General features: G+C 72.0%; 46 protein-coding genes and 1 riboswitch (1 of these 47 running past the window's edge). Of the genes, 36 read left to right on the top strand and 10 right to left on the bottom strand.

Features of this window, described 5'->3' with window-relative positions:
- A protein-coding gene (gcvT, locus tag ACZ7H1_RS02670; RefSeq protein WP_470783067.1) for a glycine cleavage system aminomethyltransferase GcvT crosses the window boundary here: on the bottom strand, positions 1-213 show its 5' portion. It extends 903 nt beyond the left edge of the window; the window shows 213 of its 1,116 coding nt (coding positions 1-213); it begins with the start codon at positions 211-213; the stop codon falls past the left edge of the window.
- 167 nt (positions 214-380) lie between these two features.
- Positions 381-490: riboswitch (glycine riboswitch) on the bottom strand.
- A gap of 149 nt (positions 491-639) precedes the next feature.
- Here gcvT and ACZ7H1_RS02665 point away from each other — a divergent pair.
- From ACZ7H1_RS02665 to ACZ7H1_RS02655, 3 genes are all read left to right on the top strand, one after another.
- On the top strand, positions 640-1,362 hold the full coding sequence (locus ACZ7H1_RS02665; RefSeq protein WP_470783065.1) for an AAA family ATPase: 723 nt from the start codon (positions 640-642) through the stop codon (positions 1,360-1,362).
- Positions 1,363-1,401: 39 nt separating this feature from the next.
- Positions 1,402-2,172, top strand: a complete 771-nt coding sequence (locus ACZ7H1_RS02660) for an enhanced serine sensitivity protein SseB (RefSeq protein ID WP_470783178.1) — start codon at positions 1,402-1,404, stop codon at positions 2,170-2,172.
- A gap of 108 nt (positions 2,173-2,280) precedes the next feature.
- Complete coding sequence (locus ACZ7H1_RS02655; RefSeq protein WP_470783063.1) at positions 2,281-3,021, top strand: enhanced serine sensitivity protein SseB C-terminal domain-containing protein; 741 nt, start codon at positions 2,281-2,283, stop codon at positions 3,019-3,021.
- Positions 3,022-3,059: 38 nt separating this feature from the next.
- On the opposite strand, the gene ACZ7H1_RS02650 is transcribed toward ACZ7H1_RS02655, so the two are convergent.
- Positions 3,060-4,040 (bottom strand): ArsR/SmtB family transcription factor, encoded by a 981-nt coding sequence (locus tag ACZ7H1_RS02650; protein ID WP_470783061.1) that lies wholly within the window; start codon positions 4,038-4,040, stop codon positions 3,060-3,062.
- 733 nt (positions 4,041-4,773) lie between these two features.
- On the opposite strand from ACZ7H1_RS02650, the gene ACZ7H1_RS02645 reads away from it, so the two are divergent.
- From ACZ7H1_RS02645 to ACZ7H1_RS02610, 8 genes are all read left to right on the top strand, one after another.
- Positions 4,774-5,769, top strand: a complete 996-nt coding sequence (locus ACZ7H1_RS02645) for an ABC transporter permease (RefSeq protein ID WP_470783059.1) — start codon at positions 4,774-4,776, stop codon at positions 5,767-5,769.
- 67 nt (positions 5,770-5,836) lie between these two features.
- Positions 5,837-7,615, top strand: coding sequence for an ABC transporter substrate-binding protein (locus tag ACZ7H1_RS02640; RefSeq protein WP_470783058.1), 1,779 nt, complete (start codon positions 5,837-5,839; stop codon positions 7,613-7,615).
- A 125-nt stretch (positions 7,616-7,740) separates the two neighbouring features.
- A complete protein-coding gene (locus ACZ7H1_RS02635; protein ID WP_470783056.1) occupies positions 7,741-8,739 on the top strand; it encodes an ABC transporter permease in 999 nt (332 codons plus the stop codon).
- Entirely contained in the window at positions 8,736-9,845 is a 1,110-nt protein-coding gene (locus tag ACZ7H1_RS02630) for an ABC transporter ATP-binding protein (RefSeq protein ID WP_470783054.1), read from the top strand. Before ACZ7H1_RS02635 ends, ACZ7H1_RS02630 begins: the two co-directional genes overlap by 4 nt.
- The gene (locus tag ACZ7H1_RS02625) at positions 9,842-10,930 is read left to right on the top strand and encodes an ABC transporter ATP-binding protein (protein ID WP_470783053.1); all 1,089 of its coding nucleotides are present in this window, start codon (positions 9,842-9,844) and stop codon (positions 10,928-10,930) included. Before ACZ7H1_RS02630 ends, ACZ7H1_RS02625 begins: the two co-directional genes overlap by 4 nt.
- A 67-nt stretch (positions 10,931-10,997) precedes the next feature.
- Positions 10,998-11,654, top strand: a complete 657-nt coding sequence (locus ACZ7H1_RS02620; RefSeq protein ID WP_470783051.1) for a trimeric intracellular cation channel family protein — start codon at positions 10,998-11,000, stop codon at positions 11,652-11,654.
- A 46-nt stretch (positions 11,655-11,700) separates the two neighbouring features.
- The gene (locus ACZ7H1_RS02615) at positions 11,701-12,567 is read left to right on the top strand and encodes a thioesterase family protein (RefSeq protein ID WP_470783049.1); all 867 of its coding nucleotides are present in this window, start codon (positions 11,701-11,703) and stop codon (positions 12,565-12,567) included.
- Positions 12,568-12,694: 127 nt separating this feature from the next.
- The gene (locus ACZ7H1_RS02610; RefSeq protein WP_470783047.1) at positions 12,695-13,858 is read left to right on the top strand and encodes a cysteine desulfurase family protein; all 1,164 of its coding nucleotides are present in this window, start codon (positions 12,695-12,697) and stop codon (positions 13,856-13,858) included.
- 18 nt (positions 13,859-13,876) lie between these two features.
- Here ACZ7H1_RS02610 and ACZ7H1_RS02605 read toward each other — a convergent pair whose 3' ends face one another.
- Positions 13,877-14,518, bottom strand: coding sequence for an N-acetylmuramoyl-L-alanine amidase (locus tag ACZ7H1_RS02605; protein ID WP_470783045.1), 642 nt, complete (start codon positions 14,516-14,518; stop codon positions 13,877-13,879).
- A gap of 73 nt (positions 14,519-14,591) precedes the next feature.
- On the opposite strand from ACZ7H1_RS02605, the gene mnmA reads away from it, so the two are divergent.
- The gene (mnmA, locus tag ACZ7H1_RS02600; RefSeq protein ID WP_470783043.1) at positions 14,592-15,719 is read left to right on the top strand and encodes a tRNA 2-thiouridine(34) synthase MnmA; all 1,128 of its coding nucleotides are present in this window, start codon (positions 14,592-14,594) and stop codon (positions 15,717-15,719) included.
- 37 nt (positions 15,720-15,756) lie between these two features.
- Here the strand turns inward: mnmA and ACZ7H1_RS02595 are convergent, their stop codons facing one another.
- The gene (locus ACZ7H1_RS02595) at positions 15,757-16,680 is read right to left on the bottom strand and encodes an NADP-dependent oxidoreductase (protein WP_470783042.1); all 924 of its coding nucleotides are present in this window, start codon (positions 16,678-16,680) and stop codon (positions 15,757-15,759) included.
- Positions 16,681-16,784: 104 nt separating this feature from the next.
- On the opposite strand from ACZ7H1_RS02595, the gene ACZ7H1_RS02590 reads away from it, so the two are divergent.
- The 12 genes from ACZ7H1_RS02590 (at position 16,785) to ACZ7H1_RS02535 (ending at position 34,050) form a co-directional block, all read left to right on the top strand.
- Complete coding sequence (locus tag ACZ7H1_RS02590) at positions 16,785-17,753, top strand: GlxA family transcriptional regulator (RefSeq protein WP_470783040.1); 969 nt, start codon at positions 16,785-16,787, stop codon at positions 17,751-17,753.
- 168 nt (positions 17,754-17,921) lie between these two features.
- Positions 17,922-21,290 (top strand): S8 family peptidase, encoded by a 3,369-nt coding sequence (locus ACZ7H1_RS02585; protein ID WP_470783039.1) that lies wholly within the window; start codon positions 17,922-17,924, stop codon positions 21,288-21,290.
- A 94-nt stretch (positions 21,291-21,384) separates the two neighbouring features.
- Positions 21,385-22,074 (top strand): SDR family oxidoreductase, encoded by a 690-nt coding sequence (locus ACZ7H1_RS02580; protein WP_470783037.1) that lies wholly within the window; start codon positions 21,385-21,387, stop codon positions 22,072-22,074.
- 4 nt (positions 22,075-22,078) lie between these two features.
- Positions 22,079-23,056 (top strand): methionine synthase, encoded by a 978-nt coding sequence (locus ACZ7H1_RS02575; protein WP_470783036.1) that lies wholly within the window; start codon positions 22,079-22,081, stop codon positions 23,054-23,056.
- Positions 23,057-23,077: 21 nt separating this feature from the next.
- Positions 23,078-25,270, top strand: coding sequence for an NAD-dependent DNA ligase LigA (gene ligA / locus ACZ7H1_RS02570; protein WP_470783035.1), 2,193 nt, complete (start codon positions 23,078-23,080; stop codon positions 25,268-25,270).
- 365 nt (positions 25,271-25,635) lie between these two features.
- Positions 25,636-27,753: a putative bifunctional diguanylate cyclase/phosphodiesterase gene (locus ACZ7H1_RS02565; RefSeq protein WP_470783177.1), complete on the top strand. Its 2,118-nt coding sequence runs from the start codon at positions 25,636-25,638 to the stop codon at positions 27,751-27,753.
- 128 nt (positions 27,754-27,881) lie between these two features.
- Complete coding sequence (locus ACZ7H1_RS02560) at positions 27,882-28,601, top strand: CAP domain-containing protein (RefSeq protein WP_470783034.1); 720 nt, start codon at positions 27,882-27,884, stop codon at positions 28,599-28,601.
- Positions 28,602-28,748: 147 nt separating this feature from the next.
- On the top strand, positions 28,749-29,045 hold the full coding sequence (gatC, locus tag ACZ7H1_RS02555) for an Asp-tRNA(Asn)/Glu-tRNA(Gln) amidotransferase subunit GatC (RefSeq protein ID WP_010984178.1): 297 nt from the start codon (positions 28,749-28,751) through the stop codon (positions 29,043-29,045).
- A 5-nt stretch (positions 29,046-29,050) separates the two neighbouring features.
- On the top strand, positions 29,051-30,550 hold the full coding sequence (gene gatA / locus ACZ7H1_RS02550) for an Asp-tRNA(Asn)/Glu-tRNA(Gln) amidotransferase subunit GatA (protein WP_470783032.1): 1,500 nt from the start codon (positions 29,051-29,053) through the stop codon (positions 30,548-30,550).
- The gene (locus ACZ7H1_RS02545) at positions 30,547-30,786 is read left to right on the top strand and encodes a hypothetical protein (RefSeq protein ID WP_470783031.1); all 240 of its coding nucleotides are present in this window, start codon (positions 30,547-30,549) and stop codon (positions 30,784-30,786) included. Before gatA ends, ACZ7H1_RS02545 begins: the two co-directional genes overlap by 4 nt.
- 16 nt (positions 30,787-30,802) lie before the next feature.
- Positions 30,803-32,314 carry an Asp-tRNA(Asn)/Glu-tRNA(Gln) amidotransferase subunit GatB gene (gatB, locus tag ACZ7H1_RS02540; protein ID WP_470783030.1) on the top strand — a complete coding sequence of 504 codons (1,512 nt, stop codon included), beginning with the start codon at positions 30,803-30,805 and terminating at the stop codon, positions 32,312-32,314.
- A 971-nt stretch (positions 32,315-33,285) separates the two neighbouring features.
- Positions 33,286-34,050: an alpha/beta fold hydrolase gene (locus ACZ7H1_RS02535; protein WP_470783028.1), complete on the top strand. Its 765-nt coding sequence runs from the start codon at positions 33,286-33,288 to the stop codon at positions 34,048-34,050.
- On the opposite strand, the gene ACZ7H1_RS02530 is transcribed toward ACZ7H1_RS02535, so the two are convergent.
- Positions 34,013-34,618 carry a GNAT family N-acetyltransferase gene (locus tag ACZ7H1_RS02530; protein WP_470783026.1) on the bottom strand — a complete coding sequence of 202 codons (606 nt, stop codon included), beginning with the start codon at positions 34,616-34,618 and terminating at the stop codon, positions 34,013-34,015. The two genes, ACZ7H1_RS02535 and ACZ7H1_RS02530, sit on opposite strands and share 38 nt — an antisense overlap.
- Positions 34,615-36,672 carry a penicillin acylase family protein gene (locus ACZ7H1_RS02525; RefSeq protein WP_470783025.1) on the bottom strand — a complete coding sequence of 686 codons (2,058 nt, stop codon included), beginning with the start codon at positions 36,670-36,672 and terminating at the stop codon, positions 34,615-34,617. Before ACZ7H1_RS02525 ends, ACZ7H1_RS02530 begins: the two co-directional genes overlap by 4 nt.
- Positions 36,673-36,736: 64 nt before the next feature.
- On the opposite strand from ACZ7H1_RS02525, the gene ACZ7H1_RS02520 reads away from it, so the two are divergent.
- Positions 36,737-37,459, top strand: a complete 723-nt coding sequence (locus tag ACZ7H1_RS02520; RefSeq protein ID WP_470783023.1) for a siderophore-interacting protein — start codon at positions 36,737-36,739, stop codon at positions 37,457-37,459.
- A gap of 722 nt (positions 37,460-38,181) precedes the next feature.
- On the opposite strand, the gene ACZ7H1_RS02515 is transcribed toward ACZ7H1_RS02520, so the two are convergent.
- Both ACZ7H1_RS02515 and ACZ7H1_RS02510 read right to left on the bottom strand, forming a co-directional pair.
- Complete coding sequence (locus tag ACZ7H1_RS02515; protein ID WP_470783175.1) at positions 38,182-38,703, bottom strand: DinB family protein; 522 nt, start codon at positions 38,701-38,703, stop codon at positions 38,182-38,184.
- A gap of 47 nt (positions 38,704-38,750) precedes the next feature.
- Positions 38,751-39,560 carry a GNAT family N-acetyltransferase gene (locus ACZ7H1_RS02510; protein ID WP_470783021.1) on the bottom strand — a complete coding sequence of 270 codons (810 nt, stop codon included), beginning with the start codon at positions 39,558-39,560 and terminating at the stop codon, positions 38,751-38,753.
- A gap of 79 nt (positions 39,561-39,639) precedes the next feature.
- Here ACZ7H1_RS02510 and ACZ7H1_RS02505 point away from each other — a divergent pair, with 79 nt between their 5' ends.
- The 6 genes from ACZ7H1_RS02505 to ACZ7H1_RS02480 all read left to right on the top strand — a co-directional run bounded on the left by ACZ7H1_RS02505 (position 39,640) and on the right by ACZ7H1_RS02480 (position 47,273).
- On the top strand, positions 39,640-40,056 hold the full coding sequence (locus ACZ7H1_RS02505; protein ID WP_470783020.1) for a cupin domain-containing protein: 417 nt from the start codon (positions 39,640-39,642) through the stop codon (positions 40,054-40,056).
- Between the two features lie 251 nt (positions 40,057-40,307).
- Positions 40,308-42,527: an MMPL family transporter gene (locus tag ACZ7H1_RS02500; protein WP_470783018.1), complete on the top strand. Its 2,220-nt coding sequence runs from the start codon at positions 40,308-40,310 to the stop codon at positions 42,525-42,527.
- Between the two features lie 32 nt (positions 42,528-42,559).
- Entirely contained in the window at positions 42,560-43,108 is a 549-nt protein-coding gene (locus ACZ7H1_RS02495) for a GNAT family N-acetyltransferase (protein WP_470783016.1), read from the top strand.
- 138 nt (positions 43,109-43,246) lie between these two features.
- On the top strand, positions 43,247-43,780 hold the full coding sequence (locus ACZ7H1_RS02490) for a hypothetical protein (protein WP_470783014.1): 534 nt from the start codon (positions 43,247-43,249) through the stop codon (positions 43,778-43,780).
- A 212-nt stretch (positions 43,781-43,992) separates the two neighbouring features.
- A complete protein-coding gene (locus ACZ7H1_RS02485; protein ID WP_470783013.1) occupies positions 43,993-44,154 on the top strand; it encodes a hypothetical protein in 162 nt (53 codons plus the stop codon).
- A gap of 80 nt (positions 44,155-44,234) precedes the next feature.
- Complete coding sequence (locus ACZ7H1_RS02480) at positions 44,235-47,273, top strand: helix-turn-helix transcriptional regulator (RefSeq protein WP_470783173.1); 3,039 nt, start codon at positions 44,235-44,237, stop codon at positions 47,271-47,273.
- 57 nt (positions 47,274-47,330) lie between these two features.
- Here ACZ7H1_RS02480 and ACZ7H1_RS02475 read toward each other — a convergent pair whose 3' ends face one another.
- Positions 47,331-48,515 carry a PQQ-dependent sugar dehydrogenase gene (locus ACZ7H1_RS02475; protein WP_470783011.1) on the bottom strand — a complete coding sequence of 395 codons (1,185 nt, stop codon included), beginning with the start codon at positions 48,513-48,515 and terminating at the stop codon, positions 47,331-47,333.
- Positions 48,516-48,660: 145 nt separating this feature from the next.
- On the bottom strand, positions 48,661-49,677 hold the full coding sequence (locus tag ACZ7H1_RS02470; protein ID WP_470783009.1) for an aldo/keto reductase: 1,017 nt from the start codon (positions 49,675-49,677) through the stop codon (positions 48,661-48,663).
- A gap of 75 nt (positions 49,678-49,752) precedes the next feature.
- On the opposite strand from ACZ7H1_RS02470, the gene ACZ7H1_RS02465 reads away from it, so the two are divergent.
- The 5 genes from ACZ7H1_RS02465 to ilvC all read left to right on the top strand — a co-directional run bounded on the left by ACZ7H1_RS02465 (position 49,753) and on the right by ilvC (position 57,609).
- On the top strand, positions 49,753-50,703 hold the full coding sequence (locus ACZ7H1_RS02465) for a 2-hydroxyacid dehydrogenase (RefSeq protein WP_470783008.1): 951 nt from the start codon (positions 49,753-49,755) through the stop codon (positions 50,701-50,703).
- Positions 50,704-50,973: 270 nt separating this feature from the next.
- Positions 50,974-53,835 carry a putative bifunctional diguanylate cyclase/phosphodiesterase gene (locus tag ACZ7H1_RS02460; protein ID WP_470783006.1) on the top strand — a complete coding sequence of 954 codons (2,862 nt, stop codon included), beginning with the start codon at positions 50,974-50,976 and terminating at the stop codon, positions 53,833-53,835.
- Positions 53,836-54,039: 204 nt separating this feature from the next.
- Positions 54,040-55,926: an acetolactate synthase large subunit gene (locus ACZ7H1_RS02455; protein WP_470783004.1), complete on the top strand. Its 1,887-nt coding sequence runs from the start codon at positions 54,040-54,042 to the stop codon at positions 55,924-55,926.
- 29 nt (positions 55,927-55,955) lie between these two features.
- The gene (gene ilvN, locus ACZ7H1_RS02450; RefSeq protein ID WP_470783003.1) at positions 55,956-56,480 is read left to right on the top strand and encodes an acetolactate synthase small subunit; all 525 of its coding nucleotides are present in this window, start codon (positions 55,956-55,958) and stop codon (positions 56,478-56,480) included.
- Positions 56,481-56,607: 127 nt separating this feature from the next.
- Positions 56,608-57,609, top strand: coding sequence for a ketol-acid reductoisomerase (gene ilvC, locus ACZ7H1_RS02445; protein WP_470783001.1), 1,002 nt, complete (start codon positions 56,608-56,610; stop codon positions 57,607-57,609).
- Positions 57,610-57,671 lie beyond the last annotated feature (62 nt).

Raw genomic sequence — 57,671 nt, 5'->3', positions numbered from 1 at the left:
GTAGTCCAGGGCCTTGACGGCCTCCGGGCCGGTCAGGGTGATCTCGCCCATGTGCGAGAGGTCGAACAGGCCGGCCTTGGTGCGGACGGCGTTGTGCTCGTCGCGCTCGCTGGCGTAGCGGAGCGGCATGTCCCAGCCGGCGAAGTCGGTCATGGTCGCACCGAGCGCACGGTGCACGGCGTCAAGGGCGGTCAGACGGGGGCTGTTCGTCATAAGGCTGGCTCTCCAAGGCGGGTCCGCGACGGGCTGAGGACTTTCCTCCCCATCTGTCATCGGAACCTGAGAGGTTCATCACGACCGTACGTGCATACGGAAGTGACTTGCACCTTGGGTGGAGCCGGCGGCTCGTGACAACCGCACGCCTCGCTTTTCAGATGTGCCTCGCCCGCGCGGTACGGGGCCTGAGAGATTCAAGGGAGGGACTTGCTCCTTCGGCGTCCGGCAGGCGTCCGTCATACGGACGGCTGCGGAACTCTCCCGCGCAGATTCAAGCGGCCTTTATGCAGTTGGTCGTGCAGCATGGCGCGCACATCATTGCACGGGCCGAACCCGGCCGGAACCGTGGGCGGCGCATTACCGTCTCTTTACACTCAGTGGGCATGGTGGGTCCTGGTGGCCCGACAAGGGGAGGCGATCACTGTGCGGAGATTCGGAGCCCTGGCAGGGACCGGTGCGGCCGGTACGGCCGCGGGCGTACCGGTCCAGCCCGGTGCACGCGACCGGGGGCCCTTCGGCACGGCCCGCCCCGCCGGGGCGGGGCACGTCCGTGACCTGCGCGGACGCGCGGGCCGCGGCCCCGCGCGGCTGGAGTTCGCCGACGGGGACGTCGTGGTGGTCTCCGGGCTGCCCGGCAGCGGCAAGAGCACCCTCATGAAGCGGGCCGTGCGCAGCGGCGGCATCGACTCCCAGGACGCCCGCGAGCGCTGGGAGGCCCGGACCCCGGCCGCGCTGCCGTACGCCGTCTACCGCCCCCTGGTGCGGATCGCGCACTACGCCGGGCTGTGGCGCTCCCTGCGGGCGGGCCAGAGCGTGGTCGTCCACGACTGCGGCACCCAGGCCTGGGTCCGCGCCCTGCTGGCCCGCGCGGCCCGCGCCCGCGGCCGCGACCTGCACCTGCTGCTGCTCGACGCGACCCCCGCGGAAGCCCTGTCCGGCCAGGCGGCGCGCGGCCGCGGGGTCTCCGCGTACGCCTTCGGACGCCACCGGGCCACGGTGGCGCGGCTCCTCGGCGCCGCGGAGCAGGGCCGGCTGCCGGCCGGCTGCGCCTCGGTGGTCCTCCTGGACCGCGCGGCGGCCGCCGGCCTCACGTCGATCGGCTTCGCCCCCGAAACCCGCCCCGGACGCCCGCACGGCACCCTCTAGGGTCTACACGTCGGCAGTGGGGAAAGGGCGCGGGTGAACATGCAGGACGGGACGAACGCGAGCACGTACGGGGGCGGCGCGGGCGACGGCTGGCCCGCGAACGAACTGGAGGAGACCCTCGCGGCCTCCCTCGGCAGTCCGGCCGCGGGCGGCCGGATCCTCGAAGTGCTCGGCCGCAGCCAGATCTGGGTGCCGCTGCCCGCCGGCGGCGGACCCGACAGCCCGAGCCTGTCCCTGCCCACCATGGACATCGGCGGCGCCGCCTACGTGCCCGTGTACAGCTCCCAGCAGCAGTTCACGCAGTGCGCGGGGGCCCACATGCCCTTCGCGGTGGCCCCGGCCGTGGAGTTCGCCCGGGGCCTGCCCCCGCAGCTCGGCATCGCCGTCAACCCCGAAGGCGCGGTCGGCGTACCGCTTCCCCCCGACGCCGTGGCGCAGCTGTGCCGCACCGGGCGCACCTCGCTCGACGGCCCCGCCACCGGCGGCCGGGTCCGGCTCTACGAACCCGACTGGCAGGACGACCCGGTCGACTTCCTCTCCGCCGCGGCCGAGGAGTTCCGCGCCACCGGCGTGGTCGCCTCGGCGCGCCGCTGCCTCGCGAGCATCGAGGGCGGCGATCCGGTGCTGTTCGTCGGCGTGCAGTTCACGGGCTGGGAGGCGGCCGACCGCAACGCCCCGATGGACGCCCTGTCCCGTGCGCTGGGCAGGTTCCAGCCGCGCTGGCCGGTGACCCTGCTGCTGCTCGACGCGGCCCAGGATCCGGTGGCCGACTGGATGGCGCAACACGTCCGCCCCTTCTACCTGCCGTAGCCGCCTTTAAGCTGGTTACATTTCCTGGCCGCACCCGTGCCGACACCCTTGTCGGCGGACGGCCGGAATGCGTCACGACGGGCGGACGAGGACGAAGAGGGGTACCGGGTGAGTGCGTCAGGCACGGCCGCGGCCGGGCAGCTCGAGCAGATGCTGCGCCAGGTGACGCCCGGGCGCTACGAGAGTTACGAGGCGCTCCTGCACGCCCTCGCCGAGGGGCAGCTGTGGATGCTGCTCTGGCAGGGGCAGTCCGGCGCGCCGGACGCGCAGTACGGCGGCATGGAGGTCGACGGGCTGGGCTACGCGCCCTGCGTGACCTCCCCGCAGGAGCTCGCGGCGAGCGGCTGGGGCCGCGCGTACGAGGTGGTCTCCGGCCGGGGCGTCGCCCGGGCGCTCTACCCGGACCGGTGGGGCATCTGGCTCAACCCGCACGCCCAGGGCGGCGGCGTCGGCATCCCGTGGGCCGACCTGCGGCGGATCGCCACCGGCCTGGACCGGATGCCGGCCGGGCCGCTGCGCCTGTCGGAGCCCGCGATCGAGCTGCCGCAGTTCTACGCCCTGCTCACCCAGCACGCCCACCGCACCCCGGCGGTGCGCTCGCTGCGCCGCGTCTGGGTGCAGCCCGCGCTGGGCACGGCGTACCTCGCCATCGGGCTCGACCTCTACGACGGCTCCGCGGCGGCCGTGGAATCGGCGCGGGCGATGATGCGGCAGGCGATCGGCGCGGTGCCCGACGGGCTGCCGGTCTCGACGGTCGCCCTGGCCGACGAGCACGACCCCGTCGCGATGTGGCTGCGCGCCCAGACCCGCCCGTTCTACGACCGCGAGGCCCAGGGCACGTCCTTCTAGGCCCGGACGGAAGCCGGCGGCCGGGACCGCCTGCCGGGCTACTCCTCGCCGGCGGCGAGCAGCGAGCTCGCCAGCGGGGTGCGCCGGTGGAGCATCCAGCGGCCCGAGCGCTGCGAGGTGACCAGCCGGGAGCGCCGGAGCACGCCCAGGTGCTGGCTGACGGCCGCGGCGCTCATGTTCAGGTAGGCCGCGAGCTGGGTGGTGGACACCGGCAGGTCCAGATGGGCCAGCAGCGCGGCGCGGCTGCGGCCGAGCAGGTCGCCGAGGGGCTCCGCGGCCGCCTGCGAGGTGCCCTCCCACAGGGTCCCGATCCCGCGCGGGGCGTAGGCCAGCGTCGGCTGGTACGGCTCGTTGTGCAGCACGAACAGATTCGGCCAGGCGAAGACGCAGGGCACGAGCACCAGTCCGGTGCCGCAGGCGTCGCGGAAGGCCGAGTGCTGCGGCTTGTCGATGCGCAGCCGGTCGCCGGCGAACTCCGCCTGCGGGTGCAGGTCCGCGAACACCCTGGCCAGGCCGCCGGTGGTCAACTGGTGCGACCGGTGGGCGAGATCGGCGTCGTGCAGGGCCCGCACCCGCGGCCACACGGGTTCGATCGCGGCCTTCCAGTACGCGGAGAGGGTGCCGGCCAGCCGGACCAGCTCGCGGTCGGGGTCCTCGTACAGCGGGCGCAGCAGCGGCGGGACCAGCCCCTCGGCGTCGCGCAGTTCGTCCAGCGAGGAGCGCACCTCGTCCGCCGGGGTGGCGGTCACCGCGGCCAGCTCGTCGGCGAAGGAGCCGGTCAGGCGCTCGGGCGGCGGCGCGAGGAAATCGGGCAGGAACCGCGGACCGCGCGCGAGCGCGAGCAGGACGCGCAGGTCCAGGTCCGCGACCCGGGGCCGGGTCATCGCGACCCAGGGCCGGTGGACGGCCGGCTGCCGGGTGCCGGCGAGCACCGGGACGCTGTGGACCAGCTCCTCCAGCGGCGACCGGGCGAACCGGATCCGGGTCAGGTCACTGGTGGCGAGCCGAATCTCGATCACCGGCGGAGCATAGGCAGCCGCCCGGCGGGGCGGCAACGGCGGGTTCGCGCCCCGCTCCGCGGCGGTGGATTAAGCCGTGACGAAAACGTGGAGCGTGGCGCCCGGCCGCGGGAGAGTCGTCCCGGGGGCGCGGCCGACGGGGGCACGGGCCGCGCCCCCGGCCCCGGATCCCCTTTCCGGGGCCGCTCCGCCCGCCGCGCTCCGCCCGGTGCCCGCACCGGCGACCCCAGGGGAACCCCATGACACCCACCCGCAACCCGTGCACGAACTCCGGCGGCGGCCGGTCTGGGCCGGCCGCCGCCGGTTCCGGCCGGGCCGGAACCGATCCGCGCTGCATTCGCTCCGCCTGACCGAATACTGGACAGTACGTCCAAATCCCGCTTGTGGGTGAATTGTCCGCAGGCCCCAATTCACCTCGGCAAAAACGGGGTTGGGGTCAATGTCCGTTCCGCGCTGAACAGGACGTCTTGCACCGCTGAGCTGATCGGTCCGTTCGGATAACGGAAGGCAGTAAGCCACATCACGGTTGCGCATCCATTCACCGGCAGGTCTGGCGGGTGATCCGGAGCCCGATGAAGACTCCCCCCACCGAAGGCCGGTCAATCCCGTAACCACCAGCTCTTCCGGTGCACTTCAGACGCAATTCGCACCATCAGCGACACCGATGTGAACCAAGCCGCTACAGCGGCGGGCATGGGCCGGCCATCGTCGGCCGAGAGGGGTCCCCACCACGATGACGGCACCACTGCACGACACGAGCACGGACGAGCCCGCAGCCGTTGTCGCCGCCGACCAGCCGCCGAAGGCGATCGAGGGGCGCTCCCCGTGGAAGATCGCCTGGACCCGGCTCAAGCGTGACAAGGTCGCGCTGGCCGGCGGTGTCGTCGTCCTCCTGCTGGTCCTCGTCGCGATCTTCGCGCCGCTGATCGTCAAGGCGTTCGGCCACCCGCCGGAGGAGCTGCACGAGGACCTCCTCGACCCGCTGCTCGGCCTGCCGATGGGCGAGTACGGCGGCATCAGCAAGGACTTCCTGCTGGGCGTCGAGCCGGTCAACGGCCGCGACGTCTTCAGCCGGATCGTCTACGGCGCCCGCATCTCCCTGCTGGTGGCGTTCCTGTCCGCCTTCGTGGCGGTCACCCTCGGCACCTTCTTCGGTGTCATGGCCGGCTACTTCGGCGGCTGGGTCGACGCGGCGATCAGCCGGGTCATGGACCTGCTGCTGGCCTTCCCGGCCCTGCTCTTCATCATCGCCCTCATCTCGGTCATCCCGAGCAAGCTGTGGGGCTTCGAGGGCTCCGGCCTGCGCATCGCCGTCCTGGTCCTGGTCATCGGCTTCTTCGGCTGGCCGTACATCGGACGCATCGTGCGCGGCCAGACCCTGTCACTGCGCGAGCGGGAGTACGTCGAAGCCGCGCGCAGCCTGGGAGCGGGCCGGATGTACATCCTCTTCCGCGAGCTGCTCCCCAACCTGGTGGCGCCGATCACCGTCTACACGACGCTGATGATCCCCACCAACGTGCTCACCGAGGCCGCGCTCAGCTTCCTCGGTGTCGGTGTCAAGCCGCCGACCCCGTCGTGGGGCGAGACCCTCGCGACGGCCGTGCGCACGTACCAGGACGATCCGCTCTTCCTGATCTTCCCTGGCGTGGCGATCTTCATCACCGTGCTGGCGTTCAACCTCTTCGGCGACGGCGTCCGCGACGCCCTCGACCCCAAGGGCGCGCGCTAGCGACCAGCAGTACACACCGGAACATCGGCTCCCAGAGGCCGGAACTACAACGGAGGTTGCGAGCATCGTGACTACCCACCGCACGTCGAAGCGCAGGCTTGCCGCTGGCACGGCCGTCGTGCTCGCGGCCATGCTGACGGCCACCGCCTGTGGCGGTAGCGAGAAGAAGAACGAAGAGGGCGGCAAGGGCGGTGCCGCGTTCAACGCCGGCATCAACAAGGTCGCCAACCCTTCGGACAAGAAGGGCGGCGAGCTGAAGTTCGTCGGTACGCAGGACGCCGACTCGTGGGACCCGCAGCGCGGTTACTACGGCTTCATGTGGGACTTCTCCCGCTACTACACCCGTCAGCTCGTCTCGTTCAAGCCCGCGCCGGGCCAGGGCAGCACCGAGCTCGTTCCGGACCTCGCCTCCGCGATGCCGGAGATCTCCCCGGACGGCAAGACGTACAAGTTCACGCTGAAGGACAACGTCACGTGGGAGGACGGCACCCCCGTCACCGCCCAGGACATCAAGTACGGCATCCAGCGCACCTGGGCCCAGGACGTCATCTCCGGCGGCCCGGTCTACCTGATGCAGGTCCTCGACCCGAAGAGCGAGTACAAGGGTCCGTACAAGGACAAGTCGGCGGACAAGCTCGGCCTGAAGGCGATCGAGACCCCGGACGCCAAGACCATCATCTTCAAGCTGCCGAAGTCGAACGGTGACTTCCTGCAGATGCTGGCCATGCCGGCGGCCTCCCCGGTCAAGAAGGACAAGGACACGGCGGGCAAGTACGGCCTGAAGCCCTTCTCCAACGGCCCGTACAAGATCGACTCGTACGAGCCCAACAAGGGCATGAAGCTGTCGCGCAACGCCAAGTACGTCGCCGCCTCGGACACCATCCGCAAGGCGCTGCCGGACACCATCTCCGTCACGTTCATGGCGAACGCCGACGACATGGACAAGCGCCTGATGAACGGCGAGTTCGACGTCGACATCAACGCCACCGGCATCGGCCAGGCCGCCCGCGCCACCGCGCTGCGCGAGCACAAGAACAACCTGGACAACGGCCAGACGGGCTTCATCCGCTACGCGGTCATGCCGCAGACGGTCGCCCCGTTCGACAAGATCGACTGCCGCAAGGCCGTCATCTACGCGGCCGACAAGAAGTCCCTGCAGACCGCCCGCGGCGGCCCGCAGGCCGGTGGCGACATCGCCCCCAACATGCTCCCGCTGGGCATCAAGGGCTCCGACGGCGCCTACGACCCGTACGAGGTCCTGAAGAACGACGGCAAGCCGAACGTCGAGAAGGCCAAGGAGCACCTGAAGGCCTGCGGCCAGCCGACCGGCTTCAAGACCACCATCGCGGTCCGCAACAACAAGCCGGCCGAGATCGCCACCGCCGTCTCGCTCCAGAACGCCCTGAAGCAGGTCGGCATCGAGGCCGAGGTCGACCAGTTCGACGGCGCCCAGACCTCCGGCATCATCGGTTCGCCGAAGGTCGTCAAGGACAAGGGCTACGGCATCATCATCATGGGCTGGGGCGCCGACTTCCCCACCGGTCAGGGCTTCTCCCAGCCGCTGGTCGACGGCCGCTTCATCCTCCAGAGCGGTAACAACAACTTCTCCGAGCTGAACGACCCGGCGATCAACAAGCTGTTCGACGACGCCATCGCGGAGACCGACCCGAACAAGGCCGGCGACATCTACAAGCAGATGAACCAGAAGGTCTCCGAGGCCGCGGTCTACCTGCCCTTCGTCTACGACAAGACGATCACCTGGCGCTCGACCCGTCTGACGAACGCCTACACCACCGACGCCTACAACGGCCGGTACGACTACGCCTCGCTCGGCGTCGTCAAGTAACCACCAGTCAGTTCCAGTTCCAGTGCCACACCCGCTAGGCACGAAGGGCAGGTGATGGCCGCGGCGACGGCCGGGGGGCGCGCTCCAGAAGAGGGCGCCCCCGGGCCGCAGCCAGGCCGAGCGCAGTGCTTGCATATCTCATCCGGCGGATTTTCGCCGTCGTCGTCATGCTGTTGGTCATCACGCTGGTGACCTTCGGAATCTTCTTCCTCTTCCCCAAGATGATCGGGGCGGACCCGGCGCTCTACTTCGTCGGCAAGCAGTCCGACCCCGCCGCCATCGAGGGCATCCGGCAGAAGATGGGTCTCGATGACCCGATCCTCGTCCAGTTCGGTAAGTTCGTCGTCGGGCTGGTGGCAGGTCGCACGTACGCCAACGGCACCGACGTCACGCACTGCGCGGCACCCTGCTTCGGGTACTCCTTCAAGACCGAGCAGGAGGTGTGGCCGCTGCTGCTGGACTGGCTGCCGGTCACCCTCTCGCTCGCGGGCGGAGCGGTCGTGCTGTGGGTCATCGGAGGCGTCGCCACCGGCGTGCTCTCCGCCCTCAAGCGCGGCACGGTCATGGACCGTTCGGCCATGGGCCTGGCCCTCGCCGGCGTCTCGCTCCCCATCTACTTCACGGGCATGCTCGCCATCGCGCTCTTCTCGGACCAGCTCGGCTGGTTCGGACGGCCCGAGGCCGAGTTCGCCGAGGATCCGGCGAAGTGGTTCAACGGCATGGTCCTGCCGTGGGTCTCGCTCGCCTTCCTCTACGCGGCGATGTACGCCCGCCTCACCCGCGCGACCATGCTGGAGGTCCTCAACGAGGACTACATCCGCACGGCGCGGGCCAAGGGCCTCACCGAACCGGTCGTCATCGGCAAGCACGCCATGCGCTCGACGATGACCCCGATCCTGACCGTCCTCGGCCTGGACCTCGGCGCCCTCCTCGGCGGTGCGGTGCTCACCGAGTACACGTTCTCGCTGCACGGCCTCGGCTACAGCGCGGTACGGGCGATCAGCGACCACGACCTGCCGGTCATCCTGGGCATCACCCTGATCTCCGCCTTCTTCGTCGTAGCCGCGAACCTCATCGTTGACCTCATGTACGCGGTGATCGACCCCCGAGTGAGGCTGTCATGACCGACCTGACGAAGACCGGGGCCGTCAACGAGCCCGTCGCCGGCTCGGCCCCTGGCAGCGCCTTCCTGGACGTCCGCGACCTCAAGGTGCACTTCCCGACCGAGGACGGCCTGGTCAAGTCCGTCGACGGGCTCTCCTTCACCCTGGAGAAGGGCAAGACCCTCGGCATCGTCGGCGAGTCCGGCTCCGGCAAGTCGGTCACCTCGCTCGGCATCATGGGCCTGCACCGGGTGGGCCAGTACGGCCGCCAGAAGGCGCAGATCTCCGGCGAGATCTGGCTGGGCGGCAGGGAGCTGCTCTCCACCGACGAGGACGAGGTGCGCAAGCTCCGCGGCCGGGAGATCGCGATGATCTTCCAGGACCCGCTGAGCGCGATGCACCCGTACTTCACCATCGGCAAGCAGATCGCCGAGGCGTACCGCGTCCACAACAAGGTCGACAAGAAGACCGCCCGCACCCGGGCCGTCGAGCTCCTCGACCGGGTGGGCATCCCCGAGCCCCACAAGCGGGTGGACAGCTACCCGCACGAGTTCTCCGGCGGCATGCGCCAGCGCGCGATGATCGCGATGGCGCTGGTCAACAACCCCGAGCTGCTCATCGCGGACGAGCCGACCACCGCCCTCGACGTCACCGTCCAGGCGCAGATCCTCGACCTGATCCGGGACCTGCAGAGCGAGTTCGGCTCCGCGGTCATCATGATCACGCACGACCTGGGCGTCGTCGCCGAGATGGCCGACGACCTGCTGGTCATGTACGGCGGCCGGTGCGTCGAGCGCGGCACGGCCGAGAAGGTCTTCTACGAGCCCCGGCACCCCTACACCTGGGGCCTGCTCGGCTCGATGCCCCGCATCGACCGCGACCAGACCGAGCGGCTCATCCCGGTCAAGGGCTCCCCGCCCAGCCTCATCAACATCCCCAGCGGCTGCGCCTTCCACCCGCGCTGCCCGTACGCCGACGTGCCCAAGGACAACGTCACGCGCACGGTGCGGCCGGAACTCCTCGACAGCTCCGGCGAAGACGGCGGCAACCGGCACTGGTCCGCCTGCCACATGTCGCAGGAGGAGCGGACCCGGATCTGGACCGAAGAGATTGCGCCGAAGCTGTGACCGACGTGAACAAGACGGCCGAGGCCGTCATCCCCGAGCAGGCAGCCGACTCCCCGGAGCCGCTGCTGAAGGTCACCGGCCTGACGAAGCACTTCCCCATCACCAAGGGGCTGCTGCGCCGGCAGGTCGGCGCCGTGAAGGCGGTCGACGGTCTCGACTTCGAGGTGCGCCGCGGTGAGACCCTCGGCATCGTCGGCGAGTCCGGCTGCGGCAAGTCGACCATGGGCAGGCTGCTCATGCGCCTGCTGGAGCCGACCGGCGGCACCATCGAGTTCGAGGGCAAGGACATCACGCACCTCGGAGTGGCGGGCATGCGCCCGCTGCGCCGCGACGTGCAGATGATCTTCCAGGACCCGTACGGCTCGCTGAACCCGCGCCACACGGTCGGCACGATCGTCAGCGCCCCGTTCAAGCTCCAGGGCGTCACCCCGGAGGGCGGGCTCAAGGCGGAGGTCCAGCGGCTGCTGTCGCTCGTGGGCCTCAACCCCGAGCACTACAACCGCTACCCGCACGAGTTCTCCGGCGGCCAGCGCCAGCGCATCGGCATCGCCCGCGCGCTGGCCCTCAAGCCCAAGCTCGTGGTGGCCGACGAGCCGGTCTCCGCGCTCGACGTGTCGATCCAGGCCCAGGTGGTCAACCTGCTGGACGACCTCCAGGACGAGCTGGGCCTGACGTACGTGATCATCGCCCACGACCTGTCGGTCATCCGGCACGTCTCGGACCGGATCGCGGTCATGTACCTCGGCAAGATCGTCGAGCTCACGGACCGCAAGTCGCTCTACGAGTCCCCGATGCACCCGTACACCACCGCGCTGATGTCGGCCGTGCCGGTGCCGGACCCGCGTCGGCGCGGCACCAAGAGCGGGCGCATCCTGCTCAAGGGCGACGTGCCCTCGCCGATCTCGCCGCCCAGCGGCTGCCGCTTCCACACCCGGTGCTGGAAGGCCACGGAGATCTGCAAGACGAAGGAACCGCCGCTGCTGGCCCTCAAGACGGGCCACCAGGTCGCCTGCCACCACCCGGAGAACGCCCCGGACCAGGCACCCGGAGACCCGGCCCTGCCGGGCGCCGAGGCAGCGCAGTAACGCATCCCCGGCGAGGCCGGACCGCCCCACGGCGGATCCGGCCTCGCCGCGCCCCCACAATTGGGGGGTGGTTCACGATCTTTTCCCCCCGGACGTCCAGCATGCCCTGGACCTCGCGGGCATCTTCGTCTTCGCGACCGCGGGCGCGCTGCTCGCGGTCCGCAAGAACTTCGACGTCTTCGGCATCGGCGTGCTCGCCCTGGTCACCGCGCTCGGCGGCGGGCTCTTCCGCGACCTGGTCATCGGCGCCGTGCCCCCGGCCGCGTTCGGCGAGCTCAGCTTCTTCGTCACCCCGCTGATCGCCGCCGGCCTGGTCTACTTCCTGCACCCCGAGGTCCAGCGGATCAACCGCGCGATCAACGTCTTCGACGCGGCCGGCCTCGGGCTCTTCTGCGTCACGGGCACGACCAAGGCGTACGAGTACGGGCTCGGCCTGACGGCGTCGGCCGCCCTGGGCCTGGCCACGGCCGTCGGCGGCGGTGTGCTGCGCGACGTGATCGCCAACGAGGTCCCGTCGCTGCTGCGCGACCGCGAGATGTACGCCGTGCCCGCCGTGGTGGGCGCGGCGATGGTGGCCCTCTTCATCGCCTTCGACGCCCTCGACGCCGTGACCAGCGGGATCGCGATCGTCACGACCTTCGTGCTGCGACTGCTCGCGATGCGCTACCACTGGCGCGCACCCCTGGCCTGGAACCGCCGCTCGTCTGTCTCGGAAGAGCCCTAGAAAGAAAAGCTACCGCTTAGTAGCAACTCGGTGTAGCGTCGATTTCATGACCCAGGCAGCTCACTCAGCAACCATGGCGACCATCGGTGACAGCGAGTTCGACCGGGACACCGGCGTCCGGCCGCGGGGTGCGGCCGAGCCGGGTGTCTTCGACGCCGACCTGTCCGCCGGGTGGACGATCATCAGCGCCGTCAACGGCGGCTACCTGCTCGCCCTCGTCGGCCGGGCCCTGTCCGAGGCCCTGCCGCACCGCGACCCGATCACGGTCTCGGCGCACTACCTGAGCGCCTCCGTCCCGGGCCCCGCGGTCATCCGCACCGAGCTCGTCCGCTCCGGACGCACCCTCTCCACGGGCCAGGCCTCGCTGTTCCAGTACGACGAGAACGGCGCCGAGGTCGAGCGGATCCGCGTCCTCGCGTCGTACGGCGACCTGTCCGCCCTGCCGGCGGAGGTCCGCACGACCGCGCCCCAGCCCGACATCCCGGCGTACGAGCACTGCCTGGGCGCGGACGCCGGCGGCGCCCCCATCCCCGGCAGCTCCGCGATCGTCGACCGGCTGCGCCTGCGGCTCGACCCGACCACGGCCGGCTGGGCCGTCGGAGCCCCCTCCGGCCGCGGGGAGATGCGCGCGTGGTTCTCGCTGGCCGACGGCCGCGACGCCGACCCGCTCTCGCTGCTCCTCGTCGTGGACGCGCTGCCGCCCACGGCCTTCGAGATGGGCCTGATGGGCTGGACCCCCACGGTCGAGCTCACCACCCACATCCGCTGCCGCCCCGCACCGGGCCCGCTCCGCGTCTCGATCACCACGCGCAACCTGGCCGGCGGCTTCCTGGAGGAGGACGCCGAAGTCTGGGACTCCGCCGACCGCCTGGTCGCCCAGTCCCGCCAGCTGGCCCGCACGCCGCGCGCCTGACGCGGCTCCGGCTGCCGCCGGGAGGAGCGGATCCCGCCGTGCGGTGAGCCGCGCGGGGAGGGGGCCGCGAACGTGGCCGGTCACCCCGTACCTCCCGGCGCGGCAGCGACCGTAGAATCGGGGGATCATGGCCTACCTCGACCACGCCGCGACCACTCCGATGCTTCCGGAGGCCGCCGAGGCGATGACCGCCCAGTTCGCGGTCACCGGCAACGCCTCGTCCCTGCACGCCGCCGGACGCCGCGCCCGCCGCACCGTGGAGGAGGCGAGGGAGGCCCTCGCCGAAGCCATCGGGGCACGCCCCAGCGAGGTGGTCTTCACCGCCGGCGGCACCGAGGCCGACAACCTCGCCGTGAAGGGCCTCTACTGGGCCCGGCACGACGCGGACCCGGCCCGCACCCGCGTCCTCGCCAGCCCCGTGGAACACCACGCCGTGCTCGACGCCGTCCACTGGCTCGCCGAGCACGAGGGCGCCACCGTCGAGTACCTGCCCGTCGACCGCTACGGCCGCGTCCACCCCGACGCCTTCCGCGCCGCCGTGGAGCGCAACCCCGACGACGTGGCCCTGGCCACCGTCATGTGGGCCAACAACGAGATCGGCACCGTCCTGCCGGTCCCCGGACTCGCCGCGATCGCCCGCGAGTTCGGCATCCCCCTGCACTCCGACGCCGTCCAGGCCTTCGGTCAGCTCGACGTGGACTTCGCCGCTTCGGGGCTCGCCGCCATGACCGTCAGCGGCCACAAGATCGGCGGCCCGTACGGCATCGGCGCCCTGCTGCTCGGCCGCGACCAGACGCCCGTACCCGTGCTGCACGGCGGCGGACAGGAGCGCCACGTCCGCTCCGGCACCCTCGACGTCCCGGCCATCGCCGCCTTCGCGGTGGCCGCCGGCCTCGCCGCCGAGCGGCGCGAGGCCTTCGCCCGCGAGATCGGCGCCCTGCGCGACGAGCTCGTCGCCGCCGTCCGCGCGGCCGTCCCCGACGCCGTGCTCGGCGGCGATCCGCACGACCGCCTTCCGGCCAACGCCCACTTCAGCTTCCCCGGCTGCGAAGGCGACTCCCTCCTGCTGCTGCTCGACGCCCAGGGCATCGAGTGCTCCACCGGCTCCGCCTGCACCGCGGGCGTCGCCCAGCCGAGCCACGTCCTGCTTGCCGCCGGCACCGACCCCGAGCTGGCCCGAGGCACCCTGCGCTTCTCCCTCGGCCACACCTCGACCAAGGAGGACGTCGCCGCCCTGGCCGCGGCCATCGGCCCGGCCGTCGAGCGCGCCCGCACCGCCGGCCTCAGCTGACCGCCCCGGCGGGCCGCTTCACGCGGCGGTGTGCGAGCGCACCAGGTCGAGGTACCGGTCCCAGTCCCAGTGCGGCCCCGGATCCGTGTGGTCCGCGCCCGGCACCTCGGAGTGCCCCACGATGTGCCGGCGGTCCACCGGGATGCCGTACCGCCGGCAGATGTCCGCCGCCAGCCGCGCCGAGGACCGGTACATCGCGTCGGTGAAGTCCCGGGGCCGGTCCACGAAGCCCACGTGCTCGATGCCGACGCTGCGCTCGTTCATGCTGCGGTTGTTGGCGTGGAAGGCCACGTCCAGCTCGCGCACCATCTGCTCGACGTGCCCGTCCTGGCGCACGATGTAGTGGGCCGAGGCCTTGTGCCACGGATTGCGGAAGGCGTCCACCGCGGACCGGAAGCCGCCCTGGGTGACATGCACCACGATCCGGTCGACCCGGTAGTCCGCGGGCCGGTCCGCCATCCGCCAGTTCGCCGGGGACGCCGCCGTCCAGCGTGCGCCCTTGTGGTCGAGCTCACCCTCCTTGCGAGGCTTGGAAACCCCGGGAATGAGCCAGTATCCGCGCGATATCTCGTCCCGCCCGGCCACCCCGGCCCCGACGAGCACGCCGAGCCCCGTGATCAGCAGCGCCCTCCGCGCCGGTCCCCGCTTCTTGCCGCCCACTCGCAACCACCCCCGTCTCGGAGAAGAACGCCCGTGCCCCGGGTCCGGTTCCCCCCGTACTCTGGTGGGTGCTATGACTCAGAACCCGCAGCCGCGCCGTCCCCTCCGTGTCCTCGCCGCCATGTCCGGCGGAGTGGACTCCGCCGTAGCCGCCGCCCGCGCCGTCGAAGCCGGGCACGACGTGACCGGCGTCCACCTCGCGCTGTCCGCGAACCCGCAGTCCTTCCGCACCGGGGCCCGCGGCTGCTGCACCATCGAGGACTCCCGCGACGCCCGGCGCGCCGCCGACGTCATCGGCATCCCCTTCTACTGCTGGGACCTCGCCGAGCGCTTCCGCGAGGACGTGGTCGAGGACTTCGTCGCCGAGTACGAAGCCGGACGCACCCCGAACCCCTGCCTGCGCTGCAACGAGAAGATCAAGTTCGCCGCGCTGCTCGACAAGGCCCTCGCCCTCGGCTTCGACGCCGTGTGCACCGGCCACTACGCCACCGTCGTGGTCAACGCCGACGGCACCCGCGAGCTGCACCGCGCCTCCGACATGGCCAAGGACCAGTCGTACGTCCTCGGCGTGCTCGACGAGAAGCAGCTCGCCCACGCGCTCTTCCCGCTCGGCGACACGATCACCACCAAGGACGAGATCCGTGCCGAGGCCGAGCGCCGCGGCCTGGCCGTCGCGAAGAAGCCCGACAGCCACGACATCTGCTTCATCGCTGACGGCGACACCCAGGGCTTCCTCGCCAAGCGCCTCGGCAAGGCCGAGGGCGACATCGTCGACGAGTCCGGCCGCAAGCTCGGCTCGCACGAGGGCGCGTACGGCTTCACCATCGGGCAGCGCAAGGGCCTGCGCATCGGCCACCCCGCCGCCGACGGCAAGCCGCGCTACGTCCTCGACATCTCCCCGGTGAACAACACCGTCACCGTCGGCCCGGCCGAGGCGCTCGACGTCACCGGCCTGACCGCCATCAAGCCCCGCTGGTGCGGCGCGCGGGCCGCCGCCCCCGGCACCTACACCGCCCAGCTGCGCGCCCACGGCGGCGAGACCGAGGTCCACGCCGAGGTCGTGGACGGCGAGCTGCGGGTGACCTTCACCGAGCCGGTCCGCGGGGTCGCCCCCGGCCAGGCGATCGTGCTGTACGACGGCACGCGCGTCGTCGGCTCGGCGACCATCGCGACGACGACGCGGGCGACCGCCGCCGTCTGAGGCGGCCGCCCCTCTGCCCCGTCGGCCCCTGCGCCCCTCAGGCCACCGACAGGACGATCTTGCCGGTGGTGCGGCCCCGCTCGCCGATCTCGTGGGCCTTCGCGGCCTGCTCCAGCGGCAGGACCGTGTCGACCGCGGGGCGCAGCCTGCCCTCCTCGACGAGTGCGGCGATCGCCTTCAGGCCCGAGAAGTCCGGCTCGACCAGCGTCCAGCCGGTGCGGAAGCCCTCCGCGCCGGCGGGTACGTCGTCGGGGCCGTTCAACGTGATCAGGTGGCCGCCGGGGCGCAGCACCTTCAGGGAGCGCTCGCCGTACTCGCCGCCGATGGCGTCGATCACCACGTCCACGTCCGCGACCACGTCCTCGAAGCGCGCGGTCCGGTAGTCGATCACCTCGTCGGCGCCGATCGAGCGCAGGAAGTCGTGCTTGGGCGCGCTCGCCGTGCCGATCACGTACGCCCCGAGCGCCTTGGCGATCTGGACGGCGAAGTGCCCGACGCCGCCGGCCGCCGCATGGACCAGCACCCGCTGGCCCGGCTGCAGCCCGGCCGTGTCGGTGAGGGCCTGCCACGCGGTCAGCGAGGCCAGCGGCAGCGCGGCGGCCTCCTCGTGGGTCAGCGCCGCGGGCTTGCGGGCCAGGTGCCGGGCCGGTGCGGTCACGTACTCCGCGTAGCCGCCCGCCTGCACCGGGAAGCGCGGCATCCCGAAGACCTCGTCGCCCGGCCGGTACATCGTCACGCCCGGTCCGACGGCCTCGACGGTGCCGGAGACGTCCCAGCCCACCATGGGGACCGCGCCCCACGGGATCAGGGCGCCGCTGGCGCGGGTCTTCCAGTCGACCGGGTTCACCCCGGCGGCGTGCACCCGGACCAGGACCTCGCCCATGCCCGGCTCGGGACGCTCGGCCTCGACCTCGGTCAGGACCCCGGGACCGCCCCATTCACTGACGACTACGGCACGCATTTCTTCTCCTTCGGTTCCTTCACGCGGTTGCTGTGTCACCACCTTGGGGCAGCTGCGGTCGTGACGGTTCTGGCCAGACGGCCACTATGTGACAGAATCTGGCCATGCACAGAATCGCCGTACTCGCCCTTGAGGGCGTTCCGCCCTTCGAGCTCGGGATCCCCTCCCGGGTCTTCGGCAACGCCTACGACGCCGACGGCCGGCCGCTGTACGAGATCGTGGTGTGCACCGCCGACGGCGAGCCGGTCGCCAGCGATGCGGGCTTCACCATCGCCGTCTCCGCCGGACCCGAGGCGCTGGCCGCCGCCGACACGGTGATCGTGCCGCCCACCCACGCCATGGACGAACTGGTCCGGGGGGAGCCGCTGCGGCCCGAGCTCACCGCCGCCCTCGCCCGGATCCGGCCCGGCACCCGGCTGGTGTCCATCTGCACCGGCTCGTACGTCCTCGCCGCGGCCGGCATGCTCGACGGCCGGCCCGCCACCACCCACTGGCTCAAGGCCGACGAGTTCCGCAGGGCCTTCCCCCGGATCCGGCTCGACGAGGACGTGCTCTTCGTCGACGACGGCGACGTCCTGACCTCGGCCGGGGTCGCCGCGGGCGTCGACCTCTGCCTGCACCTGATCCGCCGCGACCACGGCAGCGCGGTCGCCAACCTCGCCGCCCGGCTGTGCGTCGTACCGCCCTGGCGCGAGGGCGGACAGGCGCAGTACACCGTGCGCCCCGTCCCCGAGCCGACGGTCTCCACCACCGCCGACACCCGCGCGTGGGCCCTGGACCGGCTGCACACCCCGCTGAGCCTGGCCGAGCTGGCGACGCACGCCAGGATGAGCCTGCGCACCTTCACCCGTCGCTTCCGCGACGAGGTGGGCCTCACGCCCGTGCAGTGGCTGACCGCACAGAGACTCGAACTGGCCCGCCAGCTCCTGGAGTCGAGCGACCTCCCGGTCGACCTGGTGGCCCACCGCGCAGGGTTCGGTTCGGCCAACTCGCTGCGCCAGCACATGCGCGCCTCGCTCGGCGTGTCGCCCATCGCCTACCGGCGTACCTTCAAGGCCCGGGCCGCTGCCTGACGTTTTCCGGGGCCCGTGAGAACGGTCCGGAGTCACTTCCTCCTCAACTGTCTTATTCGGACACGTTGTTGAGCGCCTCGCCCGGTCGGGTGATACTGCCCCTTCCGGGGGACGAGCTCCGTTCCCCGCGCGATGACCTCTCATCCGGGGGATGAATTGCGTAAAGGCATGAAGAAGGCCGGCGCGGCCTCAGTCGCCGCAGCCGCGGCCGTGGTGCTGCTGGCGGGGCTGACCACCCCGTCCGCAGCCTCGGTCACCGACCCGACCACGAACCCGTTCGCGGCGCAGCAGGCCGCCGCGGCCAAGAACAAGGGCCTCACCCGCATCACCCTGATCACCGGCGACCGGGTGCTCGTCGATGCCCAGGGCAAGCCGGTCGGGCTCGAAGCGGCCGAGGGACGCACCCGGATACCCGTATCCGTGGAGCGCAGCAACGGGCACACCAGCGTGGTCCCCTTCGACGCACAGCGCCTCATCGCCGCCGGGAAGCTCGACGCCCGGCTCTTCGACATCACGGAGCTCAGCCGCCCCGAGTACCGGGCCGCGCGCGGTGACCGGCTCCGCCTCATCGTCGCCTACCAGGGCGCCGCCCCCGCCGCGAAGGCCGCCCTGCGCGCCGCCGGCGAGGACACCCGCGTCCAGCGCACGTTCACTTCGCTCGGCGCCGAGGCGATCAGCGCCGCGCCGGCCGACGCGGCCGCCGTCTGGGAAGCGCTCACCGACGCACAGCGCGCCACCGGCCGCCGCACGGCAGCAGCCGGCATCGCGACCGTATGGCTCGACGGCATCCGCAAGGCGAGCCTCGACAAGAGCACCAAGCAGATCGGCGCGGACAAGGCCTGGGCCGCCGGGTACGACGGCAAGGGCACGAAGATCGCCGTCCTGGACACCGGAGTGGACGCCACCCACCCCGACTTCGCCGGGAAGGTCGTCGCGGAGAAGAACTTCACCGGGTCCGCCGACGCCAAGGACCGCTTCGGCCACGGCACCCACGTCGCCTCCATCGCGGCCGGCACCGGCGCCAAGTCCGGCGGCCTCCTCAAGGGCGTCGCCCCTGCGGCCGCCCTGCTCAACGGCAAGGTCCTCGACGACAACGGCTACGGCGACGACTCCGGCATCGTCGCCGGCATGGAGTGGGCCGTCGCCCAGGGCTCCGACGTCGTCAACCTCAGCCTCGGCGGCCGGGACACCCCGCAGATCGACCCGCTCGAAGCCGCCGTGAACAAGCTCAGCGCCGACACCGGCGTGCTCTTCGCCATCGCGGCGGGCAACAGCGGCGAGGGCGGGCCCGGCACCGTCGGCTCCCCGGGCAGCGCGGACGCCGCGCTCACCGTGGGCGCCGTCAACGACGACGACAAGCTGGCGTCCTTCTCCAGCATCGGGCCCCGCGTCGGAGACGGCGCGATCAAGCCGGACGTCACCGCCCCCGGCGTGGACACCACCGCCGCGGCCGCCCCCGGCAGCGTCATCGAGCGCGAAGTCGGCCAGCAGCCGCCCGGCTACCTGACCATCTCGGGCACCTCGATGGCCACCCCGCACGCCGCGGGCGCCGCCGCGCTGCTCAAGCAGGCGCACCCGACGTGGAAGGGGCAGCAGCTCAAGGGCATCCTCGCCGCCTCCGCCAAGCCCGGCGCCTACACGGCGTTCCAGCAGGGAAGCGGCCGGATCGCGCTGGACCGGGCCCTGCACCAGACCGTGATCGCCGAGCCCGTTTCGGTCTCCTTCGGCGTCCAGCAGTGGCCGCACACCGACGACAAGCCGGTCACGCGCAACCTCACCTACCGCAACCTCGGCACCACCGCCGTCACCCTCGACGTCACCGTCGCGGGGACCGGCCCCGACGGAAAGCCCTCCCCGGCCGGCTTCTTCACCCTCGGCGTCACCAAGGTCACCGTCCCGGCGGGCGGCACGGCCTCCGTGCCCGTCACCGCGGACACCCGGCTCGGCGGCACCGCCGACGGCTCGTACAGCGCCTACGTCACCGCGACCGGCGGCGGCCAGAGCGTCCGCACCGGGGCCGCAGTGGAGCGCGAGGCCGAGTCGTACGACGTGACCATCAAGCACATCGGCCGCGACGGCAAGCCCAGCAAGTACCACGGCTCCTCCCTCATCGGGCTCAGCGGATACGCCGCGCGCAAGCGCTTCGACGTCTACGACGAGTCCGGCGCGTCCACCATCCGCGCCCCCAAGGGCGGCTACCTGCTCGAATCCACGGTCATCTTCGACCCGAACGACGGCACGAAGGGCCTGGACTGGGTCATCCAGCCCAAGCTGACCGTCACCAAGAACACCACCGTCACCGTGGACGCCCGCAAGACCAAGCCCGTGAAGATCACGGTGCCGTCCGCCACCGCGGTGTCCGCGTTCGCCTCGCCGAGCCTCGTCCTGACCGCCGGCGAGGACGCGTACGGCATCGGCTGGTGGCTCCAGTCGTACGACGGCTTCCGCACCGCCCACCTCGGCCCGCAGGCCGACCCGGGCACGCTCACCCAGCAGTTCGACGCGCACTGGACCCAGGGCGACACGACCGAGTACCACGCGGCCCTCGGCGGACCGACCCGGCGGATCGCCACCGGCTACACCCGCGCGCTGAAGCAGTCCGACCTGGCCACCGTCACCATGGAGCTCGGCGCCGCGGCCCCCGGCAAGGAGGGCGGGATCACCGCCTTCGGCGTGCTGCCCGGCTCCATGGGCGCCAGCGGCTTCACCACCCCCCGCAAGATCCCCGCCGCCGTGACCATGTACCTGTCCGCCCTGGACGGGGTGAAGTGGGACGCGTCCTTCGAGCAGATCTCCGGACGTGACGCGGACGGCTTCCCGCTCGTCGAGGCGAACTACTACGCCGGCGAGGCGAAGGCCTACCAGGCCGGCAAGAGCTACCGGGAGCGCTACAACACCGCCGTCTTCAGCCCGGTCGTCGACCCGGCCCGGGAAGTGGGCGTGTACCGCAACGGCAACGAGATCGGCGCCTTCGTGCCGCTCTTCGCGGACGGCAGCGGCCACCTCGGCGGCTCCGCCCACACCAAGGCCGAGACGGTCCTCTACCGCAACGGCGTCGTGGCCGGCCGCAACAACGACCCGCTCACGGGCAGCGAACTGTTCAAGGTCCCGGCCGGAGACGCCGCGTACAAGCTGACGACGAAGGTCGACCGCAGCCCGAAGCTCTCCATGGTCTCCACCCGGATCCTCGCCAGCTGGTGGTTCCGCTCGGCGAAGACCACCAAGACGGTCCACCTCCCGGTGTCCACGGCCCGCTTCACCCCGAAGCTGGCCATCGACAGCACCTCCCCGGCGGGCCGCACCCTCTCCATCCCGCTGACCGTCCAGGGAGCGGCCGCGGGCGCCAACCTCAAGTCGCTCACCGCGTACGCCTCGTACGACGGCGGGTACACCTGGAAGAAGCTGACCGTGAAGGCCGGCAAGGTCTCCGTCAAGAACCCGGCCAAGGGCAAGGCGGTCTCGCTCCGCGCCGTGATCGAGGACAAGAACGGCAACAAGTCCGACGTGAGCGTCATCAACGCGTACTGCGCGGGCTGACGCCCCGGGGCCCCGCCGCACACCCCGCGGCGGGGCCCCGCCCCACCCGCCCCTGCGGCGCGGGCGGGCCGTCGCAGGGTGCGAGCATGGGGGCATGGCAACCCACCTCATCACCGGCGCCGGCTCCGGCATCGGCGCCGCCGTCGCGCGGCGCCTGCACGAGCGCGGCGACGAGCTGCTCCTCCTCGCCCGCGACGCCGCCCGCGGCAAGGAACTGACCGCCCGCTACCCCGGATCCCGGGCGCTCGTCGCCGACCTCGCCGACCCCGACCGGATCTCCTGGGCGTTCTCCCACCAGGCCCTGCCCGACCGGCTCGACTCCCTCCTCCACGTCGCCGGGATCGTCGACCTCGGGCCCGTCGGCGAGCTGCGCCCCAAGACCTGGCACCAGCAGCTCAACGTCAACCTGATCGCCCCCGCCGAGCTGACCCGCCTGCTGCTGCCCTCGCTGCGCGCCGCCCAGGGCCACGTCCTGTACGTGAACTCCGGCGCCGGCCTGCACGCCCACGCCGAGTGGGGCGCGTACGCCGCCTCCAAGCACGGCCTCAAGGCCCTCGCCGACTCCCTGCGCCACGAGGAGAAGCCCAACGGCGTCCGCGTCACCTCCGTCTACCCGGGCCGCACCGCCACCCCCATGCAGGCCAAGGTGCACTCCCAGGAGGGCAAGGACTACGACCCCGCCGCCTGGATCGACCCCGAGTCCGTCGCGACCACCGTCCTCATGGCGCTCGACCTGCCCCGGGACGCCGAGGTCAACGACCTGACCGTACGGCCGGGGCGCTGAGCCGATGACCGCCACCGGAGTCGGCTCGCTGCCCGGCGGGGACGCGCGCGAGGCCGCCAAGACCGTCACGGGGACCTTCGAGGACTTCCCCTACCTTCCCGAACTCCCCGCCCGGGGCCCCGGCGCCGACATGATCGGCCGCTCCCTCGGGCTCCTCGTCGACCTGTACGCCCACCTCGAACCCAGCGGCTGGCGGCTGAGCGACCGGCCGGGCCGGGACACCCGCCGGGCCCGGTCCTGGCTCGGGGAGGACCTCGACGCCCTGGAGGAGTTCACCCAGGGCTACGAGGGCCGGCTCAAGATCCAGGCCGTCGGGCCCTGGACCCTGGCCGCCGCGCTGGAGCTGCGCAGCGGCGAAGCCCTCCTCCGGGACCCCGGCGCCTGCCGGGACCTGGCCGGCTCCCTCGCCGAAGGCCTGCACGGCCACCTCGCCGACGTGCGCAAGCGGATCCCCGGCGCCGAGATCGTGCTCCAGCTCGACGAACCCTCGCTGGGCGCCGTCCTGCGCGGACAGGTGAAGACCGCCAGCGGCTACCGCACCTACCGGGCCGTGGACCGGCAGGTCGCCGAGGGCGCGCTGCGCGACCTGTTCGCCGTCCACGACGGGCCGTCCGTCGTGCACTCCTGCGCCCCCGGCGTGCCCTTCGCCCTGCTGCGCCGCGCCGGCGCCACGGGCGTGTCGTTCGATTTCTCGTTGCTCACCGAGCGCGAGGACGAGGCGATCGGGGAGGCCGTCGAAGGCGGCACGAAACTCTTCGCCGGAGTGGTGCCGGGCACCGACGGCCCGTTGTCGGACCCTGCCGGTAGCGTCATGGGTGTCAGGAAGCTCTGGCGCAGGCTGGGGCTGGCCCCGGGGGCTCTCGCGGAGTCCGTCGTGGTCACCCCGTCGTGCGGTCTGGCGGGCGCCTCGCCCGCGTACGCCCGCGCGGTACAGGCCCACTGCGTCAGGGCGGCGAGGTCGCTCGCCGACAACCCTGAGTGATGGCTTAACGGGAGGACAGGCATGGCAGCCGAACAGCAGCAGGGCAGCGTGGTACCGGCAGAAGCGCGCGAGCAGCACGCCCTGCTCGCGGAGCAGGTGGAGGAACACCGCTTCCGGTACTACGTGAACGACCAGCCGGTCGTCAGCGACGCCGAGTTCGACAGGCTGCTGCGCTCGCTGGAGGCACTGGAGGAGGAGTACCCGGAGCTGCGCACCCCGGACTCGCCCACGCAGAAGGTCGCCGGGGCGTACGAAACCGACTTCACCTCCGTCGAGCACCGCGAGCGCATGCTGTCCCTCGACAACGCCTTCGCCGACGAGGAACTGTCCGCGTGGGCCGACCGGGTGGCCCGGGACGTCGGCACCCCGGACTTCCACTACCTGTGCGAGCTCAAGGTCGACGGCCTCGCGGTCAACCTCACCTACGAGAACGGGCGGCTGACCCGGGCCGCCACCCGCGGCGACGGCCGCACCGGCGAGGACATCACGCCCAACGTCCGCACCATCACGGAGATCCCCGACCGCCTCAAGGGCGAGCGCATCCCGGCACTGGTCGAGATCCGCGGCGAGGTCTTCTTCCCCATGGAGAAGTTCGAAGAGCTCAACGCCCGCCTGGTCGAGGCGGGGGACAAGCCCTTCGCGAACCCGCGCAACGCCGCCGCAGGATCGCTTCGCCAGAAGGACCCCAAGGTCACCGCCACCCGCCCGCTCCACATGGTGGTGCACGGCATCGGCGCCCGCGAGGGCCTCGACATCGACTGCCTGTCGCACGCGTACGACCTCCTGCACGAGTGGGGCCTGCCCACCGCCCGCCACAACAAGGTCGTGGACTCGCTGGCGCAGGTCCGGGACTTCATCGCGTACTTCGGCGAGAACCGCCACTCGGTGGAGCACGAGATCGACGGCGTGGTCGTCAAGCTCGACGAGATCCCGCTCCAGGGCCGCCTCGGCTCCACGGCGCGCGCCCCGCGCTGGGCGATCGCCTGGAAGTACGCTCCCGAAGAGGTCAACACCAAGCTCGTCGACATCAAGGTGGGCGTCGGCCGCACCGGCCGCGTCACCCCGTACGCCCAGGTGGAGCCGGTCACGGTGGCCGGCTCGGAGGTCGAGTTCGCCACCCTGCACAACCAGGAAGTGGTCAAGGCCAAGGGCGTCCTCATCGGCGACACCGTCGTGCTGCGCAAGGCCGGCGACGTGATCCCCGAGATCCTCGGCCCGGTGGTGGACCTGCGGGACGGCACCGAGCGGGAGTTCGTCATGCCGGCGCAGTGCCCGGAGTGCGGCACCGCGCTGCGGCCGATGAAGGAGGGCGACATCGACCTCCGCTGCCCCAACGGCCAGACCTGCCCCGCCCAGTTGCGCGAACGGCTGTTCTATCTGGGCGGCCGCCAGTGCCTGGACATCGAGAACTTCGGCGCGGTGGCCGCCGCCGCGCTCACCCGGCCGCTGGAGCCGGCCGAACCGCCGATGCGCGACGAGGGCGACCTGTTCGACCTCACCATCGAGGACCTGCTGCCCATCAAGGCGTACGTCCTCGACGCCGACAGCGGGCTGCCCAAGCGCGACCCCAAGACCGGCGAGGAGAAGATCGTCACGGTCTTCGCCAACCAGAAGGGCGAGCCGAAGAAGAACGCCCTGGCGATGCTGGAGAACATCGCCGCGGCCAAGGACCGCCCCCTGGCCCGCGTCATCAACGGCCTCTCGATCCGGCACGTCGGCCCCGTCGCCGCCCAGGCCCTCGCCCGGGAGTTCCGCTCGATCGACCGGATCGAGGCGGCGACGGAAGAAGAACTGGCCGCGACCGAGGGCGTCGGCGCCATCATCGCCGCCTCCCTCAAGGAGTGGTTCGCCGTCGACTGGCACCAGGAGATCCTGCGCAAGTGGCGGGCCGCCGGCGTCCGGATGGAGGAGGAGGGCGCAGGCGAGGAGACCGGGCCGCGCCCGCTGGAGGGCATGACCGTCGTCGTGACCGGCACCCTGGCCGGCCACACCCGCGACGGCGCCAAGGAGGCGCTCCAGAGCCGCGGCGCGAAGGTGACCGGGTCCGTCTCGAAGAAGACCTCGTTCGTCGTCGTGGGCGACAACCCCGGCTCGAAGTACGACAAGGCCATGCAGTTGAAACTCGCCGTACTCGACGAGGCGGGTTTTGCCGTCCTGTTGGAGCAGGGACCCGACGCCGCTCGCGAGGCCGCCCTTCCGGTTGAGGGGGAATAGTGCCCGCACGGAGCTAGCCAGGCACCCCTGACCTGTCGGATCATCAGATGGGTGACAGGGGGGTCCTGGTCCGATCTCACCCGTTCGGCGGATACCGTACTGATGACAATGGCTGGGTCGCATTCGGGCAACCGCCGCCGACCGCTGCCCCTGGGAGCCCCCTGCGGCCTACTGTTGAGGGGTGCGCCTGTCGTGCACGGCTGCGTGGTGCGATGCCCAGCCGTGATGGCATGACATCGGGCCATCGCGTGGCATCGGCACAGCCGGCTGTGAGAGGGACGGGCATGAAACCCACCGAAAGCGCCGACCCGTCACCTGAATTCGGCGGGGAGCCCCCGGTCGTACGGGGCGGACGGCTCGGCGTCCTGGGATCCAGGACCCCCGAGACGTACCCGCTCGACACCGGCGTCAGCGGCACCGGCGGCACCGCGCGGCGCACCATCCTGCCCATCGCCGTGATCGGCCTGGCCGCGGTCGTCCTCGTCGCGGGCATCGTCCACGCCGTCGGCGACGGCCACGCCCTCTTCCCCGGATCCACCGTCGGCTGGTCCCTGGCCCTGCTCAGCGGCATCATCGTCGGCCACCTGGTCGCCCTCGGCCGCGACCGCTGGTGGGGCGGCACCGGCTCCGGCGCCGCCCTCACCCTCGGCGTGCTCCTCCTCTACGGCTGGGTCCCCGCCGGACTCGTCAGCCTGGCCGTGGTCTCCCTCGTCGGGGCGGCCCGTCGGCACCGCTGGCGGCAGGGCCTGCTGCACGGCGCCGTCGACGTCCTCGGCATCGGCGCGGGCGCCCTCGTCCTCGCGGCCTTCGGAGACGCCCCCACCGTGGAGGAGCCCTGGCATCCCCTGCGCTGGGAGCTCGACGCCATCCCCGAGGTGGTCCTCGTCGCCGTCGCCTACCTCGCCGTCACCCGCGTGATCCTCTGGCTCGCCCTCGCACCCCGCGGCGGCGGACTGCCCACCGTCGCCCGCACGGCGATGGTCCGTCAGGCTTTGGTCGCCGTCGCCCTCCTGGGCATCGCCCCGCTGATCTGCGTCATCGCCGTCACCCTGCCGGTGCTGCTGCCGCTGTTCGCCGTCCCGCTGATCGCACTCGACTCCACCCTGTGGATCGCCCGCGCCCGGGCCGAGGAGCAGCTGCGCGACCCCCTCACCGGGCTGCCCAACCGGCAGTGGCTGCTCGAGCGCGCCTGGAGCGCACTCGACGAGGCGGAACGTACCGGCACCCGATCCGCCCTCGTCCTGATCGACCTGGACCGCTTCCGCGCCGTCAACGACACCCTGGGCCACCTCGCCGGCGACCGCCTCCTGCTCCAGATCGCCGACCGCCTCCGCCTCGCCCTGCCCCGGCACGCCGAAGCCGCCCGGCTCGGCGGCGACGAGTTCGCCGTCCTGATCCCCGTCGCGGACTCCACCACCAGCGCCCAGCGGATCGCCCGCCACCTGGTCGCCGAGCTCAGCTCCCCCCTCGACCTGGACGGCCTCACCCTCGTCCTCGAGGCCAGCGCCGGCCTCGCCGTCTTCCCCGACCACGCCCTGGACGCCGAGGGCCTGCTGCGCCGCGCCGACGTCGCCATGTACCAGGCGAAGCGCGACCGCACCGGAGTCGAGGTCTACGAATCCAAGCGCGACAGCAACACGCCCGACCGCCTCGGCCTCCTCGGCGACCTCCGCCGCGCCCTCGACGCGAGCGAGGTCGAACTCCACTACCAGCCCAAGGTCCGCTTCGACGGCCAGGTCGCCGGGCTCGAAGCCCTCGTCCGCTGGGTGCACCCCGAACGCGGCCGGGTCCCTCCCGACGAGTTCATCGCGATCGCCGAGACCTCCGGCCTCATGCCGCACCTCACCGAGTACGTACTGGAGACCGCCCTCGCCCAGGTCGCCCGCTGGCGCGCCCAGGGCCTCAAGGTCCCGGTCGCCGTCAACGTCTCCCCCCGCGACGTCCACACCCCCGGCTTCGCGGGCGCCGTCGCCGCCCGCCTGGCCCGCCACGGCGTGCCCGCCGGCGCCCTCCAGCTGGAGATCACCGAGCACGTCCTGCTGGAGGACCCGCAGCGCGCGGCCGACACCATGGCCGGCCTCACCGGCCACGGCGTCAAGATGTCCCTGGACGACTTCGGCACCGGCTACTCCTCCCTGGTGCACCTGCGCCGCCTGCCCGTCAGCGAGCTGAAGATCGACCGGTCCTTCGTGGCCCGGCTCGCCGTGGACGCCCAGGACGCCGAGATCGTCCGCTGCACCGTCGACCTCGCCCACTCCCTGGGCCTGCTCGTCGTCGCCGAGGGCGTGGAGGACGACGAGACCTGGGAGCGCTTGCGCGACCTCGGCTGCGACGCCGTCCAGGGCTGGCTGGTCGCCGCCGCCATGCCCCCGGCCGAGGCCACCGCCTGGCTGCTGGCCCGCGGCGAACGCGGCTGGCGCCGCCCCGCCGACATCACGGCCGACCTCTCCGCGGTGACCTCCTCCGAGACGCAGGCCCCGTAGCGGGCAGGCGGGCGTACGCCCCGGCCACCCGGGGCGTACACACGGCATCCGGGAAAAGCGTTATCCGCATTCCTGCGGCAGGTCTCCTCTGTAGCCGGACACCCCGGCGCACCAGAGAACGGAGTCCCATGCCCCAGCACGACGCCCGTCACCAGCCCGCCCCCGAAGCGCCCGCCGCCGACGCAGCCCCCCGGGCCCGCCACCGCCGCTCCCGGGGACGCGTGACCGCGCTGTCCGTCGCCGCAGCCTCCGTCGCGGCCACCGCCGCAGCCTTCGCCTGGCCCGCGGCCGGGCAGGCCACCACCGCCGAGGCCGAGCGCCCCGCCGCCGCCCGCCCCGCCGCCCTGCCGGGGCAGAGCGCCTCCATACCCGGGGCGCAGAGCTCCGCCGGCCTCGCCCCCGCCGGCCGGGCCGCGGCCCCCGCCGCCCCTGCGGCCCCGGCGAGCCCCGCGGCCGCCAAGGCCGCCCAGTACGCCAAGAAGGTCATCGCCCTCGTCAACCAGCAGCGCGCGCGAGCCGGCTGCGCCCCGCTGCGCGCGGACAAGCGGCTCATGAAGGCCGCCCAGTACCACGCCAACGACATGGCCAAGCGGAACTACTACTCCCACACCAGCCCCGAGGGCCGCAGCGCCGGGGACCGGATGACCAAGGCCGGGTACCGCTGGATGCGGTGGGGCGAGAACATCTACAAGAGCCCGCGCACCCCCGCCAAGGCGATGGCCGGCTGGATGGACAGCCCCGGCCACCGCGCCAACATCCTGAACTGCAGCTACAAGGACATCGGCGTGGGCGTGAACCTCAAGTCGAACGGTCCCTGGTGGGTCCAGAACTTCGGCAGCAAGCGCTGACCGGCACCCCGGCCCGCACAGTGTGACAAAAGCCGTTTGGCGGGAGCCGTGTCCCGGCTCCCGCCAAACCGTTTCGTGGTGTGACGTCCGCGCCCCCTAGGATTGGGCCCGAAACCTACACACTCACCACCCTCAGAGGATCGCTGCATGCCTGGCATCACGCGCGAGGAGGTCGCCCACCTCGCTCGGCTGGCGCGTCTGGAGCTCAAGGCCGAAGAGCTGGATCACTTCGCCGGACAGCTCGACGACATCATCGGCGCGGTCGCCCGCGTTTCCGAGGTCGCCGACCAAGACGTCCCGCCGACCTCCCACCCGCTGCCGCTGACGAACGTCATGCGCGCGGACGAGGTCCGTCCGTCGCTCACCCCCGAGCAGGCGCTCTCCGGAGCTCCCGCGCAGGAGCAGCAGCGTTTCAAGGTGCCGCAGATCCTGGGGGAGGACTAACCGTCATGACGGACAGCAACATCATCAAGCTCACCGCCGCCGAGATCGCCGCGAAGATCGCTTCGGGCGAGCTCACGGCCGTCGAGGTCACCGAGGCCCACCTGGCCCGCATCGAGGCCGTCGACGAGAAGGTCCACGCCTTCCTGCACGTCGACCGCGAGGGTGCCCTCGCGCAGGCCCGCGCCGTCGACGCCAAGCGCGCCGCGGGCGAGAAGCTCGGCCCGCTGGCCGGCGTACCGCTCGCGCTCAAGGACATCTTCACCACCAAGGGTGTGCCGACCACGGTCGGCTCGAAGATCCTCGAGGGCTGGATCCCGCCGTACGACGCCACCCTGACGCGCAAGCTCAAGGAAGCCGGCGTCGTCATCCTCGGCAAGACCAACATGGACGAGTTCGCCATGGGGTCCTCCACCGAGAACAGCGCCTACGGCCCCACCGGCAACCCCTGGGACCTCACCCGGATCCCCGGCGGCTCCGGCGGCGGCTCCTCCGCGGCCCTCGCCGCGTACGAGGCCCCCCTCGCGATCGGCACCGACACCGGCGGCTCGATCCGCCAGCCCGCGGCCGTCACCGCCACCGTCGGCGTCAAGCCGACCTACGGCGGCGTCTCCCGCTACGGCATGGTCGCCTTCTCCTCCTCCCTCGACCAGGGCGGCCCCTGCGCCCGCACGGTCCTGGACGCGGCCCTGCTGCACGAGGTCATCGCCGGCCACGACCCGCTCGACTCCACCTCCATCGACGCCCCGGTCCCGCCGGTCGTCGAGGCCGCGCGCAACGGCTCCGTCGCCGGCATGCGCGTCGGTGTCGTCAAGCAGTTCGCCGGCGAGGGCTACCAGGCCGGTGTCGTCCAGCGCTTCAACGAGTCCGTGGAGCTCCTCAAGGAGCTGGGCGCCGAGATCGTCGAGCTGGACTGCCCGTCCTTCGACCTCGCGCTCGCCGCGTACTACCTGATCGCCCCGTCCGAGTGCTCCTCGAACCTGGCCCGCTTCGACGCCATGCGCTACGGCCTGCGGGTCGGCGACGACGGCACGAAGTCCGCCGAGGACGTCACGGCCCTGACCCGCGAAGCCGGCTTCGGCGACGAGGTCAAGCGCCGCATCATCCTCGGCACGTACGCGCTCAGCTCCGGCTACTACGACGCGTACTACGGCTCCGCCCAGAAGGTCCGCACGCTCATCACCAAGGACTTCGAGAAGTCCTTCGAGCAGGTCGACGTGATCGTCTCCCCGACGACCCCGACCACCGCCTTCCCGATCGGTGAGCGCGCCGACGACCCGATGGCGATGTACCTCGCGGACCTGTGCACCATCCCGACCAACCTGGCCGGCAACTCCGCCATGTCGCTCCCGTGCGGCCTGGCACCCGAGGACGGTCTCCCGGTCGGTCTGCAGATCATCGCCCCGGCAATGAAGGACGACCGCCTGTACAAGGTCGGTGCCGCCGTCGAGGCCGCCTTCGTCGCGCGCTGGGGTCACCCGCTGCTCGAGGAGGCTCCGTCGCTGTGAGTGCACTGACCAAGGCCAAGGGCTTCAAGAAGTCGAAGTCCGGCACGTACCTGTCGATCGGCACCACCGCCTTCGGCGCCATCAGCGTGATCAAGCAGGCCCGCAGGGCCCGCACCGAGAGCGACACGCTGCAGCTCGTCGACGCCGTAGTGTCCGCCGCCGCCATCGTCACCGGCCTCGCGATCCTGTACCGCGAGCTGAAGCGCCTCGGCGACGACGACGTCCTGCTGGGCTGAGAGGGAAAGTTTCACCGTGACCGTCACTGAACTCCTGTCGTACGACGCGGCCCTGGCCACGTACGACCCCGTCATGGGCCTCGAGGTCCATGTCGAGCTCGGCACCCGCACCAAGATGTTCTGCGGCTGCTCGACCGAGCTGGGCGCCGAGCCCAACTCGCAGACCTGTCCGGTCTGCCTGGGCCTGCCCGGCGCGCTCCCGGTCGTCAACGCCATCGGCATCGAGTCCGCCATCAAGATCGGCCTCGCGCTGAACTGCGAGATCGCCGAGTGGTGCCGCTTCGCCCGGAAGAACTACTTCTATCCGGACATGCCGAAGAACTTCCAGACCTCCCAGTACGACGAGCCCATCGCCTTCAACGGCTACCTGGACGTCCAGCTGGAGGACGGCGAGATCTTCCGCGTGGAGATCGAGCGCGCCCACATGGAGGAGGACACCGGCAAGTCGCTGCACGTCGGCGGCGCCACCGGCCGTATCCACGGCGCGTCCCACTCCCTGCTGGACTACAACCGCGCCGGCATCCCGCTCATCGAGATCGTCACCAAGCCGATCGAGGGCGCGGGGGCGCGGGCTCCGGAAGTCGCCAAGGCGTACGTCGCCGAGCTGCGCGAGGTCATCAAGGCGCTCGGCGTCTCCGAGGCCCGTATGGACAAGGGCCAGATGCGCTGCGACGTGAACCTGTCGCTGCGCCCGAACGGCACCGAGACCTTCGGCACCCGCTCGGAGACCAAGAACGTCAACTCGCTGCGTTCCGTCGAGCGGGCCGCCCGTTTCGAGATCCAGCGCCACGCGGCCGTCCTGCAGTCCGGCGGGTCGATCGTGCAGGAGACCCGTCACTTCCACGAGGACGACGGCTCCACCACCTCCGGCCGCATCAAGGACAACGCCGAGGACTACCGGTACTTCCCGGAGCCCGACCTCGTCCCGGTCGCCCCGGCCCGCGAGTGGGTCGAGGAACTGCGCGCCGGACTGCCCGAGATGCCGCGTGCGCGCCGCAACCGGCTCCGCGAGGAGTGGGGCGTCACCGAGCACGACATGCAGTCGATCCTCAACGCGGGCGCGGTGGAGGCCATCGTCGCCACGATCGAGGCGGGTGCCGACTCGGTGGCCGCGCGCAAGTGGTGGATGGGCGAGCTGGCCCGCAACGCCAACGAGCAGGGCGTCGGCGTGGAAGAGCTGCCGATCACCCCGGCCGACGTCGCGCGCGTCTCGGCGCTGGTCGCCGAGGGCTCGCTGAACGACAAGCTGGCCCGCCAGGTCCTGGAGGGCGTCCTCGCGGGCGAGGGCACCCCGGACGAGGTCGTCGACAAGCGCGGCCTGAAGGTCGTCTCGGACGAGGGCGCGCTGGGCGCGGCCGTGGACGAGGCCATCGCGGGCAACGCCGCCATCGCGGACAAGATCCGCGGCGGCAAGGTCGCGGCCGTGGGCGCCCTGGTCGGCGCGGTCATGAAGACCACCCGCGGCCAGGCGGACGCGGCCCGCGTGAAGGAGCTCATCCTGGAACGCCTGGGCGTCTCGGAGGGCTGAGCGCGGGTACGTCCCGTCCAGCGGTAGTAGCAGTAGTAGTAGCAGCAGACAGGCCCCCGCCGGTTTTCACCGGCGGGGGCCTGTTGCGTTGTCGCCACTGCACCGGACCGGCAACCGGTCCGGGTCGGCGTCGGCGGCGTTTCCGGTGGGTCGGGGTTTGGACGGTTCTCCGGGGGATGCTCGCATGTCTGAGTGTCCGTCCGTGCCGGGCCGTGCCCTCAAGGGCGCTCCTCCTCGTTCCTCGTCGTCGCGTCGCTTCGCGATTCCGCTTCGCTCCACCCTTGACCGCCCGTCCCGTCCCGGAAGTCCACAGACTTGCGAGCATCCCCCGGAGGGGGAGGGATGGCAGCGGGGACGGGCCACCACCCGGTGGGGTCGGCCCGCGCAGCGGGACGGGGGCGCGGGCCCGCCCTCCGGGCGGAAGGGCACGCGGCAGATCGCTGCACGGTCCCGGTCGATCGGCGGCCGGCGGACCGGCCGTGGCCGGGCATAGGCCACCACCGATCGCTACACAGCCGAGGCCGTGGCCGGGCATACAGGCCACCGGCGGCGGACGCTTGTCTGCAGCAGAGCTCGGTGGGGCGGTCGTCAGGCCGCAGGACGGAGGTGTGCACGGCGGGAAGGCCGCCGACGGCGGGCAACCGCCCACTGGGGGACCTCAGCGATGCCCTCCCAACCGCACGGGTGGTGCGGGTGGGTATCCCCAGCCCGCGCGGAGCGCGGGCGCAGCCCCACCGGCCCGCGCCCGGACCGGTACCGCACCCGCCAGAACGCGCACAGCGGACGGGCGCGGGCGCAGCCCTACCGGCGCCAGCCGGAGCAGCGAGCCCCGCCCAAGCCAAGCGCAGCGGACAGGTTCGAGATCTGATTCTGTAGCGATCGCTAAAGAATGTTGTTATCGTTCAATCTGCAACGATCACTCGGGAAATGCAGGGGGAACTGTGATGTCCGCAGCCACGTACGCTCGCACGGTGCTCAACAAGAGCGGCGGCCCCGGCCTGCTGCTCGCGCACGGCGGGGGAGGGTCCGTGGAGGGGAACTACGGGCCGATCCTCGAAGGGCTCGCCCGGACGCACACCGTCGTCGGTGTCGACTACCCCGGGACCGGCGGCACACCCCGGGCCGACCACCCGCTCACGCTCGACGAGCTGGCCGACGAGCTGGTGGCCGCAGCGGACGCGGAGGGGGTGGAGACGTTCGCGGTGGCCGGGTACTCGCTCGGCGGGAACGTCGCCGTACGGATCGCCACCCGCTACCCCGAGCGCGTGACCGCGCTCGTGCTGACCGCGACCTACGCGAAGGCCGGCCACCGGCTCGGGCTCGTCACCGACCTCTGGGCGCGGCTCGCCGGGACGGGGGACCGGGAGCTGCTGGCGCGGCACCTGGTGCCGCTCGCCATGAGCGCGGCCGCCCTGGAGTCCCTGACGGAAGACCAGGTCGAGGACGTGGTGCGGGCGACCGCGGAAAGCGTCCCGCCGGGCGGCGGCGACCACGCCGCGCTCGTGAAGGGGGCCGACCTGACGGCGGAGCTGGCCGGGATCGGCGTACCGACACTGGTCATCGCGACCACCGAGGACCAGCTCGTCCCCGTGGCGCTGCAGCGGCAGCTGGCCGCCGCCGTTCCCGGCGCCCGGCTCGCGGAACTGCCCACCGGGCATCTTCCGTTCGCCGAGCGGCCGGCGGAGTGGCAGGAGCTGATCAGCGGCTTCTTGGCTGAGCCCCGGCGAACTCCGTGAGGAAGGCCAGCTGTGCCGGCTTGGCCGGCAGGTAGACCTCGGGCAGGTCGATCTCCGGGAGTTCGACCTGCGGCCCGAGCTCGAAGCCGTGGCGCTGCAGGAGTGCGACCGCCTTGGTGTTGCGGGGGTCCGGGTCGGCGATGAGCCGGCGGGCGCCCGAGGCGAACAGGTACGTGACGAACGCACTCAGCAGCGCTCCGGTGAAGCCGCGCTCGGAGCCGTCGGGGGCCGGGGCGATGAGCAGGTGCACACCGGTGTCGCCGGGCTGCACCTCGTAGCACTCGCTCACCCGGTCCTCGGCGGCGTCGTACATCTGGAACAGCGCGACGGGAACCCCGTCGCGGCGCACCACGAACGCGTGGTGCGTGGTGCGGCGGTCCACGTCCTCGTAGATCTCGCGGACGAGTTCGAGGCTCGCGTCGGCCATGCCCCAGAAGCGCGCGCGCTCCTGCGTGACCCAGCCGTGGATCAGCGGCGCGTCGTCGGCCGGGTCCACCGGGGTGATCGAAATGGTGCCGAAGCCCTCGACGTCCTCGACGTGTACGGGTTCACGGGTGCTGACGCTCATATGGATTCCTTGGTGAGCCGGGCCCAGTCGGTGACGACGGGGACGAGTTCGCCCCGGGCCCAGAGATCGAGCTGATCGCGGTGGTGGGTGGTACCGGTGACGCCGTCGGCGCCCAGCGGCACCACCCAGCGGCTCTCCTCGCGCCGCGCCAGGTCCCAGACGTAACGGGCCGACGGGCCGCGGGCGGTGAGGTCGGTGAATCCCGGCACGCTGGAGGTGGCGAGCACGCAGTCGTGGTCGCCGCCCAGACCGGGCCATTCGGCGTCCGGGTCGGGCAGGGCCTGCCAGGGCGTGAGGCGGTGCGCCTCGGCCCACTGCACGGGCTGCTCGCCCCGGGCGGCGACCTCCTCCAGCGCGGACCGTACGAGCGCCGGGCGGTCGAGTCCGGGGAGGAGGTGCGTGGTGAGGATGCCCTCCAGGGCGTAGCCCACCTTGGGTACGAGGTACAGCCACGGGTGGAAGACCTCGGGGGCGCCCGGGACGCCGGAGAGTTCGGCCAGCGCCGGGTCGGCGGCGATCCGGCGGACGACGGCGGTGCGCAGGGCGGCGAACAGCGTCGCGTCCGTGCTGTCGGCGTCCATGTGCCGGTTCCAGGCCAGCAGGCGCTCGCGCACCTCCTCGGCCTCGGCGGACAGGTCCGTCAGCGGCCGCAGGACGTCGAGCAGCGGGCCGGCGGAGGCGAGGTACGTGTCCATGTGGATCGTGGCCATGCCGTCCGCGGTCCAGTCGGCCGAGCCGCTGAGCAGCTCGCGGATCCGGTCGGCGCGGTGCGGGGGAGCGAACTCGATGCCGAACGGCGAAGCGATCCCGCGGGCGTTGGCCATGACGGCGAAGCCCTGCACCGGCTCGGCGGTGGTCTGCGCCCACCCCTGCCACTCGTGGCCGGGCTCCCAGGCGGGAACCAGGCGCAGCCGGTTGGCCTGCGCCCGCTCGGGTACGGCGCCCGCGACGCGGTGCAGCAGGCCGCCGTCGGTGTCGGCGGCGTGGACGACGTTCACGGGCTCGGCCCAGCGGTCGAAGGCCCGGTCGATGTCGGCGACCGTACGGGCGCGCAGCAGGGCGGGAAGGGCGGCGAAGCCGAGGTCCGCGCGGACGCGGGGCGGGTAGCGGAGGCTGACGTGCTCCTCGCCCTCGGCGATGCCCGCGAGGTGGCCGGCGATGACCGGGCCGCGCGGCGTTTCGAGGATCTCGACGGTGACCGGCTCGGATCCCGCGACCTCGATGGTCTCGGTGTGCCCGGTGACGGGCTCCCAGGTGCCGTCCGGGCCGAGGGCCTCGGCGCCGGCGGGGGTCTCGCGCAGGCGCTCCCGGTAGAGGTCGTGGTAGTCGGCCATGGCGTTGGTGATGGCCCAGGCGGCGGTGCCGGTGTGGCCGAAGTGCCCGAGGCCGGGGATGCCGGGGACGGCCAGGCCGAGGACGTCGAACTCCGGGCAGGCGAGCCGGATCTGCTGGTAGATGCCCGGGTCCTCGATGAACCGGTGCGGGTCTCCGGCGATGAGGGCGGAGCCGGTGGTGGTGCGGTCGCCCGGGACCATCCAGCCGTTGCTGCCGGAGGTGCCGGGGCCGTCCGTGGCGAAGAGGGTGATCGCGTCGTCGCCGAGGGCGCGGGCGACCTGCTCGCGCCAGATCTTGGTCGGGAACCCGGCGAACAGGATGTGCGTGGAGATCCAGATGCCGAGGGGAACCCAGGGCTCCCAGGGGGTGGGGTCGAGCTTCACGGCAGCGAAGCGGTCGTCGCGGGCGACACCCGCCGCCATGCCCTCGTTGACCCCGTCCACATAGGCGCGTACCCAGTCGGCGGTCTCGTCGTCCAGCGCCTCGAAGCAGCGGCGGGCGGTGTCGTCGAGCCGGGACTGCCGGGCGAACCGGTCCCAGACCACGGACTCCGGCCCGAGGAACGCGGCAGTGGTGCCCTGCGAGCGGCGGCGCTCCACCTCCAGCTGCCAGGCGCGGTCGCCTGCAGTGACGCGGCCCTGGGCGAAGGCGAGTTCGCGGGCGTCGGATGCGCGCAGATGCGGGACGCCCCAGGCGTCGCGGTAGACCTCGATGCTCACACTGCTCCCCGAATGCATTAGGTTAGGCTGGCCTAAGCATAGGACACGGTAAGAGGGGGACGGCGTGGCAGGTCATGGCTGGGAGGGAGTGGTCCTCAAGCTGCTTCGGGGCAAGGACTTCACCTTCACGGTGACGGGGGCGGAAGACGTCACGGAGAACTACCGCCGCGTGCACATGGAGGACGGCGGGCTGCTCGCGGCTGCGGGCACGCACCCCACCATGTGGGTGCGCCTGTGGTTCAAGGACGACGGCAAGCCGCACCAGCGCGCGTACACGCTCGTCGACCCGGATCCGGAACGAGGCGTCTTCACCCTGGAGTTCGCCCTCCACGACGGCATCGCGAGCGACTGGGCACGCCGGGCGAAGCCGGGGGACACCATCGAGGCCACCGTGCAGGGTACGGGCTTCACGGACCCGCAGCCGGCGCCGCCCCGCCTCTTCGTGATCGGCGACCCGGCCTCGCTGCCGGCGATCAACTCCCTGCTGGACGCGTACCCGCAGGCGCCGGCGACGATCTGGTTCGAAACGCAGCACGCGTCCGACGAGGACCTGCCGATACGGCTCGACCCGGAGCGCCACGAACTCCGCCGCGTCGCCCGCACCGAAGACGGCGGCCTGGCGGCCGCGGTGCAGTCCCAGCTCCCCGACCTGCTCGGAGACCCGGCCCAGGCGTACGTCTGGCTGGCCAGCGAGGCGGCGACGACGCGCACGCTGACGTCCTTCCTCCGCAAGGAGCTGGCGCTCCCGAAGACGCGGGTGAACGCGCTGGGCTACTGGCGGGCCTAGCGGGCCGACTGGCGCCGGCGGGGCTGCGCCCGCGCTCCGCGCGGGCTGGGGATACCGGCCCGCACCACCCGTGCGGGCCGGTGGGCAAGGCTGAGGCCCCCCAGTGGGCGACCACCCACCGCCGGTGGCTTCCCCGCCGTGCCGTCCATCGTCCTGCGTCCTGACGGCCGCCCAGCCGAGCTCTACTCCCGACAGGCATCCGCCGCGGGCCGGCCGCGGCTGCCTGGCGACCGCTGGCCGCCAATCGGCCTCGGCTGTGTAGCGACCGTGGGCGGCCTATGCTCGGCCACGGACGGCCGTCGGCCGCCGGTCGGCCGCCGGTGTGTAGCGATCGTGGGCGGCTTGTGCACGGCCACGGTCGGCCGCCGGCCGCCGAGTCGGCCGCGGCTGTGTAGCGATCTGTCGCGTGCCTTTCCGCCCGGAGGGCGGCACCCCGCGCCCCCGACCCCGCTCCGCGGGCCCAGGGGGACCGGCACCGGGTCCCGTCCCCCCTGCCGTCCCTCCCCCTCCGGGGGATGCTCGCAAGTCTGTGGACTTCCGGGACGGGACGGGCGGTCAAGGGTGGAGCGAAGCGGAATCGCGAAGCGACGCGACCGAAGGGAGCGCCCTTGAGGGCACGGCCCGGCACGGACGGACACTCAGACATGCGGGCAGACCACGGAGAACCATCCAAACCCCGACCCACCGCAAACCCGCCCCCATCACCCCGTCACCCCGGCCCCCTACGCCCCCACCACCCCGTCGATCGCCTCGCGCAGGAAATCCGCGTGGCCGTTGTGCCTGGCGTACTCGTTGAGGACGTGGAGCATCACCATCCGCAGGGAGACCTCCCCGCCCCACCGCGCGCTGTAGGCCGTCACGTCCAGTGACTCCGCCGCCGCCTCAATGCGACGGGCCCGCTCGATCTCGGACTGCCAGGCGGCGAAGGCCTCCGCCCGCGTGGCCGTGCCCGTGCCCGTGGCCGTGCCCGTGCCCGTGCCCGTGCCACGGCTCGTGTCATAAGCGACCTGGAAGTCGCCGTCCGCCGACCACACGAGGGGAACGTCCTCGCCGTCGATGGTGCGGCGGAACCACGCCCGCTCCACCTCGGCCATGTGACGGACCAGCCCCAGCAGGGACAGGGAGGACGGCGGGCTCGCCTGCCGGCGCAGTTCCTCGTCCGTCAGCCCCTCGCACTTCATGGCGAGCGTGGCCCGGTGGTAATCGAGGAACGCCCGCAGCGTCTCGCGTTCGCCACCGGCCATCGGCGGCCCGACGCGCGAGTCCGTAGTCGCCGCCGCCAGCCCGTCGCTCACCGCCGGGCCTCCCACACGTACTCCGTGGTCGTGCCCAGCGCGGCGAACCCCAGCCGCTCCAGGATCGGCCGGCTGTGCTCGGAGGCGTCGACCTGGAGGTACGGGATGCCCAGGCGGGCCGCGATCACGGCCCGGTAGGCGACGATGCCGCGGTAGATGCCCTTGCCGCGCCACTCCTCGACCGTCCCGCCGCCCCACAGGCCCGCGAACCGCGCCCCCTCGAGCATCTCCAGCCGGGCAGCGCTCACCGGCCGGTCCCCTGCCATCGCGACCACCGCGGCGATCCTGTCCGGCTCCTCGGTCACCCGGGTCAGCAGCTGGTGCCGCAGGTCGGGACGGGCAGGGCCGCCGAAGGCCAGGTCGTGGACCTCCATCATCAGATCGACGCCCGCCGCGTCGGTCACCGGCTCCAGCCGGACGCCGGGCGGGAGTGTCACCTCGGTCGGCAGCTCGGAGACCCGGGCGACCATCAGGGTCTCGGGCTCCCCGGCCGCAAATCCGGCCGCGAGCAGCCGCGCGCCGAGGTCCGCCGGGCCGTCGTGGGCGTACAGCTTCCACTCCCAGGTCCGGGCGCCGCCTTCCACGCCGGCGAAGTACGCCACCTGTGCGGCGATCGCTGCATCCGCCGTGGACTCGTCGAGGTCCGACCAGACGACGCCGTTGAACCCGAGCGGCGGGGCGGTCTGCCGTACGACGGTCCCGCCGGCCCCCACCGCCACCCGTTCGACCCGGCTGTCCGGCCCGTCCGGCCGGGCTGCCCGCCGCATCTCCCGGTCGTACAGGGCCAAAACCTGTGTGTGATCCATGCGCCCCACCCCAACAGCCGCGCTCGCTCCCCGGCAACCGAATAACCAGCCGGTCGGCCGCCCACTAGCCTCGGTCTGCATGGACGACAACACCGACAACACCGACAACATCACGGTGGACGACAACACCGGGACGGACGAAGACAACGTCTACGTCGGCAACGCCGGCAAGGACGCCCCGCTCGACCACGGCTGGCTGCTCGGTCACTTCAAGGACCCCGCCGACCCCCGCCACAGCGAGGACGTAGAGATCAAATGGGGTGTCCATCCGCGGGGCGACCGGCGCGCCCAATGGGTGCGGGGCGAGGCACGGACGGCCTTGCAGGTGCTGATCAGCGGGCGCTTCCGGGTGGAGCTCCCGGGGCGGGAGGTCGTACTCGCCGAACAGGGCGACTACGTGGTGTGGGGCCGGGGGGTCGACCACTCCTGGTACGCCGAGGAGGACTCGGTCGTACTCACGGTGCGCTGGCCGTCCCTCCCCGGCTACCGCGCATGACCCACCCACCCCAGCACGGCCCACCCACCCGCGCATGTCCCGCATCCCCTGTCCCGGGCCGAAAGGCCCCTACCTGCGCGTACCCCTGTGACGATGCACACGAAAGGGGCTAACGATCACGTTTCGCTGCGATCGTGTCGGTATGGCCCGTTAGGTCAGTTCGGGTCAGGTTAGTCAGTCAGTCAGTCAGTCGGTCAGGTCAGGCATCGGGCGTTCCCGGTAAAGATCCGAACCCCCAGGGAGCGCGTCCGTTGGCAGCAATCGCACGGTGGTGCATGCAGCACCGCCTCGTCGCCGTTCTGCTCTGGCTTCTCGCGCTCGGCGGCACCGCGGCCGCCGCCACCGTCGCCGGAACCGCGTATTCCAACAATTACGAGGTCCCGGGCACCGAGTCCGGCAAGGCGACCGAGCTGCTGCGTGCCGGGTTCCACGGCCAGGGCGGGGACACCGACACCGTCGTGTGGCGCACCCCCGCCGGGCAGAGCGCCCGCACCCCCGAGGTCGAACAGCGCATGACGCGCGCCCTCGACACCATCGCCGACCTGCCCGGCGTCGGCTCCGTGGCCGGACCGTACAGCCCCGAGGGCACTCCCCAGATCAGCGCCGACGGGCGCACCGCGTACGCCGTCGTCACCTTCGACGAGCAGGCCGACCAGGTACCCGTCGCCCAGGCCGCCGCCGTCGTCGACGCCGCCAAGGCCGCCGAAGGGGACGGGCTCCAGGTCGAGCTCGGCGGCAGCGCCATCGGCCTCACCGAGGCTCCCGGATCGCACCTCGCCGAGGCCATCGGCGTGGCCGTGGCGGCCGTGGTCCTCTTCCTCGCCTTCGGGTCGCTCGCCGCCAGCCTGCTGCCGATCGCCACCGCGCTGGTCAGCGTCGGCACCGCCTACTCCGGCATCGTGCTGCTCGGCCACGCCATGCCGGTCGCCGACTTCGCGCCCATGCTCGGCCTGCTCGTCGGCCTCGGCGTGGGCATCGACTACGCGCTCTTCATCGTCACGAGGCACCGCAAGGGCCTCAAACGCGGTCTCTCCGTCGACGAGGCAGCGCGCAACGCCGTCGCGACCACCGGGCGGGCCGTCGTCTTCGCCGGCGCGACCGTCTGCATCGCCCTCCTCGGCATGCTGATCCTGCGGCTGAACTTCCTCAACGGCGTCGCCATCGCCGCCTCGCTCACCGTCGTGCTGACCGTCGCCGCCTCCGTGACGCTGCTGCCCGCCCTCCTCTCGTACATCGGGATGCGGGCCCTGTCCCGGCGCGAGCGGCGCAAGCTCGCCGAGGAAGGGCCGCAGACGGACGAGCTCACCGGCTTCGCGGCCCGCTGGTCCGCCTTCGTGGAGCGGCACCCCAAGCTGCTCGGCCTGGTCGCCGCCGCCGTCATGGCCGTGCTCGCACTGCCCACGCTCTCCCTCCACCTCGGCACGTCCGACCAGGGGAACAACCCGTCGACCTCCACCACCCGGCAGGCCTACGACCTGCTCGCCGAAGGCTTCGGACCCGGCGTGAACGGGCCGCTGACCCTCGTCGCGCACCTCGACGGGGCCAGCGACCGGGTGGCCTTCGACCGGCTCGCCGAATCCGTACGCTCCGCCCCGGGTGTCGCCGGGACCGGGCACACGGTGCTCAACCGCAGCGGTGACACCGCCGTACTGACCGTCGTACCGGAGTCCTCGCCCCAGTCCAAGGACACCAGCGCGCTCGTCGACCGGCTCCGCGACGAGGTCATTCCGGAGGCCGGCCAGGGCAGCTCGATGGAGGTGTACGTCGGCGGCGTGACGGCCGGATACGACGACTTCGCCGAGGTCATCGTCGGCAAGCTGCCGCTCTTCGTCGGCGTGGTCATCGCACTCGGCTGCGCCCTGCTGCTCCTGGCCTTCCGGTCCATCGGCATCCCCCTCAAGGCCGCCGCGATGAACGTGGCCGCCGTCGCCTCCTCCTTCGGCATCGTCGTGGCGGTCTTCCAGTGGGGCTGGGGTAGCGAGCCGATGGGGCTGGGCAGTGCAGGTCCCATCGAGCCGTTCCTACCGGTGATCATGGTCTCGGTGCTCTTCGGCCTGTCCATGGACTACCAGGTCTTCCTGGTGAGCCGGATGTACGAGGAGTGGCTGGAGACCGGGGACAACCAGCGGGCGGTACGGGTCGGCCTCGCCGAGACCAGCCGGGTCATCAACTCGGCGGCCGTCATCATGATCTCCGTCTTCCTGGCCTTCGTGCTCAGCGGGGACCGGCTCATCGCGATGTTCGGCATCGCACTCGCCGCGGCCGTCGCCCTGGACGCCTTCGTGCTCCGCACCCTGCTGGTACCGGCCCTCATGCACATGCTCGGCGGCGCCAACTGGTGGCTGCCGGCCTGGCTCGACCGGCGACTGCCCCGGATCAGCATCGAGCCTCCCGACTGCGTGCGGCATGCGACACTTCCGTCGCAGCGGGTGAGCGAAGACAGCGCAGAGCCCTCTGCGCTGTCCCGCTGACCGCCCGGTTACCGCCGTAAGGAACCCGCCGCATGTTCTCGATAGCCCTGGCCGACGACGCCCAGCTGTTCCCCCTGGAGATCCACCACGCCGAGGAGTTCCTCGCGCACATCGACCGGGGCCGTGACTTCATCGGTCAGCACGTGGGCTTCCCGGACCGGACCACCGACCTGGAATCCGCCCGCAAGCTGCTGGGCGACTTCGCGCAGAAGGCCGCCGCCGACGGCGGTCGGCTCTTCGGCATCCGCGTCGACGGCAAGCTCGTCGGCGGTGTCCTCTACCGGGACTTCGACGCCGCCGCGGGCAACTGCGAGGTCGGCTGCTGGCTGGAGCCGGAGGCGGCGGGACGGGGCCTGGTCACCAAGGCGTGCCGGGTGCTGATCGACTGGGCGATCCGCGAGCGCGGCATGCACCGGGTGGAGTGGCACGTCTCCACCGCCAACGAGAAGAGCATCGCCGTCGCCGAGCGGCTCGGGCTGACCCGCGAGGGCGTCCTGCGCGAGAACTACCTGCACCGCGGGGTCCGCCAGAGCACCGAGGTCTGGTCCGTCCTCGCCCACGAGTGGGACCCCAAGGCCTGACCGGCGGTTCCGGCCATGCAGGCTCTCCCCGGCGCACCGGGGAGAGCCGCTGCCTGACCCGGCCCGGTGCCCACCGTGCCCGCGCCTGACCGGCGGCCCTCTCAGGAACCTCTCAGAAACGCCGCCTACGGTGCCCGCATGGACACCAAGAAGATCGACGACGCCCCCGCGGACGAAGCGGCCGTCGAGCAGGACCTCCTCGGCACGCGCGACGCGGACGACGACGAGGCCACCCCCGCCGGCGAGCCCGTCGCGGACGAGCTGGACACGCACCGGCCCACCGGCGTGGCCGCAGCGGCCGCAGCCGTCGTCGGCACCGGCCTCGGCGTGGTCGCCCTCAGCGGCAGCTGGGTGTCCCGGATCCTCACCGAACGGCAGACCCTCATAGGCCAGATCGAGTCGGCCACCGCGAACTCCACCCAGGAGAAGATCACCGCCCTGTACGGCGACCCGTGGCACATGACCGCCCTGGTCAACGGCGGTTTTGCGGCCCTCGCCCTGCTCATCGGACTCTTCGTGCTGGTCCGCCCCGCCTTCGGCACCCCCGGCCCCGCGCTGCCCACCTGGGTCCGCGCCTTCTCCTGGGCCGCAGTGGTCCTCGGCCTCCTCGGCGTCCTCGTCTCCGCGGTCATGTACCTCGACGTCCTCGCGCCCCTCCCCACCGCCCCTTAAGGCACGTCAGACCCGCCGGAGGCCCGGCTGGACACCGGCACGGGCATCGGCCTAGGCACCGGCTTAGGCCGCCCCGGGAACCCCGGCTCCGGGACTAAGGCCCCCTGGCCCGCACAGATGCGGCAGTCGCCCGATGTGCCGGCACCCCCTGGCACGCGAATCTTGGATCACACCGAACGAGGTGCCCAGGAATCCAGTCAGGGGAGAACGAGATGTTCGAGTACGAGATCGCCACGCTGCGCCGCGCCGACCTGATCCGCGAGGCCGACGCGTACCGCCGGGTGAAGGCGCTCCGCCGGTCCGCCGTATCCGGCACGGACGAACCGGAGGGGACGGTGAAGTCCAGCCCCCACCCGTTCGCCAAGGCCGCGTAACGCGCGCGGCAGCGGTCGGAATCCGTCACATCATGACGCCCGCAGTGATAACGAGTGCCGCCGGACCGGATCTCTGTGCGATGCTCGGCGGCGTGGAGACCAGATCCGTCAGCCCGGTGTTCGTCGGCCGTGCCGATGAACTGGCCGTACTCACCGATGCACTCGCCCGCGCCGCCGGGCAGGAGCCGCAGGCCCTGCTCATCGGCGGCGAGGCCGGAGTCGGCAAGACCCGGCTCACCGAGGAGTTCCTCTGCGAGGCCGCCCGGCGCGACGCGGTCGTGGCCGTCGGAGGCTGTGTCGAGATCGGGGCGGAGGGGCTTCCCTTCGCCCCCTTCTCCGCTGCACTGCGCGCCCTGCGCCGGATGCTCCCCGAACAGCTCGCCGCCGCCGCGGCCGGCCAGGAGGATGAACTCGCCCGCATCCTGCCCGAACTCGGCGACACCCCCAAGGGGCCCCACGACGAGGAGAGCACCGCACGGCTCTTCGAACTCACCGCCCGGCTGCTGGAGAAGCTCGCCGCCGACCGCACCGTCGTGATCGTCCTGGAGGACCTGCACTGGGCGGACACCTCCACCCGGCACCTCCTGTCCTACCTCTTCCGCACCCTGGTCCGCGGCCGCCTGGTCCTCGTCGCCACCTACCGCGCCGACGACGTCCACCGCCGCCACCCGCTGCGCCCCCTGCTCGCCGAACTCGACCGGCTGCGCACCGTCCAGCGCGTCGAGCTCTCCCGCTTCAACCGCGCCGAGGTCCGCCGCCAGCTCACCGGCATCCTCTCCACGGCGCCCGACGAGACGTTCGTCGACACCGTCTTCAACCGCTCCGACGGCAACGCCTTCTTCGTCGAGGAACTCGTCGCCTCCATGAAGAGCGGCTGCCGCACCGGCCTCACCGAATCGCTGCGCGACCTGCTGCTCGTCCGTGTCGAGGTGCTCCCCGAAGCCGCCCAGCGCGTCGCGCGCCTGGTCGCCGAGGGAGGCTCCACCGTCGAGTACCCGCTGCTCCTCGCCGTCGCCCAGCTCTCCGAGGACGAGCTGATCGAGGCCCTGCGCGCGGCCGTCGGCGCCAACATCCTCCTCGCCACCCCCGACGGCGACGGCTACCGCTTCCGGCACTCCCTCGTCCGCGAGGCCGTCAGCGACGACCTCCTCCCCGGCGAACGATCCCGCGTCAACCGGCGCTACGCCGAAGCCCTCGAAGCCGACGACTCGCTCGTCCGGGCCGAGGAGCGCGTCATCCGGCTCGCCAGCTACTGGTACTACGCCCACGACGCGGCCAAGGCCCTGCCCGCCGTCCTGGAGGCGTCCGTCGCCGCCCGGCGCCGGCACGCCTACTCCGAGCAGCTGCGCCTTCTGGAACGCGCCCTGGACCTGTGGGACGACGCGCCGCAGGAAGTCCGCGACTCGCTCCGCCCCGCCGACGACGCCGCGGTGTACCCGCCATGCGGCTGCGACCCCGAGACCACCCCGCTGGTCCGCCTCGACCTGCTGGCCGAAGCCACCGTCGCCGCCCGGTTCGGCGGCGAGCGCGAACGCGCCCTGAAGCTGACCAAGACGGCGCTGCGCATGCTGGAGGACGAGAAGGACCCGCTGCGCGCCGCGTGGTTCTGGACGGAGCGCTCGCGGCTCGTCTCCAGCCTCGCCCGCGGCGACGGCTGGGAGGAGCTCGCCATCGCCCAAGAGCTTGTTCGCGGGCTGCCCCCGTCCCAGGTGCACGCCGAGGTACTCGTCCTGGCGGCCGGCTGGGGCATGCTCCACAAGCCCGGCCCGAACAACCTCGCCCTTGCCGAACGGGCCGTGGAGTACGCCCGGATGATCGGTGCCGAGGAGATCGAGCTCAACGCCCGCATCACCGTCGGCTGCCTGGTCGCCGACACCGACAGCGAGCGCGGGCTCGCCGAGATGCACGCGGTCAAGGACCGCGCCGCCGAACTCGGCCTTGCCATGCTCGTGGCACGCGCACATATCAACATCACCTCTCAGCTGGAGCACGTCGGCCGGTCCCGGGAATCCGTGGACGTGGCCGCACAGGGTCTGGAACGCATACGCGAGTACCGCCTCTACGACTCCGAGGCCTGGGTCAGCGGCAACATGTCCGAGTCCCTCTACAGCCTCGGACGCTGGGACGAGTCGGCCGAGAGCGCCCGGCGCACCCTGACCACCGCGCAGAGCGCCAAACCGCGCGGCTCCGCCTCGGCCCGCCTGGCCTATCTCGCCCTGGCCCGCGGCGAGCTGACCGAAGCCGCGACCCAGCTCGCCGCCGCCCACGCGCACTTCGGCCCGCACGAGAACTCCCCGCAGCACCGCATCCCGCTCTTCCGCCTCGCCGTGGGCATCGCGGCAGGTCAAGGACGCATCCTCGATGCCCGCGCCGAGCTGGCCAAGGCGGTCGAATTCGGCTTCCCGCTGGGCAACCACCGGTACGCGTGGCCCGTGCTGCTCGCGTCCGCCTCGGCGGAGGCCGACGCCCGGGGCCTGCCCGCCGCCGACCCCGGCCGGGAGGCGGCGCTCGAACTGATCCGCACCGAGGCCCGCAAGCTCCCCGCCCCGATCCCCGTGTGGCAGGGCCACGCCGACTACGTCCGGGCCGAGCTGCTGCGCGCCGAGGGCCAGGACACCGTCGCCGACTGGGAGCGGGCCGAGAGCGTGATCCGCCCCCTGGAGCGCCCGTACCTGCTGGCGCGGGTGCGCTACCGGCTCGGCGAGGCCATGCTCGCGGCGGGCGGCGACCGCGACGCGGCCGCGGCCCTGCTCCGGGACGCCCTGGAGGCCGCCGAGAGCCTGGGATCACGCCGCCTGCGCGAGGACCTGGCGCTGCTCGCGCAGCGCGCCCGGCTGCCGCTGACCGCCCCCGAGGCGCTGCACGGCCCCGCCGCGACCGCCGAGGACCCGGTCGAAGCCCTGGGCCTCACCAGCCGCGAGCGCGACGTCCTCAGCCTGGTCGCCGTCGGCCGCAGCAACCGCCAGATCGCCGAGGAGCTCTTCATCTCCCCGAAGACGGCCAGCGTCCACGTCTCGAACATCCTGGGCAAGCTGGGTGTCGCCGGCCGCGGCGAGGCTGCGGCCCTGGCCCACCGCCTCAGGCTCTTCGGCCCCCCGGCAGGCCCTCAGGGGGTATGAGCCCACGCGGTGCCCGCAGGGGCGGTGCCCGGAAGGCGTCCGGGCACCTGCGCCTGCTCACCGGACCGTCAGGGACAGGATCCGGTCGTCGCCCCCGCCCGGCGACCCCCGTCCGTCCGTCTCGCTGGTGACCAGCAGCATGCGATCGCCCCCGAGCGAGGTCACCGTCCGCAGGCGGCCGTACTTCTCCGTCAGGAAGGCCTCCGGCGGGGCCGCCGCCCGGGTGCCGTCGAGCGGGATCCGCCACAGCCGCTCGCCCCGGAGCCCGGCCATCCAGATCGAGCCCTTCGCCCAGGCGATCCCGCTGGGCGACGCCTGGTCGGTCCGCCACTGGGCCACCGGGTCCTTGAACCCGGCCTTGCCCGCCTTGCCCTCCGCCTCGGGCCAGCCGTAGTTGCCGCCCGGCTCGATCACGTTCAGCTCGTCCCACGTGTTCTGCCCGAACTCCGCGGCCCACAGCCGCTTGTCCGCGTCCCACGCGAGCCCCTGCACGTTCCGGTGCCCGTACGAGTAGACGACCGAGTCCGCCTCGGGGTTGCCGTGCACCGGCTCGCCGTCCGGAGTCATCCGCAGGATCTTCCCGCCCAGGGACTTCTTGTCCTGTGCCAGGCCCGTGTCGCCGGTCTCGCCCGTCCCCGCGTACAGCATCCGGTCCGGGCCGAAGGCGATCCGGCCGCCGTTGTGGATCAGCCCCTTGGGGATGCCGCGGAACACCGTGTCCGGCGCGCCCAGCTGCTGCCCCGCCGGTCTCTTCTCGTCGTACCGCATCCGCGCGATGCGGTTGTCCGACTCCGTCGTGAAGTAGGCGTAGACCAGCTTGTCCGAGGCGTACGAGGGGGAGAGCGCGAGCCCCATCAGACCGCCTTCACCGCCCGCTGCGACCCCCGGCACCTCGCCGATCACCGTCGTCCTGCCGGTGTCCCCGTCGACCCGGCTCACCGTCCCCTCGTCCCGCGAGGCGACCAGCAGGTCCCCGTCGGGCAGCGGGGCCACGCCCCACGGGCTCCGCAGCCCCTTGGCCGCCTCGCCCGTGACCGTCACCGCCCCCTTCGCCGACGGCACCGGGCCGGTGGGCGAGGCCCCCGACGGGCTGCCCGACGCCCCCGGCGACCCGGCCGGGGCTCCCGGGGAAGCCGTCCCCCCGGAACCGGCGCCGTCCCCCGACGAGCAGCCCGCCACCAGCATCGCGCCGCACCCGGCCAGCACCCCGGCCGTCACCACACCCCTCGCGCGCATGTGCATGGCCCCGCTCCCTTCAGTCCCGCCTAGGTCCTCCCGCCTGCCTACACATGACACAACAGCGCCCACGCCCCCCTGAGTTCCACCTCTCGTACACCCGATCGAGTGGTCCTCCCGGTCCCGGTCCCGGTCCGCCACCGGGGCCGGCTCAGTCCCAGGACCCCAGCGCGGCCGGCAGCGCCGCGATCTCCGCCAGATCGCCGGCCGTCAGCATCACCTCGGCCGCGCGCGCGTTCTCCGCCGCCCACCGCTCCTGCTTGGTCCCCGGCACCGGCACCACGTGCGGCCCCTGCGCCAGCACCCACGCCAGCGCCACCTGCGCCGGCGTGACCTGCGGCCCGTGCCGCAGCGCGACCCGCCGCAACCCCGCCACCAGAGGCTGGTTCGCCGCCATCGCCTCCGCCGTGAACCGCGGGTGCCGGGCCCGCGCGTCCTCCGGCTCGAACCCCTGCCCCGGCGTCAGCGTCCCGGACAGGAACCCGCTGCCCAGCGGCATCGCCGCCAGGAACCCGACCCCGCGCGCCGCACACCAGGGCAGCAGTGCCGCCAGCGCCCGGTCCGACCACACGGACAGCTCGGCCTGCACCGCGCTCACCGGGAACACCTGCTGCACGCGTTCCAGCTGGCGAATCGTCACGTCATAGAGCCCGGAGGGCCGTTGCCGCCCGTCCCGCGGAGATCCGGCCGCCCGCGCGCCCACCGCGCAGAAGCCGAGCGCGCGCACCTTGCCCGCCGTCACCAGCTCCGCCATCGCCCCCCAGGTCTCCTCCACCGGGACGTCCGGATCCGGCCGGTGCAGCTGGTACAGGTCGATCACGTCCGTCTGGAGCCGCCGCAGCGAGGCGTCGCAGGCCCGCCGCACGTACCCCGGCCGGCCGTTCGTCACGATGTGCTGGTCGCCGACCTGGAGCCCGACTTTGGTGGACACGAACGCGTCCGCCCGCCGGTCCTTCAGGACGCGCCCCAGCAGCAGTTCGTTCGTGAACGGCCCGTACATGTCGGCCGTGTCCAGCAGGCTCGCCCCGTGGTCCAGCGCCGCGTGCACCGCCCGTACCGAGCTCTCCCCGTGCCGCCTCGACGCGGTGTAGGCCCAGCTCATCGGCATGCAGCCGAGCCCGACGGCGCCGACGGCGAGGGCCGCCGCGCCGATAGTCCTGCGCTCCACCTGCTCGTACCCCTCCCTCTCCCGCTCCCCAAACTAACGTCTGGGTTCCCGGCCGCTTCGCATAGCCTCCTGACCATGACGACTGATGCGATGCGCGACGTGTGGCTGCCGATCCCGGCGGACGAGATCGAGGGGCTTCCCGAGGGCCTGCGCTACCGGTTCTGGGACGGCGGCCCCGACTTCCCCGCCGACCCGGCCGACTGCGCCTTCTACGTGGTCCCCTACATGAAGGGACCGGTCATCGCCACACGCCCCCTCGCGCAGATGTCCTCTGTGCAGGTCGTCCAGACCCTCTCCGCCGGAATAGACCACGTCGAGCCCGGCGTCGGCGACCTCCGCCCCGGCGTACGGCTCTGCAACGCCCGCGGCGTCCACGAGGCCAGCACGGCCGAGCTCACCCTCGCCCTCGTCCTCGCCGCGCTGCGCGACGTCCCCGGCTTCGTCCGCGGCCAGGACCGCGAGGAGTGGCGGGCCGGCTTCTACCCGGCGCTCGCCGACAAGTCCGTGCTGATCGTGGGATACGGATCGATCGGCGCGGCCATCGAGGACCGGCTCGTCCCCTTCGAGTGCGCCCGGATCTCCCGCGTCGCGCGCTCGGCCCGCACCACCGCCCGCGGCCCCGTGCACGCCCTCGCGGACCTGCCGTCGCTGCTGCCCGAGGCCGATGTCGTGATCCTCTCGACCCCGCTCACCGAGGACACCCGGGGCCTCGCCGGGGCCGCGTTCCTCGGCCGCATGAAGGACGGTGCGCTGCTGGTGAACGTCGCCCGCGGCCCGGTCGTGGACACCAAGGCCCTGCTCGTCGAGCTGGAATCAGGCCGGCTGCGGGCCGCCCTCGACGTCACGGACCCCGAACCCCTCCCCGCCGGCCACCCGCTCTGGCATGCTCCGCATGTCCTGATCACGCCGCATGTCGGAGGCAGTACGTCGGCCTTCATGCCCCGGGCCAAGCGTCTGATGGCTTCGCAGCTCACCCGATTCGCCGCAGGAGATCCTGTGGACAACACCGTGTTGATCACGGAATGAGTCCGATCGTGCACGCTCCGAAGCGCTTTGTGCGCACCCCGTGTCCATAACATCTCGCCTGGTCACGCAGCGTAGAGGCTCTATGTCCCTGAGTGACGAAACTGGTGTATCGTCCGGAACCAGGGGCTGCGCCGCGAACGTACGGCGCTGGGGAGTGATCGGACACTTTGGGGGGCGACGGGCGATGTACGGCCAATGGACGAAGAACCCGACGCGGCGAGGCCGCCGGAGGCGGTGCCCCGGTGCACTGCTTTCAGCCAAGGAGCCCCGGTGAGCGCCCCCGGGGCGCTCCTGGCCCAGCAGCCGGCGTCCGGCGGCGGGAAGGGCCTGGGCGCTCAGCTCGTCCTCGCCGTGGTGTGCGGCGGCTACGCCGTCGGCGCCGCACTCGGCTGGGGATCCGAGCAAGTCGCCCTCTTCATGGGCGACTTCGGGCTGAGCGCCGCGGGCCTGCTCGCCGCCGTCTCGTGCTACTCCTACGCGCGTTCCAACGAACCCAGGGAGCGGCCCGCCTGGCTGCTCTTCGCCTTCTCCTCCCTCATGGGCGCCGGCGGCAACGCCGTCTGGGGTTGGTACGAGGTAGTGCTCGGCCGCGAGGTGCCGAGCCCCTCCCTCGCGGACTTCTTCTTCCTGTGCTTCGCGCCGCCCGCCATCGTCGGCCTGCTCGTCCTCGCCAAACGCCCGGTCACCCGGGCCGGCTGGGTCTGCCTCGCACTCGACTCCTGGCTCATCGGCGGCTCCCTGCTCACGCTCTCCTGGAGCCTGGCCCTCGCGCACACCGCCGAATCCGTGGCCTCCGGGGGCTCGGGCAGCGTGCCGCGGGCCGCCCTCTCCCTCGCGTACCCGCTGCTGGACATCGCGCTCGTCTCGATCGTCCTCGTCCTGCACTTCCGGCGCTCCGCCGGGAACCGCTCCGCGGTCAACACCGCCGTCGCGGCCCTCGCGCTGACCGTCCTGAGCGACGCCCTCTTCACCTCGCCGCTGATGCGCGCCAGTTACCAGTCCGGTCAGCTGCTCGACGCCGGCTGGTTCGCCGGCTCGCTGCTGCTCGCGTACGCCCCCTGGGGCGCCCGCCGGATGGACGGCCCCGAGGCCGCCGCCCAGCTCCGCGGCGCCCGGCCGCTCAGCCGCCCCATCACCGGCTCGCTGCCCGCGCTCACGCCGTACCTCGCCGCGGCCGTCTGCACCCTCGGGATCCTCTACAACGTCGTCGACGGACGCCGCGTGGACCGCGTGGTCGTCTTCACCGGCTGCACCGTCGTCCTCGCCCTCGTGGTCCGGCAGGGCATCATGCTCCTCGACAACATCGCCCTGACCCAGGAACTGGCCCAGAAGGAGAACCACTTCCGCTCCCTGGTCCAGGGCTCCAGCGACGTCATCATGATCGCGGCGCCGAACGGCGTCCTGCGGTACGTCAGCCCCGCCGCGGCCGGTGTCTACGGCCGCGACGCCGAGGAGCTCGTCGGTGCCGAACTGTCCACCCTGATCCACCCCGACGACCTGGGCCGCGTGGTCCACGAGGTCCGCCGCTTCCTGGCCGCGCCTCCCGCCGAGGAGCCCACCACCCGGATCGAGTGCCGCTTCGAGTCCGGCTGCGGCGAGTGGCTCAACGTCGAATCCACGGTCAACCGCCACCAGGGCGGACTGATCCTCAACAGCCGCGACGTCACCGAGCGCGTCCGCCTCCAGGCCCAGCTCCAGCACAGCGCCGAGCACGACCCGCTCACCGACCTGCCCAACCGCGCCCTGTTCACCCGCCGGGTGCGCCAGGCGCTCACCGGCCGCCGCGCCGGCGACCACAGCTCCGCCGTGCTCTTCATCGACCTCGACGGCTTCAAGGCGGTCAACGACTCCATCGGCCACCAGGCGGGCGACGAGCTCCTCGTCGAGGCCGCCCGCCGCCTCCAGGACTCGGTGCGCGCCGGGGACACGGCCGCACGCCTCGGCGGGGACGAGTTCGCCGCCCTGATCCTCGGCGACGGCAGCCGCGACCGCTCGGCGCGCGAGTTCCAGGTCCAGGAGATCGCGGACCGCTTGCGCACCACGCTCTCCCAGCCGTACCGGATCGGCGGCAGCGACGTACGGGTCGCCGCCAGTATCGGGGTCGCCTTCGCGGACCCCGGGATCACGCCCTCGGACCTGATGCGCAACGCCGACCTGGCGATGTACCGGGCCAAGGCCGGCGGCAAGGACCGGGTCGAGCTGTACGCGCCCCAGATGCAGGCCGAGGTGGTCCAGCGGGCCGAGGTGGCCGGACGGCTGCGGACCGCGCTCGACGACGGCGAGTTCGCCCTGCTCCACCAGCCCGTGGTCTCGCTGGCCACCGGTGCCGTCACCGCCGTGGCCGCCCAGGCCCGCTGGCGCTCCGCCCAGGGCATCCTGTTCACCCCCGCCGAATTCCTCCGGGTGGCCGAATCCGCCGAGGTCGCCTCCGGAGCACACCCGCCCGGCGGCTCCCGCACCGCCGAGCTGGGCCGCTGGCTGCTGGAGGAGGCCGTCGAACAGGCCGCCGAGCGGCACCGGGCCGGCCACGACGTCCCCGTGTCCGTACGGATCTCCGCCCACCGGCTGCTGGACCGGGCCGTGCCCGTCGGCTCGGTGGAGGCCCTCCTGACCCGCCACGGCCTGCCCTCCGGCGCCCTCATGATCGAACTGGCCGACAGCGACCCCAGGGTGCCCTTCGACGACCTGGAGCGGCGTCTCACGGCCCTGCGCCGGCTCGGGGTGCGGATCGCCCTGGACGGCTTCGGAAGCGGCTACGCGGCCATCAGTGCCCTGCGCAGGCTGCCCGTGGACGTGCTGAGACTGGACAGAGGGCTCGTCGAGGGGGTCGTGGAATCCGCCAGACTCCACAAAATCACGGCCGGTCTGTTGCGGATCGCAAATGATCTGGGAATGCAGTCCGTGGCGGACGGCGTGGACCTGCCGGAGCAGGTCATGGCCCTGCGGGCGATGGGGTGCACCCATGGCCAGGGAATGGCGTTTTCCGGACCTCTGGACGAGTACCGGCTGCGCCGCACGCTCGTGCGAGGTACGTTCCCAGTACCTGGAGGAAACGCCATGGCGGTTCTGGCAGGCGGTTCACTGGGGGGCCGTAGGTGCTCAAATAATGAGACGTCCATCCCACCCACTTGACATCAACCTCCCGCCGGAGGGAGGGTCAGTGCCATGCGCACCCGAATTCTCGTACTTGGAAAGCGCGTCGGCTGAAGCTGGGCCAGTCATGTCCCCGCTGATCGCACCCGACGCGCTCCCCTCGCTTGCCTGCCGGCACGAGGGGTTTTTTGTTGCACTGGCAAAACCCGAACCCTCGCAAAAACCCTCAGCTTCGAGAAGAGAATGCCGATGACCGAGCAGGCCACCGGGGCCCACCATCCGCAGCCGCGGGCCCGTAACGGCGGACAGCAGACCGCTGCAGTTGAGCACGTGACGGGTGCGCAGTCCCTCATCCGTTCTCTCGAAGAGGTGGGGTGCGACACCGTCTTCGGCATTCCGGGCGGCGCCATCCTCCCGGCGTACGACCCGATGATGGACTCCAAGAAGGTCCGTCACATCCTCGTCCGGCACGAGCAGGGGGCCGGCCACGCCGCCACCGGCTACGCGCAGGCCACCGGCAAGGTCGGCGTCTGCATGGCCACCTCGGGTCCCGGCGCCACCAACCTGGTCACGCCGATCGCCGACGCGCACATGGACTCCGTGCCGCTCGTCGCGATCACCGGCCAGGTCTCTTCGAAGGCCATCGGCACCGACGCCTTCCAGGAGGCGGACATCGTCGGCATCACGATGCCGATCACCAAGCACAACTTCCTGGTCACCAGGGCCGAGGACATCCCGCGGACGATCGCCGAGGCCTTCCACATCGCCTCCACCGGCCGCCCCGGCCCGGTCCTGGTCGACATCGCCAAGGACGCCCTGCAGGCGCAGACCACCTTCACGTGGCCGCCCACCCAGGACCTCCCCGGCTACCGGCCCGTCACCAAGCCGCACGCCAAGCAGATCCGCGAGGCCGCGAAGCTGATCGTCCAGGCCAAGCGCCCGGTGCTGTACGTCGGCGGCGGCATCATGAAGGCCGGCGCCACCGCCGAGCTGAAGGTCCTGGCCGAGCTGACCGGCGCCCCGGTCACCACGACGCTGATGGCCCTGGGGTCCTTCCCCGACAGCCACCCGCTGCACGTCGGCATGCCCGGCATGCACGGCGCGGTCACGGCCGTCACCGCGCTGCAGAAGGCCGACCTGCTGATCGCCCTCGGCACCCGCTTCGACGACCGCGTCACGGGCAAGCTCGACAGCTTCGCGCCGTTCGCCAAGGTCATCCACGCGGACATCGACCCGGCCGAGATCGGCAAGAACCGCGCCGTCGACGTCCCGATCGTCGGCGACGCCCGCGAGGTCATCGCCGACCTGGTCCAGGCCGTCCAGGCCGAGCACACGGACGGCAACACCGGCGACTACACCGCCTGGTGGAACGACCTCAACCGCTGGCGCGACACGTACCCGCTCGGCTACGACCTGCCCGAGGACGGCATGCTCTCGCCGCAGCAGGTCATCGAGCGCATCGGCCAGCTGGCGCCCAAGGGCACCATCTACGCCGCCGGCGTCGGCCAGCACCAGATGTGGGCCTCGCACTTCGTCAACTACGAAGAGCCCCGTACCTGGCTCAACTCCGGCGGCGCCGGAACCATGGGCTACGCGGTCCCCGCCGCGATGGGCGCCAAGGTCGGCATGCCGGACCGCGCGGTCTGGGCCATCGACGGCGACGGCTGCTTCCAGATGACCAATCAGGAACTGGTCACCTGCGCCCTGAACAACATCCCGATCAAGGTCGCGATCATCAACAACGGTGCGCTGGGCATGGTCCGCCAGTGGCAGACGCTGTTCTACAACCAGCGGTACTCCAACACCGTCCTGCACGCCGACGAGACCGGCCACGACACCGTCGGCTCCCAGCTCGGCGAGTCCAGCGCGCCCCGCAAGGGCACCCGCGTCCCGGACTTCGTCAAGCTGTCCGAGGCCATGGGCTGCGTCGCCCTGCGCTGCGAGGACCCGGCCGACCTCGACAAGGTCATCGCCGAGGCGAACGCGATCAACGACCGTACGGTCGTCATCGACTTCATCGTCCACGAGGACGCCATGGTGTGGCCGATGGTCGCCGCCGGCACCTCCAACGACGAGGTCATGGCCGCCCGGGGTGTCCGCCCCGACTTCGGCGACAACGAAGACGACTGAGCGCAGAGCGCAGAGAGAGACCGACTCACATGTCCAAGCACACGCTCTCCGTCCTGGTCGAGAACACGCCCGGCATCCTGGCCCGGATCGCCGCACTGTTCTCCCGCCGCGGGTTCAACATCGACTCCCTCGCGGTCGGCGTCACCGAACACCCCGACATCTCGCGCATCACCATCGTCGTGGGCGTCGAGGACCTCCCCCTGGAGCAGGTGACCAAGCAGCTCAACAAGCTGGTCAACGTCCTCAAGATCGTCGAGCTGGAGCCCGGCTCCGCGATCCAGCGCGAGCTGGTCCTCGTCAAGGTCCGCGCCGACAACGAGACCCGTTCGCAGATCGTCGAGATCGTCAAGCTCTTCCGCGCCAAGACGGTCGACGTCTCCCCGGAGGCCGTCACCATCGAGGCCACCGGCGGTGCCGACAAGCTCGAGGCGATGCTCAAGATGCTGGAGCCGTTCGGCATCAAGGAACTCGTCCAGTCCGGCACGATCGCCATAGGGCGCGGCGGACGGTCCATCACGGACCGCAGCCTGCGCGCGCTCGACCGCAGCGCCTGACCGACCGTCGGTTCCGGCGCGCCGCGCGCCGGAACCGCGCGCCGCTCGTATACCGAGACCGCAAGACTCTTCTTCCGTCCCCCGCCGTACGGTGGGAGCAACATCAGCGCACCAAGGAGATATCCCAGTGGCCGAGCTGTTCTACGAGAACGACGCCGACCTGTCCATCATCCAGGGCCGCAAGGTCGCGGTCATCGGCTACGGCAGCCAGGGCCACGCCCACGCGCTGTCGCTCCGTGACTCCGGCGTCGACGTCGTCGTCGGTCTCAAGGAGGGCTCGAAGTCCAAGGCCAAGGCCGAGGAGCAGGGCCTGAAGGTCGTCTCCGTGTCGGAGGCCGCCGCCTGGGCCGACGTCATCATGATCCTCACCCCGGACCCGCTCCAGGCCGAGATCTACGAGGAGTCCGTCAAGGAGCACCTCAAGGAGGGCGACGCGCTCTTCTTCGGCCACGGCTTCAACGTCCGCTACGGCTTCATCAAGCCCCCGGCCAACGTCGACGTCGCCCTCGTCGCCCCCAAGGGCCCGGGCCACCTGGTCCGCCGCCAGTACGAGGAGGGCCGCGGCGTTCCGTGCATCGCCGCCGTCGAGCAGGACTTCACGGGCAATGCCTTCGCCCTCGCGCTCTCGTACGCGGCGGGCATCGGCGGCACCCGCGCCGGCGTCATCAAGACCACCTTCACCGAGGAGACCGAGACCGACCTGTTCGGTGAGCAGGCCGTCCTCTGCGGTGGTGCTTCCGCGCTGGTCAAGGCCGGTTTCGAGACCCTGACCGAGGCCGGCTACCAGCCGGAGATCGCGTACTTCGAGTGCCTCCACGAGCTGAAGCTCATCGTCGACCTCATGTACGAGGGCGGCCTGGAGAAGATGCGCTGGTCGGTCTCCGAGACCGCCGAGTGGGGCGACTACATCACCGGCCCGCGCGTCATCACCGACGCCACCAAGGCCGAGATGAAGAAGGTCCTCGCGGAGATCCAGAGCGGCGAGTTCGCGAACACCTGGATGGCCGAGTACAAGGCCGGTCTGCCGAAGTACAACGAGTACAAGAAGGCCGACGAGGAGCACCTGCTCGAGACCACCGGCAAGAAGCTGCGCAAGCTGATGAGCTGGGTCGACAGCGAGGAGAAGTAGTCCTCCGGCGGGGGCCGGGACGGTCCGTCCCGGCCCCCGCGCACATCCGGCCGGGGGTCCGC

It is taken from the genome of Streptomyces sp. NPDC037401 (assembly GCF_055602345.1).
This window is presented reverse-complemented; position numbering and strand designations above follow the sequence as displayed.

Coding starts and splice junctions, on each gene's coding strand:
- ACZ7H1_RS02615 (WP_470783049.1), top strand. CDS start 11,701: ATGACCCAGGCAGCTCACTCAGCAACCATGGCGACCATCGGTGACAGC.
- ACZ7H1_RS02590 (WP_470783040.1), top strand. CDS start 16,785: ATGCACAGAATCGCCGTACTCGCCCTTGAGGGCGTTCCGCCCTTCGAG.
- ACZ7H1_RS02580 (WP_470783037.1), top strand. CDS start 21,385: ATGGCAACCCACCTCATCACCGGCGCCGGCTCCGGCATCGGCGCCGCC.
- ACZ7H1_RS02485 (WP_470783013.1), top strand. CDS start 43,993: ATGTTCGAGTACGAGATCGCCACGCTGCGCCGCGCCGACCTGATCCGC.
- ACZ7H1_RS02595 (WP_470783042.1), bottom strand. CDS start 16,680: ATGCGTGCCGTAGTCGTCAGTGAATGGGGCGGTCCCGGGGTCCTGACC.
- ACZ7H1_RS02645 (WP_470783059.1), top strand. CDS start 4,774: ATGACGGCACCACTGCACGACACGAGCACGGACGAGCCCGCAGCCGTT.
- ACZ7H1_RS02490 (WP_470783014.1), top strand. CDS start 43,247: ATGGACACCAAGAAGATCGACGACGCCCCCGCGGACGAAGCGGCCGTC.
- ACZ7H1_RS02515 (WP_470783175.1), bottom strand. CDS start 38,703: ATGGCCGGTGGCGAACGCGAGACGCTGCGGGCGTTCCTCGATTACCAC.
- ACZ7H1_RS02475 (WP_470783011.1), bottom strand. CDS start 48,515: ATGCACATGCGCGCGAGGGGTGTGGTGACGGCCGGGGTGCTGGCCGGG.
- ACZ7H1_RS02560 (WP_470783034.1), top strand. CDS start 27,882: ATGCCCCAGCACGACGCCCGTCACCAGCCCGCCCCCGAAGCGCCCGCC.
- ACZ7H1_RS02630 (WP_470783054.1), top strand. CDS start 8,736: ATGACCGACCTGACGAAGACCGGGGCCGTCAACGAGCCCGTCGCCGGC.
- ACZ7H1_RS02575 (WP_470783036.1), top strand. CDS start 22,079: ATGACCGCCACCGGAGTCGGCTCGCTGCCCGGCGGGGACGCGCGCGAG.
- ACZ7H1_RS02660 (WP_470783178.1), top strand. CDS start 1,402: ATGCAGGACGGGACGAACGCGAGCACGTACGGGGGCGGCGCGGGCGAC.
- ACZ7H1_RS02505 (WP_470783020.1), top strand. CDS start 39,640: ATGGACGACAACACCGACAACACCGACAACATCACGGTGGACGACAAC.
- ACZ7H1_RS02510 (WP_470783021.1), bottom strand. CDS start 39,560: ATGGATCACACACAGGTTTTGGCCCTGTACGACCGGGAGATGCGGCGG.
- ACZ7H1_RS02585 (WP_470783039.1), top strand. CDS start 17,922: ATGAAGAAGGCCGGCGCGGCCTCAGTCGCCGCAGCCGCGGCCGTGGTG.
- ACZ7H1_RS02610 (WP_470783047.1), top strand. CDS start 12,695: ATGGCCTACCTCGACCACGCCGCGACCACTCCGATGCTTCCGGAGGCC.
- ACZ7H1_RS02495 (WP_470783016.1), top strand. CDS start 42,560: ATGTTCTCGATAGCCCTGGCCGACGACGCCCAGCTGTTCCCCCTGGAG.
- ligA (WP_470783035.1), top strand. CDS start 23,078: ATGGCAGCCGAACAGCAGCAGGGCAGCGTGGTACCGGCAGAAGCGCGC.
- gatC (WP_010984178.1), top strand. CDS start 28,749: ATGCCTGGCATCACGCGCGAGGAGGTCGCCCACCTCGCTCGGCTGGCG.
- ilvN (WP_470783003.1), top strand. CDS start 55,956: ATGTCCAAGCACACGCTCTCCGTCCTGGTCGAGAACACGCCCGGCATC.
- mnmA (WP_470783043.1), top strand. CDS start 14,592: ATGACTCAGAACCCGCAGCCGCGCCGTCCCCTCCGTGTCCTCGCCGCC.
- gatA (WP_470783032.1), top strand. CDS start 29,051: ATGACGGACAGCAACATCATCAAGCTCACCGCCGCCGAGATCGCCGCG.
- ACZ7H1_RS02480 (WP_470783173.1), top strand. CDS start 44,235: ATGCTCGGCGGCGTGGAGACCAGATCCGTCAGCCCGGTGTTCGTCGGC.
- ACZ7H1_RS02455 (WP_470783004.1), top strand. CDS start 54,040: ATGCCGATGACCGAGCAGGCCACCGGGGCCCACCATCCGCAGCCGCGG.
- ACZ7H1_RS02530 (WP_470783026.1), bottom strand. CDS start 34,618: ATGAGCGTCAGCACCCGTGAACCCGTACACGTCGAGGACGTCGAGGGC.
- ACZ7H1_RS02465 (WP_470783008.1), top strand. CDS start 49,753: ATGACGACTGATGCGATGCGCGACGTGTGGCTGCCGATCCCGGCGGAC.